48 protein-coding genes, 1 tRNA gene and 1 pseudogene (1 of these 50 only partly in view) are annotated in these 57525 nt (G+C 69.1%); 36 read left to right on the plus strand and 14 right to left on the minus strand.

The genetic code is table 11. The annotated features are described in order from the left end of the window. Window positions 1-264 precede the first annotated feature (264 nt). The 3 genes from AC1DYP_RS14445 (at window position 265) to AC1DYP_RS14455 (ending at window position 2537) form a co-directional block, all read left to right on the plus strand. The gene (locus AC1DYP_RS14445; protein ID WP_477046906.1) at window positions 265-1080 is read left to right on the plus strand and encodes a peptidylprolyl isomerase; all 816 of its coding nucleotides are present in this window, start codon (window positions 265-267) and stop codon (window positions 1078-1080) included. Continuing rightward, window positions 1081-1941, plus strand: coding sequence for a peptidylprolyl isomerase (locus tag AC1DYP_RS14450; RefSeq protein WP_477046907.1), 861 nt, complete (start codon window positions 1081-1083; stop codon window positions 1939-1941). 128 nt (window positions 1942-2069) lie between these two features. Continuing rightward, window positions 2070-2537: a peptidylprolyl isomerase gene (locus AC1DYP_RS14455; RefSeq protein ID WP_477033048.1), complete on the plus strand. Its 468-nt coding sequence runs from the start codon at window positions 2070-2072 to the stop codon at window positions 2535-2537. Window positions 2538-2615: 78 nt separating this feature from the next. Here AC1DYP_RS14455 and AC1DYP_RS14460 read toward each other — a convergent pair whose 3' ends face one another. Both AC1DYP_RS14460 and AC1DYP_RS14465 read right to left on the minus strand, forming a co-directional pair. Further along, a complete protein-coding gene (locus tag AC1DYP_RS14460) occupies window positions 2616-3593 on the minus strand; it encodes an endonuclease/exonuclease/phosphatase family protein (RefSeq protein WP_477046908.1) in 978 nt (325 codons plus the stop codon). 42 nt (window positions 3594-3635) lie between these two features. Next, window positions 3636-4235 (minus strand): hypothetical protein, encoded by a 600-nt coding sequence (locus AC1DYP_RS14465; RefSeq protein WP_477046909.1) that lies wholly within the window; start codon window positions 4233-4235, stop codon window positions 3636-3638. Between the two features lie 130 nt (window positions 4236-4365). Here AC1DYP_RS14465 and queA point away from each other — a divergent pair, with 130 nt between their 5' ends. Both queA and tgt read left to right on the plus strand, forming a co-directional pair. Continuing rightward, window positions 4366-5484, plus strand: coding sequence for a tRNA preQ1(34) S-adenosylmethionine ribosyltransferase-isomerase QueA (gene queA / locus AC1DYP_RS14470; RefSeq protein ID WP_477046910.1), 1119 nt, complete (start codon window positions 4366-4368; stop codon window positions 5482-5484). Continuing rightward, window positions 5484-6629 carry a tRNA guanosine(34) transglycosylase Tgt gene (gene tgt / locus AC1DYP_RS14475; protein WP_477046911.1) on the plus strand — a complete coding sequence of 382 codons (1146 nt, stop codon included), beginning with the start codon at window positions 5484-5486 and terminating at the stop codon, window positions 6627-6629. Before queA ends, tgt begins: the two co-directional genes overlap by 1 nt. On the opposite strand, the gene AC1DYP_RS14480 is transcribed toward tgt, so the two are convergent. Continuing rightward, on the minus strand, window positions 6604-7071 hold the full coding sequence (locus AC1DYP_RS14480) for an Lrp/AsnC family transcriptional regulator (protein WP_477046912.1): 468 nt from the start codon (window positions 7069-7071) through the stop codon (window positions 6604-6606). The genes tgt and AC1DYP_RS14480 overlap by 26 nt on opposite strands. 120 nt (window positions 7072-7191) lie before the next feature. Between AC1DYP_RS14480 and AC1DYP_RS14485 the strand changes: the two genes are divergently transcribed. Both AC1DYP_RS14485 and AC1DYP_RS14490 read left to right on the plus strand, forming a co-directional pair. After that, entirely contained in the window at window positions 7192-8355 is a 1164-nt protein-coding gene (locus AC1DYP_RS14485; protein ID WP_477046913.1) for an MFS transporter, read from the plus strand. Window positions 8356-8443: 88 nt separating this feature from the next. Beyond that, on the plus strand, window positions 8444-9034 hold the full coding sequence (locus tag AC1DYP_RS14490; protein WP_477046914.1) for a glutathione S-transferase N-terminal domain-containing protein: 591 nt from the start codon (window positions 8444-8446) through the stop codon (window positions 9032-9034). Between the two features lie 52 nt (window positions 9035-9086). On the opposite strand, the gene AC1DYP_RS14495 is transcribed toward AC1DYP_RS14490, so the two are convergent. Next, window positions 9087-9812, minus strand: coding sequence for a hypothetical protein (locus AC1DYP_RS14495; RefSeq protein WP_477046915.1), 726 nt, complete (start codon window positions 9810-9812; stop codon window positions 9087-9089). A 126-nt stretch (window positions 9813-9938) separates the two neighbouring features. On the opposite strand from AC1DYP_RS14495, the gene AC1DYP_RS14500 reads away from it, so the two are divergent. The 8 genes from AC1DYP_RS14500 (at window position 9939) to AC1DYP_RS14535 (ending at window position 17632) form a co-directional block, all read left to right on the plus strand. After that, window positions 9939-10013 (plus strand) — tRNA-Lys (locus AC1DYP_RS14500). Between the two features lie 259 nt (window positions 10014-10272). Continuing rightward, window positions 10273-10914, plus strand: coding sequence for a hypothetical protein (locus tag AC1DYP_RS14505; protein WP_477046916.1), 642 nt, complete (start codon window positions 10273-10275; stop codon window positions 10912-10914). Continuing rightward, window positions 10911-12209 carry a hypothetical protein gene (locus tag AC1DYP_RS14510; RefSeq protein ID WP_477046917.1) on the plus strand — a complete coding sequence of 433 codons (1299 nt, stop codon included), beginning with the start codon at window positions 10911-10913 and terminating at the stop codon, window positions 12207-12209. Before AC1DYP_RS14505 ends, AC1DYP_RS14510 begins: the two co-directional genes overlap by 4 nt. Next, window positions 12196-13152, plus strand: coding sequence for an AAA family ATPase (locus AC1DYP_RS14515; protein ID WP_477046918.1), 957 nt, complete (start codon window positions 12196-12198; stop codon window positions 13150-13152). The genes AC1DYP_RS14510 and AC1DYP_RS14515 overlap by 14 nt, the downstream gene beginning before the upstream one ends. Window positions 13153-13187: 35 nt before the next feature. Further along, entirely contained in the window at window positions 13188-14504 is a 1317-nt protein-coding gene (locus AC1DYP_RS14520) for a DUF58 domain-containing protein (protein ID WP_477046919.1), read from the plus strand. Further along, window positions 14504-15499 carry a stage II sporulation protein M gene (locus AC1DYP_RS14525; protein ID WP_477046920.1) on the plus strand — a complete coding sequence of 332 codons (996 nt, stop codon included), beginning with the start codon at window positions 14504-14506 and terminating at the stop codon, window positions 15497-15499. The genes AC1DYP_RS14520 and AC1DYP_RS14525 overlap by 1 nt, the downstream gene beginning before the upstream one ends. Beyond that, the gene (locus AC1DYP_RS14530; protein ID WP_477046921.1) at window positions 15499-16410 is read left to right on the plus strand and encodes an RDD family protein; all 912 of its coding nucleotides are present in this window, start codon (window positions 15499-15501) and stop codon (window positions 16408-16410) included. The genes AC1DYP_RS14525 and AC1DYP_RS14530 overlap by 1 nt, the downstream gene beginning before the upstream one ends. 103 nt (window positions 16411-16513) lie before the next feature. Then, on the plus strand, window positions 16514-17632 hold the full coding sequence (locus AC1DYP_RS14535; RefSeq protein ID WP_477046922.1) for a hypothetical protein: 1119 nt from the start codon (window positions 16514-16516) through the stop codon (window positions 17630-17632). 29 nt (window positions 17633-17661) lie between these two features. Here AC1DYP_RS14535 and AC1DYP_RS14540 read toward each other — a convergent pair whose 3' ends face one another. After that, the gene (locus tag AC1DYP_RS14540; RefSeq protein WP_477046923.1) at window positions 17662-18414 is read right to left on the minus strand and encodes a hypothetical protein; all 753 of its coding nucleotides are present in this window, start codon (window positions 18412-18414) and stop codon (window positions 17662-17664) included. A gap of 2 nt (window positions 18415-18416) precedes the next feature. Further along, entirely contained in the window at window positions 18417-19217 is an 801-nt protein-coding gene (locus AC1DYP_RS14545; RefSeq protein WP_477046924.1) for a DUF7847 domain-containing protein, read from the minus strand. Window positions 19218-20122: 905 nt separating this feature from the next. Between AC1DYP_RS14545 and cysT the strand changes: the two genes are divergently transcribed. From cysT to AC1DYP_RS14560, 3 genes are read left to right on the plus strand one after another with little or no spacing between them, the layout of a single operon-like run. Beyond that, on the plus strand, window positions 20123-20995 hold the full coding sequence (gene cysT, locus AC1DYP_RS14550) for a sulfate ABC transporter permease subunit CysT (RefSeq protein WP_477033083.1): 873 nt from the start codon (window positions 20123-20125) through the stop codon (window positions 20993-20995). Then, window positions 20995-21855, plus strand: coding sequence for a sulfate ABC transporter permease subunit CysW (cysW, locus tag AC1DYP_RS14555; protein WP_477046925.1), 861 nt, complete (start codon window positions 20995-20997; stop codon window positions 21853-21855). Before cysT ends, cysW begins: the two co-directional genes overlap by 1 nt. Before the next feature lie 20 nt (window positions 21856-21875). Next, a complete protein-coding gene (locus AC1DYP_RS14560) occupies window positions 21876-22895 on the plus strand; it encodes a sulfate/molybdate ABC transporter ATP-binding protein (protein ID WP_477046926.1) in 1020 nt (339 codons plus the stop codon). Here the strand turns inward: AC1DYP_RS14560 and AC1DYP_RS14565 are convergent, their stop codons facing one another. From AC1DYP_RS14565 to AC1DYP_RS14580, 4 genes and pseudogenes are all read right to left on the minus strand, one after another. Continuing rightward, window positions 22896-24062 carry a DUF418 domain-containing protein gene (locus AC1DYP_RS14565; RefSeq protein WP_477046927.1) on the minus strand — a complete coding sequence of 389 codons (1167 nt, stop codon included), beginning with the start codon at window positions 24060-24062 and terminating at the stop codon, window positions 22896-22898. It lies immediately after the preceding gene. A 62-nt stretch (window positions 24063-24124) separates the two neighbouring features. Further along, window positions 24125-25085, minus strand: a pseudogene (locus AC1DYP_RS14570) (transglutaminase family protein). Between the two features lie 25 nt (window positions 25086-25110). Continuing rightward, a complete protein-coding gene (locus AC1DYP_RS14575) occupies window positions 25111-26046 on the minus strand; it encodes an alpha-E domain-containing protein (RefSeq protein WP_477046928.1) in 936 nt (311 codons plus the stop codon). Then, window positions 26043-27587, minus strand: coding sequence for a circularly permuted type 2 ATP-grasp protein (locus AC1DYP_RS14580; RefSeq protein ID WP_477046929.1), 1545 nt, complete (start codon window positions 27585-27587; stop codon window positions 26043-26045). Before AC1DYP_RS14580 ends, AC1DYP_RS14575 begins: the two co-directional genes overlap by 4 nt. Before the next feature lie 283 nt (window positions 27588-27870). On the opposite strand from AC1DYP_RS14580, the gene AC1DYP_RS14585 reads away from it, so the two are divergent. The 7 genes from AC1DYP_RS14585 to AC1DYP_RS14615 all read left to right on the plus strand — a co-directional run bounded on the left by AC1DYP_RS14585 (window position 27871) and on the right by AC1DYP_RS14615 (window position 39592). After that, window positions 27871-29631 (plus strand): autotransporter assembly complex protein TamA, encoded by a 1761-nt coding sequence (locus AC1DYP_RS14585; RefSeq protein ID WP_477046930.1) that lies wholly within the window; start codon window positions 27871-27873, stop codon window positions 29629-29631. Continuing rightward, a complete protein-coding gene (locus tag AC1DYP_RS14590) occupies window positions 29628-33818 on the plus strand; it encodes a translocation/assembly module TamB domain-containing protein (RefSeq protein ID WP_477046931.1) in 4191 nt (1396 codons plus the stop codon). The genes AC1DYP_RS14585 and AC1DYP_RS14590 overlap by 4 nt, the downstream gene beginning before the upstream one ends. A 205-nt stretch (window positions 33819-34023) precedes the next feature. Next, entirely contained in the window at window positions 34024-35280 is a 1257-nt protein-coding gene (locus AC1DYP_RS14595; RefSeq protein ID WP_477046932.1) for a hydrolase, read from the plus strand. Window positions 35281-35282: 2 nt separating this feature from the next. Continuing rightward, a complete protein-coding gene (locus AC1DYP_RS14600; RefSeq protein ID WP_477046933.1) occupies window positions 35283-36287 on the plus strand; it encodes an arginine N-succinyltransferase in 1005 nt (334 codons plus the stop codon). Then, window positions 36284-37735 carry a succinylglutamate-semialdehyde dehydrogenase gene (astD, locus tag AC1DYP_RS14605; RefSeq protein WP_477046934.1) on the plus strand — a complete coding sequence of 484 codons (1452 nt, stop codon included), beginning with the start codon at window positions 36284-36286 and terminating at the stop codon, window positions 37733-37735. The genes AC1DYP_RS14600 and astD overlap by 4 nt, the downstream gene beginning before the upstream one ends. Further along, window positions 37732-39078: an N-succinylarginine dihydrolase gene (gene astB / locus AC1DYP_RS14610; protein ID WP_477046935.1), complete on the plus strand. Its 1347-nt coding sequence runs from the start codon at window positions 37732-37734 to the stop codon at window positions 39076-39078. Before astD ends, astB begins: the two co-directional genes overlap by 4 nt. A 1-nt stretch (window position 39079) precedes the next feature. After that, window positions 39080-39592: an N-acetyltransferase family protein gene (locus AC1DYP_RS14615; RefSeq protein WP_477046936.1), complete on the plus strand. Its 513-nt coding sequence runs from the start codon at window positions 39080-39082 to the stop codon at window positions 39590-39592. A 54-nt stretch (window positions 39593-39646) separates the two neighbouring features. Here AC1DYP_RS14615 and AC1DYP_RS14620 read toward each other — a convergent pair whose 3' ends face one another. Further along, entirely contained in the window at window positions 39647-40570 is a 924-nt protein-coding gene (locus AC1DYP_RS14620) for a LytTR family DNA-binding domain-containing protein (RefSeq protein WP_477046937.1), read from the minus strand. 15 nt (window positions 40571-40585) lie between these two features. Between AC1DYP_RS14620 and AC1DYP_RS14625 the strand changes: the two genes are divergently transcribed. Then, window positions 40586-41794, plus strand: coding sequence for an acyltransferase family protein (locus AC1DYP_RS14625; RefSeq protein ID WP_477046938.1), 1209 nt, complete (start codon window positions 40586-40588; stop codon window positions 41792-41794). Here AC1DYP_RS14625 and phhA read toward each other — a convergent pair. Beyond that, window positions 41752-42633, minus strand: coding sequence for a phenylalanine 4-monooxygenase (phhA, locus tag AC1DYP_RS14630; protein WP_477046939.1), 882 nt, complete (start codon window positions 42631-42633; stop codon window positions 41752-41754). The genes AC1DYP_RS14625 and phhA overlap by 43 nt on opposite strands. A gap of 81 nt (window positions 42634-42714) precedes the next feature. After that, window positions 42715-43044, minus strand: coding sequence for a heat shock protein HspQ (gene hspQ, locus AC1DYP_RS14635; RefSeq protein WP_477033015.1), 330 nt, complete (start codon window positions 43042-43044; stop codon window positions 42715-42717). Window positions 43045-43204: 160 nt separating this feature from the next. Between hspQ and AC1DYP_RS14640 the strand changes: the two genes are divergently transcribed. Next, window positions 43205-44332 (plus strand): Ppx/GppA phosphatase family protein, encoded by a 1128-nt coding sequence (locus tag AC1DYP_RS14640; RefSeq protein WP_477046940.1) that lies wholly within the window; start codon window positions 43205-43207, stop codon window positions 44330-44332. After that, entirely contained in the window at window positions 44329-45036 is a 708-nt protein-coding gene (locus AC1DYP_RS14645) for an RlmE family RNA methyltransferase (protein ID WP_477033013.1), read from the plus strand. The genes AC1DYP_RS14640 and AC1DYP_RS14645 overlap by 4 nt, the downstream gene beginning before the upstream one ends. A gap of 4 nt (window positions 45037-45040) precedes the next feature. Here AC1DYP_RS14645 and AC1DYP_RS14650 read toward each other — a convergent pair whose 3' ends face one another. Further along, window positions 45041-45985 carry a hypothetical protein gene (locus AC1DYP_RS14650; RefSeq protein WP_477046941.1) on the minus strand — a complete coding sequence of 315 codons (945 nt, stop codon included), beginning with the start codon at window positions 45983-45985 and terminating at the stop codon, window positions 45041-45043. A gap of 142 nt (window positions 45986-46127) precedes the next feature. Here AC1DYP_RS14650 and guaB point away from each other — a divergent pair, with 142 nt between their 5' ends. The 8 genes from guaB to AC1DYP_RS14690 all read left to right on the plus strand — a co-directional run. Then, a complete protein-coding gene (gene guaB, locus AC1DYP_RS14655) occupies window positions 46128-47591 on the plus strand; it encodes an IMP dehydrogenase (protein ID WP_477033011.1) in 1464 nt (487 codons plus the stop codon). Between the two features lie 4 nt (window positions 47592-47595). Then, window positions 47596-47991, plus strand: a complete 396-nt coding sequence (locus AC1DYP_RS14660; protein WP_477046942.1) for an MAPEG family protein — start codon at window positions 47596-47598, stop codon at window positions 47989-47991. Between the two features lie 8 nt (window positions 47992-47999). Continuing rightward, window positions 48000-49280 (plus strand): RsmB/NOP family class I SAM-dependent RNA methyltransferase, encoded by a 1281-nt coding sequence (locus tag AC1DYP_RS14665; protein ID WP_477046943.1) that lies wholly within the window; start codon window positions 48000-48002, stop codon window positions 49278-49280. A gap of 58 nt (window positions 49281-49338) precedes the next feature. Further along, window positions 49339-50901 (plus strand): glutamine-hydrolyzing GMP synthase, encoded by a 1563-nt coding sequence (gene guaA / locus AC1DYP_RS14670; RefSeq protein ID WP_477046944.1) that lies wholly within the window; start codon window positions 49339-49341, stop codon window positions 50899-50901. Between the two features lie 91 nt (window positions 50902-50992). Then, the gene (locus AC1DYP_RS14675; RefSeq protein WP_477046945.1) at window positions 50993-51574 is read left to right on the plus strand and encodes an RNA polymerase sigma factor; all 582 of its coding nucleotides are present in this window, start codon (window positions 50993-50995) and stop codon (window positions 51572-51574) included. Next, window positions 51543-52517: a FecR family protein gene (locus AC1DYP_RS14680; RefSeq protein ID WP_477046946.1), complete on the plus strand. Its 975-nt coding sequence runs from the start codon at window positions 51543-51545 to the stop codon at window positions 52515-52517. The genes AC1DYP_RS14675 and AC1DYP_RS14680 overlap by 32 nt, the downstream gene beginning before the upstream one ends. A gap of 381 nt (window positions 52518-52898) precedes the next feature. Then, window positions 52899-55709, plus strand: a complete 2811-nt coding sequence (locus tag AC1DYP_RS14685) for a TonB-dependent receptor domain-containing protein (RefSeq protein WP_477046947.1) — start codon at window positions 52899-52901, stop codon at window positions 55707-55709. 77 nt (window positions 55710-55786) lie between these two features. Further along, a protein-coding gene (locus AC1DYP_RS14690) for an amidohydrolase family protein (RefSeq protein WP_477046948.1) crosses the window boundary here: on the plus strand, window positions 55787-57525 show its 5' portion. The gene runs 1297 nt beyond the window's last position; only the first 1739 of its 3036 coding nucleotides appear in the window; the start codon lies at window positions 55787-55789; its stop codon lies off the right edge, out of view.

A 57525-nucleotide genomic window follows, 5' to 3' on the forward strand; every position in this document is an offset into this window, starting at 1 on the left:
GCTAAGCCTCAACAGGGCTGCCCACCGGATGCTGGCGGATAACGATGGCGCGGAGCGATCGGCTTCGTCGAAACGGTATTCATTCAAAGAACTCCGGACGTCGTCCGGCGCTCCGCGACCCTTTCCATTCCCTCAGCGGCTTCCGCGTGGGGCGGTGAAGCCGTGCGCCAGAAACTCGCCGGAATCTTGTCCTCTAACGCGCCGCCACTTGTCGTTCGCGCGGCGGCGTTCTACGCCGTCAGACCAGTTCTATCGGGGATATCCATGAAGCTTGCGTCCATCGCCGCCGTCCTGGCGCTCACCGCGGCCTCCGCCGCCAGCGCCCAGCAGGCCTCCGACTGGCGGACGCCCGACCCCGAGAACATCCTGGTGGTCGACACCAACAAGGGCCGGATCATCGTCGAGCTGTCGCCCGAGACGGCGCCGAACCACGTGGCGCGGGTGCGCGAACTGGCCAAGGCCCACTTCTATGACGGCCTGACCTTCTTCCGCGTGATCGACAGCTTCATGGCCCAGACGGGCGATCCGAAGAACGACGGCACCGGCGGCTCCGACCAGCCGAACCTGGCCGCCGAGTTCCTGTTCCGCCGCGGCGCCGGCTACGCGCCGGCCGGCAAGGCGGGGACGGCGGAATTTGGCTTTGTCGGCGCTTTGCCGGTGTACAGCCAGAACAGCGCCCTGGCGGCCATGACCGCCGACGGCAAGGTGGCCGCCTGGGGCGCCTTCTGCCCCGGCGTCCTGGGCATGGCCCGGGCCAACGATCCCGACAGCGCCAACAGCCAGTTCTTCTTCATGCGCCAGCACTACGCCTCGCTGGAAAAGACCTACACGCCGTTCGGCCGGGCCCTGACCGGCATCGAGGCCATCCGCGCCATCAAGACCGGCGAGCCGGTCGCCGCGCCGCAGGACCAGATGACCACCGTCCGCGTGCTGTCCGACATGCCCGCCGCCCAGCGCCCCAAGATCCAGGTGATGGACACCCGCTCGGCGGCCTTCGCGGCCCTGGTCGAGAAGAAGCGGGCGGCCATGGGCGCGGCTTTCGGGCCGTGCGATGTCGATATCCCGGTGCAGGTGAAATAGATGATCCGCCCCCTGATCGCTTCAGTTGTCGTTCTGTCGACCCTCGCCGCGATCGGGGGCGCGCACGCCGCGTCGAAGGTCGCGCCGAAGATCGCGCCCCCGGGGCCGACGGAATGGCGGACGCCGGCGCCCGAGACCGTGGTGGTGATCGACACCAACAAGGGGCGGATCGTCGTGGAGCTGATCCCCGAGGTCGCGCCCGGCCACGTGGCGCGCTTCCAGGAGCTGACCCGCGAGGGCGTCTATGACGGCCGCACCTTCTTCCGGGTGATCGACCGCTTCATGGCCCAGACCGGCGATCCGGACGACACGGGGGAGGGCGGCACGAAGAAGCCAAACCTCAAGGCCGAGTTCACCTTCCGTCGCGACGCCTCGACGCCGTTCGTGGCCGCCGCCGCGCCGGCCGGCACCGAGGTGGGCTTCCTGAAGTCCCTGCCGGTCGTCAGCCAGGCCTGGAGCTGGGCCGAGGTCACCTCGGACAAGAAGGTCTCGGCCTGGGGAACCTATTGCCCCGGCGTGGTGGGCGAGGCCCGCGACGAGGATGTCAATTCGGCCAACAGCCAGTTCTTCCTGATGCGCCAGCCATATCCCTCGCTCGACAAGCGCTACACGGCCTATGGCCGCGTCCTGACCGGGCTCGACGTCGTGCGCGCGATCAAGACCGGCGAGCCGGTCGAGAAGCCGCAGGACCGGATGACCAAGGTTCGGCTGCTGGCCGACATCCCGGCGGCCGAGCGTCCCAGCGTCCGCGTCGTCGACACGGCGAGCGCCTGGTTCAAGGCCGAGGTCGCCCGCAAGCGCGCGGCCAGGGGCGCCGACTTCTCGGTCTGCGACGTCGATCTGGCGGTCGATGTTCGCTAGGTCACAAGCTGCGCTGTGACAACTGATCCGCCCTCGGGATCCAACCGAGCGGTTCCCCCCTTATGGAAAGCGGGCTAGAAGCCTTCCCGACTCCATTACCTCCCCTCAAAAGCTTCCAAGGGATGACCATGTCGGCCGACCTCGAAAACACCCTGCTGCTGACGCTCGAGTCCGGGCCCGTCACGATCAAGATGCGTCCCGACCTGGCCCCGGGCCACGTCGAGCGGATCAAGGAACTGGTCCGCGAGGGCTTCTATGACGGCGTGGTCTTCCACCGCGTGATCCCGGGCTTCATGGCCCAGGGCGGCGACCCGACCGGCACCGGCCGCGGCGGTTCGGCCAAGCCGGACATCAAGGCCGAGTTCTCCAAGGAGCCGCACGTGCGCGGCGTCTGCTCGATGGCCCGCACCCCCGATCCGAACTCGGCCAACAGCCAGTTCTTCATCGTGTTCGACGACGCCACCTTCCTGGACAACCAGTACACCGTCTGGGGCCAGGTGGTCGAAGGCATGGAAAACGTCGACGCCCTGCCGACCGGCGAGCCGCCGCGCGCCCCGGGCAAGATCATCAGCGCCAAGATCGCTTCGGACGAATAGTCGTCGCGTCGAACGTTGAATGAACCAGGGCCTCGGGAAACCGGGGCCCTTTTTCGTGGCGCCCTAGCTTCGCGGCGCCTAGCGCGCGAGCGTCACCACGACCGCTCGGTGATCCGAACCCAGGCTGGGACCGCGCTCGACCTTGACGGTCTTCCAGGCCTTGCCGGCATAGACGTGATCGATCGGCAGGATCGGGAAGGGGGCGCTGGCGACGCGCGAGAACTCGCCGGTCGGCCAGCTGGCCAGGGCGCGGGTGCGCCGCTCCAGGCCCAGGGCCTTGTCCTGGCGGCGCAGGGTCCAGGACCAGGGCGTGGAGTTGAAGTCGCCCGTCACGATCAGGCTGTCGCGGGGAAACCGCTTGAGCAGATCGACCAGGATCCGGCTCTGACCCTGCTGCCGCCCGGCGGGGATCGGCCAGACATAGTGGGCGCCGGCCACGGTGAAGGCGCCGTCCGGATGGCGGATCGTCGCCCAGGCGCCGGCCAGCGGGTGGTTGTCCTGGTAGAAGCCGCGCCGGTCGGCCAGCGGCCAGCGGCTGAAGATCCAGGTGTCGCAGACCTGCCGGCCGTCGCAGGTCACGTAGTTCGGATAGGTCTTGCGCAGTTGCTTGACGATCGGCCACGTCGAGCCGCCGCCTTCCTCCAGGACGACGATGTCGGCCTTCTGGGCGAGGATCCAGTCCCGGGTTTCGACCGGGTCGCTGTTCTGGCCCCAGACATTGAACTGCACCAGCTTGACGGTCGAGGCCGTCGGCGGCCGGGTCTTGGCGCTAACGGCGGCCAGCAGTTCGGGGGCCATCAGGACGCCGAGCGCGCAGATCGCCGTCAGGGCCAGGCCCATGATCGCGCGCCGCTCGAGATCCCGGGCGAAGATCGCGGCCAGCATCAGGCTCGTGACGCCGCACACCAGCCAGATCGGCGCCAGGTGGGTCAGGGCGTCGAGCCGGTCGCTGAACAGGCCGCCCCAACAGGCCAGGCCGGCGACCGCGCCGACCAGGCCGAACATCAGAGCGGTGCCGCGCAGGAACAGGCTGGCGAGGTTCAGGATCAGACTCATCGGGTCTGGCCTTAGCACGGTCGCACGGCGTCCGCGCCAGGCTTACTCGCCGCCGAAGTACATGAAGCTGATACTGCGGAATTGCTGGTCGCCGACCTGCAGGCCGCCCTTGAGCACGCGCCGCGTCTGGCCTGGGCCCGCGGCCTTGGCGGCTTTCAGCGCCTCCACGTCGAACGCGCCGGTGAAGGTCACCTGGCCGAGGCGAGGATCGACGCCATGGAAGCTGACCTCCCGGTCGTCCACCCGATAGGCGGTCGGCATCACCCGCACCGAGACCGTATGATAGGTCTGGCCCAGCTCGTTCTCGGCGGTGGGGCTGGTGACGTCGTCGAACGTCATGAAGATCGGCGCGTAGGTCGCGGGCCGCTTGCCGGCCTCCCAGTCGGCGAAGTCGCTGGCCTGGCCGATGCTCAGCGATTCCAGCTTGAGGCTGCCCGACTGAACGTCCGTGTCGGTGAAATAGAAGCCTAGGCTGTCCAGCGTGGGGTCGTGCGAAAAGGTCACCGGCGCCGGCGGCGTCGCGGCCGGGGCGGTGGACGGCGCGGGGGCGGTCTCGGTCTTCTTGGTCTCGGTCGCCGGTTGGCAGGCGGTCAGCAAGAAACAGGCGCAGAGCGCGGACAGGCGCTGGGTCGTGACGGTCATGGTTCCCCCCGTGAGACGTCGAGGACGTAGGATGGCGGTGGAAAGCGGCGTTTGTCCATCGAGGCTTGACCGGAGAGGCGGCGCCTGGACGCTTGACCTCGACGCCCCGTCGTGGCCTTGAAGCCGCCCCATGCGCCTGTCCGACTTCGATTTCCACCTGCCCGACGAGGCGATCGCCCTGCGACCGGCCGAGCCGAGGGATTCCGCGCGCCTGCTGGTCGTCCGACCCGATGGCGTGGAGGGCGAAGGCCTGGAAGACCGGATCGTGCGCGAACTGCCGGATTTCCTGCGGCCGGGCGACGCCCTGGTCTTCAACGACACCCGCGTGATCCCGGCCCGGCTGATGGGCCTGCGGGCCGGACGCGGGACCGGCGGCGGCGATGGATCGCCCGTGGCGGTCGAGGCCACCCTGCATCGCCGCATCGCCCCGGACCGCTGGGTCGCCTTCATGCGCCCGGGCAAGCGCCTGAAGGAAGGCGACCGCATCGCCTTCGGTCATGACGCGGACCGCGCCTGCCAGGCGGGCATGCTGGACGCCACCGTGATCGCCAAGCACGAGGGCGGCGAGATCGAGCTGGCCTTCGACTTCGCCGGCGTCGACCTGGACCTGGCCGTCGCCGCCCACGGCGAGATGCCCCTGCCGCCCTACATCGCCGCCAAGCGCGCCGAGGACGACCGCGACCGCGCCGACTACCAGACCGTCTACGCCCGCGAGGACGGCTCGGTGGCCGCCCCGACCGCCGGCCTGCACTTCACGCCCGAGCTGCTGGAGCGACTGAAGGCCCGGGGCGTCAGCCTGCACTTCGTCACCCTGCACGTGGGCGCGGGCACCTTCCTGCCGGTCAAGACCGACGTGGTCTCCGAGCACAAGATGCACGCCGAGTTCGGCGAGGTTCCGGCCAACGTCGCCGACGCCTTGAACGCCGCGCGCGCCGCCGGCGGCCGCATCGGCTGCGTCGGCACCACCAGCCTGCGCCTGCTGGAGAGCGCCACCGGCGAGGACGGCGTGATCAAGCCGTTCGCCGACGAGACGGCGATCTTCATCACCCCCGGCTACCGCTTCCGCGCCGCCGACGTGCTGATGACCAACTTCCACCTGCCCAAGTCGACCCTGTTCATGCTGGTCAGCGCCTTCGCCGGCCAGGCCGTGATGAAGGCGGCCTACGAGCACGCGATCGCCACCGGCTATCGTTTCTATTCCTATGGCGACGGCAGCCTGCTGTTCCGCGCCGATTCAGAGCACGCCTGATGGTCGCCTTTCCCTTCGAGATCTCGGCCACCGACGGCGCCGCCCGCACCGGCGTCCTGAAGACCCCGCGCGGCGACATCCGCACCCCGGCCTTCATGCCGGTGGGCACCGCCGCCACGGTCAAGGCCATGACCGTCGACCAGGTCAAGGACACCGGCGCCGACATCATCCTGGGCAACACCTATCACCTGATGCTGCGGCCGACGGCCGAGCGCGTGAAGCGCCTGGGCGGGCTGCACAAGTTCATGCGCTGGGACAAGCCAATCCTGACCGACAGCGGCGGCTTCCAGGTGATGAGCCTTTCCGGGATCAGCAAGGTCACCGAAGAGGCCGTCACCTTCTCCAGCCACATCGACGGCTCCAAGCACGTGCTGAGCCCCGAGCGGTCGATGGAGATCCAGGCCGACCTGCTGGGCAGCGACATCGTCATGCAGCTGGACGAGTGCGTGGCCTGGCCGGCGGAAGAGGCGAGGGCCCGCCAGGGCATGGAGCTGTCGGCCCGCTGGGGTCTGCGGTCCAAGACCGCCTTCGGGACCCGCGACACCCAGGCCCTGTTCGGCATCCAGCAGGGCTCGACGTTCAAGAACCTGCGCCAGGAGTCGTCCGAGCGCCTGCAGGAGATCGGCTTCGACGGCTACGCCCTGGGCGGTCTTGCCGTCGGCGAGGGCCACGAAGCCATGTGCGAGGTGCTGGACTACGCGCCCGCCATGCTGCCGGCCGACCGTCCGCGCTACCTGATGGGCGTGGGCAAGCCGATCGACCTGGTGGAGGCGGTCTATCGCGGCGTCGACATGTTCGACTGCGTGCTGCCCACCCGCTCGGGCCGCCACGGCCAGGCCTGGACCTGGGACGGGGCGATCAACATCAAGAACGCCCGCTACGCCGACGACGAGGAGCCGCTGGATCCGACCAGCGACTGCTCGGCCAGCCGCGACTACTCCAAGGCCTATCTGCGCCACCTGTTCAAGGCCGAGGAGATCCTGGGCCAGGTGCTGCTGTCCTGGCACAACATCGCCTTCTTCCAGGCCCTGACGGCCGCCATGCGGGCGGCGATCGCCGAAGGCCGGTTCGAGCAGTTCCGCAGGGACTTCGCGGCGCGCCAGCGAGCGGGTAGGGACGTCAGCTCGCGTCCAGGATCTCGCTGACGCCGCCTTGAGCGGGACGTTCGAGGTAGGTCGACAGGACGATGTAGCTGCGGGTGCTCCTCACCCCGGGCGTCGCGTAGAGCCGCGCGAGCAGGGCCTCCAGCGCCCGGCTCGAGGCGCAGCGCACCTTGAGCAGCATGCAGGTGTCGCCGGCCACCGAGTGGATTTCCTCCACCTCCGGCAGGTCGCCGATCGCCACGAAGTCCTGGGTCCCGCCCCAGCCGGCGGTGTCGACATGGACGAAGGCGAGCAGCGGCTTGCCGATCGCCGGCCCGTCGAGCAGGGCCACCGTGCGGCGCAGGCAGCCGGACGCGCGCAGCTTCTTCACCCGGTCATGCACCGCGGGCGCCGACAGGCCCACCCTCTGGCCGAGCTCGGCGTAGCTGACGTCCGAGTCCGCGGCCAGCGCGCTTAATATTTTTCGGTCGAACCCATCGAGCACGCGCCCCGCGACGTGCGGCTGCCGAACGACATCTGTTTTTTCCGCATTCGACATGTTCGTGCTTTCCTGAATGCCATTCGGACGTTTCTGTTGTTCTCCTAATAGCATTAGGGCAGCGAAATGTTCACCCGCAAGATACTCCTGCTCGCCGGCTCGATCGCGTTGATCGGTGCGAACTCGCTGACCCTGAGCCCGATCGCCAGCGCCGTCGCCGCTTCCTTCTCCGGCGTGGACGCGGCCGGCGTGATGAAGGCGGCCGCCGCCTACGGGCTCGCGACGGCGGCCAGCGCCCTGGTCCTGGCTCCGGTGATCGACAGGATCGGGCGGCAGGCAGCGCTCCTGCGCGCGCTGCTCGTCCTGGCGGCGGGTCTCGTCCTGTCCGCCTGCGCGCCCAACCTCCTGGTGCTGAGTCTGGGCCAGGTGCTCGCCGGCCTGGCCGCGGGCTGCGCTCTGCCGGCGATCTACGCGCTGTCGGCTCAGGTCGCCGAGAAGGGGCGCGAGAGCCAGACCCTCGGCATGGTGCTCACGGGATGGACCATAAGCCTGGTGGCGGGCGTCAGCGTCTCGGCGCTCGTCGCCGATTTCGCCCATTGGCGCCTGGTGTTCGTGGGGCTGGCCGTCGCGGCGGGAGGGCTGGCCGTCGGGGTCCATCGTCACCGGGGCTTCGCCCTGCCGGTCTCCTCGGCGCGCGCCAGCTCGCCCCTGACCGCGCTCCGCGTCCGCGGCGTTGGTCCCGCCCTGCTGACGGTCGCCGCCTACATGACGGCCTTCTACGGCCTCTACGCCTATCTCGGCCCGCATTTCACGGGAGCGCTGCGGCTGTCGACGGCCCTGGCCGGTCTGGCGCCCGCCGCCTATGGCCTCGGATTCGGGACTGCCGCCTTCCTGGACCGCCTGCTGGATCGCCATGGCGCCGTCGCCGCCCCGGTCGCGTTTCTGGGCCTCGGCCTCGTCTACGCGGCCCTGGCGATCGCTTCGGCCCACGCGGCGGTTCTCATCGCCCTCTGCCTCGTCTGGGGCCTGGCCAACCACATCGGCCTGAACCTGATCGTCGGACGGCTGACGGCGCTCGACCCGGCTCAAACCGGCGCGATCCTGGGTCTCTACAGCACCGTCACCTATCTGGCCGTCTCGGCGGGAGCGCTGTTCTATCAGCCGCTGTTCGCACGCTTCGGCTTCGCCGGCTGCGCGCTCGCCTCCGCCGGCTGCATCGCGCCCGCGCTGGTGATGACGCTGGCCCAGGCGGGGCGCGGATCGAGGACGCCCAGCAATAGAGCGGCGTGACGAAGGAACGCGGCGTGGAAGCGCCGTGCAACGGCGGGCAGAGGTCGAAGGCTCGCTTGGCCCCGCCGCCAGACTGGAGATTGATCCGATGAAACTGTTCTTCGCGCCCGAATTCAGCAGCCTCGCCGACCACATCGCGCTGCTGGAGGCCGGGCTTCAGGTCGAGATCGCCGAGGTGGACCTGGAGACGAAACGATTAAGCGACGGGGGCGCCTATCTCGACGTCAATCCTAAGGGACAGGTGCCCGCCCTGATGTTCGATGACGGCCAGGTGCTCACCGAGAATGCGGCGATCCTGGCCTGGGTCGCGGACCGGGCTCCGCATCTCGCCCCAGCGGGCGATCTCGGCCGCTACCGGCTGCTGGAGATGCTGAGCTTCATCGCCAGCGAGATTCACAAGCGGTTTCCGATCTATTTTTCGCTTTCCGAAGACGCGCGTACGCCGATCGCCGAAGACATCGTCCGCTGGTTCGCCTTCGTCGCGCCGGGTCTTGGGCGCGGCTACCTGTTCGGAGAAACGTTCAGCGTGGCGGACGCCTATCTGTTCGTCATGGCGCGCGGAGCGCTCCAGCTGGACTTCGCCTTGGGCGAGGAGTTTGAAGACTACGTCGCGCGCATTGAAGCGCGTCCCGCCGTGCAGGCGGCTCTGAGGCGAGAGGGCGTGTCCCCGAAGACCTAGCCAAGGCCGGGGCGGGCGACCCGCGCCCGCCTTCCGCTTTGGACGGGAGCCGTTACCAGAACTTGTAGATCGGCTTCTTCTTCTTGGTGGACGGAGGAGCCGGTTCGGCGGGTGGGGCGTCCACCGGCGGGGTGTCGGCCTCGGACGACCGGACCACCGGGGTCTCGGCCACCGGCTCATCCTTCATCCACGGGAAGCGCTTCTCGACCACCGGCGCGGCCGGCTTGGCCAGGTGCTGGGGCGTGGCCGGCGGATTGCAGCCGCGCGCCTCGCCCAGGCCCTTCAGATAGGCGCGGCGGATCGCGCCGGAGGCCACGGCGTGCTGCACCAGCTTGTCGTGCTTCTCGGCGCCGCTGAGCTTGCGGACCCAGCCCCGCATTGGGATCAGGTCCTGGGCGGCGCTGGCCATGGCGCCGAAGGCGGCCGAGCCGGCCATGCGTTTGCTGCGGTCCAGCAGGTCCTCGTTGTCCTCCGGCGGGCGCCGGTCGACATCCTCGCCCAGGGCCAGGTCCAGCGGCGCGACCAGCATGATCAGGGTCTCGCAGGTGATCTTCTTGCCGGGCGGCCGGGCATAGGGATCGGCCATGGCCTCCAGCAGGACCGGGGGGATCTTGGTGCGCACTAGGTTCATGTCGCGCAACGGGGCCTGGGCCGCGCCGGCGATGCCGTCCTTGTTGGCGTCGGAGGTGGACTGGATCTTCTGCGGCGGGGGCTCCGACTTGGACGCGCAGGCGGCCAACAGGGGAACGGCGACGGCGAGAAGCAGCAGACTGCGCATAGCGTCAGCCTAACGCGCGAAAGGCGCGTTCGTCATCTCCCTCTCGGTGCGAAAGCGCGCTTGCGACGCGAGCGCCCCCCGACTATGGTCCGCGCCGCTTCCACCGGCCTCCCGCCGTGTCGATGCGGGCCGGTAGCTCAGTGGTAGAGCATTCGACTTTTAATCGAATGGTCCTGGGTTCGAATCCCAGCCGGCCCACCAATCTTCCCGTTGAAATGATTGACTAAAATCACCGCTTCGGCGGCGCTCTCCAGTGATGGAGAAGCCGCCGGTCGAGCGCGGCGCGGCGCGTTGGGCGGCCCTCCACGGCGCGTGCGCGGCGTCTTTTCCGGACGAATCGATTTTCGCAAATCGACGCGAGATGATCGTCGGCGTTCGGTTGAAGGCGACACCGAAAGTTGAATCGTCTAGCAGTATCGACGGGGCAGTCGGGAGTAGGCGTTTGAGGGCGGGGGCTGGTGTGGATCGCAACGCGGCGTCGCCGGGTTTCGACGGCGCGTCGGACGCTTTCGCGCGCGCCCATGGCGCCCTGTTGCGCGGCAAGGACCTGCAGTTCGAACCGACCGCCGCGCCCAAGCCGCCGAACGTTCCAGACTGGCTGCTGGCGATCGGCAAGGTCCTGGCCGACGTCGCGCCCTTTCTGGCCTACGTGTTCTGGGGCTGCCTGATCCTGGGCGCGGCGCTGATCCTGTATTTCCTGCTGCGCGAACTGATCACCACCCGCTGGCCTTCGCTGAAGCCGAACAGGGGTCCCGTCCTGGACGACGAGGTCTGGCGGCCCAGCGCCGCCAAGGCCCGCACCCTGCTGGAGGACGCCGACCGGCTGGCCGCGGCCGGCCGCTTCGCTGAGGCCGTGCACCTGATCCTGTTCCGCAGCATCGAGGACATCGAGGGCAAGCGCCCGGACTTGATCAAGCCCGCCCTGACCAGCCGCGACATCGCCCAGCTGGACGGCGTGCCCGAGCGGGTGCGCCGCACCTTCAGCGAGATCGCCCGGGTCGTGGAGCGCAGCTTCTTCGGCGGCCGGTCCGTCGGCGCCGAGGAATTCGCCGTCTGCCGCAAGGCCTATGAGGGCTTCGCCTTCGCCGAGGCGTGGCGATGAGCGCGGTGGAGACCACGACGGCGACGCAGCCGCTGCGCGACGGCGACGGCCGCCTGTTCTCGCCCAAGGTCGTGCTGGGCATGATCGTGGCCGGGGTGTTCGCCTTCTCGGCCTTCGTCGTGCTGTCGACCTACGCACCGGACCTGCAGTCGGGCGACAACGGCCGGGCCCATGCGCTGTCGAAGTCGGCGATCGGCTATGGCGGCATGGTGCGCCTGCTGCGCGGGCTGAACGAGCCGGTGATCGTCAGCCGTCGGGACCTGAGCGGCGACGAGCCGGCCCTGATCATCTTCGCGCCGGAATCGAACGTCTCGCGGGACGCCTATGTCAAGGCGGCCAAGCTGTCGTCGAACACCCTGGTGGTGCTGCCCAAGTGGACGGGCGGACTGGATCCGCGCCATCCGGGCTGGGTCGGCGGCCTGAAGCCCGTCCGCCCCGTGGACCTGGCCGGCCTGCTCAAGGCCGTCGGCATCGCCAAGGCCTCGACCACGATCGACAAGGGCGCCGCGCCGCAGCGGCTGTTCGGCGCGCCGGGCAGCGTGGCCGAAGGGCTGGTGTTCGAGACCGGGCCCATCAAGAACCTGCAGACCCTGTCCGGTCCCGGCCTGACGCCGGTGCTGACCGACGGCAAGGGCCGGATGGTCCTGGCCCGCCGCATGCCGACCGAGACCTATTTCCTGGCCGAGCCGGACCTCCTGAACACCATGGGGCTGAAGGATATCCGCACGGCCAAGGCCGGGGTGGGCGTCGTGCGGCTGCTGCGCGACGACGCCATCGGACGCGACACCGACACCAGCGCCATCGCCTTCGACGTCACCCTCAACGGCTTCGCCCGCTCACGCAACGTGCTGAAACTGGCCTTCGAGGCGCCGTTCGTCGGAGCCACGCTATGCCTGGTGGCCGCCGCCCTGCTGATGGGCCTGCACGCCGCCGCGCGGTTCCGGGCGGTGCGGCGCGGCGAGCGGGCCCTGGCCCTGGGCAAGGACGCCCTGATCGACAATTCCGCCGGCCTGATCCGCATGGCCAGGCGCGAGCCGGCCCTGGCCCCGCGCTACGCCGAGCTGCAGCGCGCCGCCGCGACCAAGGCCCTGGGGGGCTTACGGGCCGGAGCCTCGCGCATCGAGGGCCAGGCCCTGACCGATTTCCTGGACCGCCAGGGCGAGCGTTTCGGCGCGGCCGACAGCGCCTCGAGCCTGGATGAAGAAACCCGAACGGTCCGTTCGTTGGGCGACCTGATGAAGGTCGCCGCAAAATGGCATCAGTGGAGACTGGAGATGACCCGTGAACGTCGCTGAGGTGCAGGCGCTCGCCGGCAGAATCCGTGCGCAGACCGCCAAGGCCGTGATCGGCCAAAACGACACCATCGACCTGATGCTGACGGCCCTGTTCGCCGGCGGCCACGTGCTGCTGGAAGGTCCGCCCGGCACGGCCAAGACCTTCCTGGCCCAGTGCTTCGCCACGGCGGTGAACCTGGAGTTCGGCCGCATCCAGTTCACGCCGGACCTGATGCCCGGCGACATCCTGGGCGCCAACCTGTTCAACTTCCAGACCAGCGCCTTCACCCTGGTGAAGGGGCCGATCTTCTGCGAGCTGCTGCTGGCCGACGAGATCAACCGCACCCCGCCCAAGACCCAGGCGGCGCTGCTGGAAGCCATGCAGGAGCGCAACGTCACTCTGGACGGCGAGCGCCATCCGCTCAGCGACCGCTTCATGGTGGTGGCCACCCAGAACCCGCTGGAGCAGCAGGGCACCTATCCGCTGCCCGAGGCCCAGCTTGACCGCTTCCTGTTCAAGCACGTGCTGGCCTATCCCAGCCTGGCCGAAGAGACCGCGATCGTCGCCAGCCATGGCGGCCGCACCGGCCAGCCTTCGCCCGAAGGGTTCGGCGTCGAGCCGGCCGCCGACGCCAAGACCATCGCCGAGGCCGTTGCGGCCGTGGCCACCGTGCGCCTGACCGACGACATCGTCCGCTACATCGTCGGCGTTGTGCGGGCCACCCGCGACACCGGCGAGCTGTCGGGCGGGGCTAGCCCACGCTGCGCGGCCATGCTGGCCGTCGCCGCCCGGGCCCGCGCGGCCCTGGAAGGCCGCGACTACGTCATCCCCGACGACGTCAAGGCCCTGGCCCTGCCGGCCCTGCGCCACCGGGTGATCCTGTCGCCGGCCGCCGAGATCGAGGGGCGCAAGGTCGACGACGTGGTGCGCGGCCTGGTCGACCAGGTCGAGGCCCCCCGATGAACCTTGTGACGAACTGGGCGGGCTAGGGGCCGAGCGTGCGGATCTATCCCACGGCGCGAGCGATCTTCCTGATGGTCCTGGGCGCGGTCCTGGCCCTGGCGGCGGCGCTCGTCTCCGCGCGCCTGTGGCTGGTGGGACCCGCCTGGATCGCGCTGGTCGCGGCCCTGCTGTTCATCGACGCCCTGCTGGCGCCCGGCCGGCGCAAGATGCAGCTGACCCTGACCGCGCCCGGCTCGATGTCGAGCGGCGCGACCAAGCCGGCGCTGCTGAAGGCGTCGTTCCCGCGCGGCGTCGCGCCGTGGAGCGTGGAGTTCGCCGTCGACCTGGACGACCGCCTGACCGCCGAGCCCGCCCATGGCCGGGCCCGCACTCATGAGCGCCAGGCCGGCCTGCCGCTGACCCTGACCGCTGTCCGGCGCGGGGAGGGCAGGGTGCACCGCATCTCGGCTCGTTGGCGTGGCCCGCTGGGCCTGACCTGGAAGCAGCGCGACGACACGCTGGAGCAGGTGATCCCGGTCACCCTGGACATCGCCGCCGTCAAGGAAGAGGCCCTGCGGCTGTTCTCCCGCGACCCGTCGGTGGGCCATCGCCTGCAGCTGGACCTGGGCGGCGGCAGCGACTTCCACGCCCTGACCGATTTCCGTCCCGGCATGAACCGCCGGGCCATCGACTGGAAGCAGTCGGCCCGCCACGGCGCGCTGCTGGCCAAGGAGTTCCACGTCGAGCGCAACCACCACATCGTGGCGGCCATCGACACCGGCCGGCTGATGAGCCAGTCGCTGCTGGGCCGGCCGAGGCTGGATCACGCCCTGAACGCCACGCTGCTGCTGGCCTATGTGGGCCTGAAGATGGGCGACAAGGTCGGGCTGTTCGGCTTTGACGCCCGGCCCAACGTGTCGAGCGGCGTCACGTCCGGTCCCAACGCCTTCGGCGCGCTGCAGCGCCTGGCTTCGAAGATCGACTATTCGACCGAAGAGACCAACTACACCCTGGGCCTGACCCAGCTGTCGGGCCAGCTGTCGCGGCGCTCGCTGATCGTGGTGTTCACCGACATCGCCGACTCCACCAGCGCCGAGCTGATGCTCGAGAACGTCGGCCGCCTGCTGCGTCAGCACCTGGTGCTGTTCGTGATGATGCGCGACGAGGAGCTGGAGGCGATCGAGCGCAAGGCGCCGCAAACCGCCGACGACGTCTCGCGCGCCGTGGTCGCCGCTTCGCTGCTGCGCGAACGCGACGTGGTGGTGACCCGCCTGCGCCGCATGGGCGTGGAGATCGTCGAGGCGCCGGCCGACCAGGTCGGGCCGGCCCTGCTGGCGAGCTATCTGGACCTCAAGCGACGGGACCTGCTCTGATGGCCGAACTTCAGCTGAAGAGCTACCGGTTCCGCGCCGAGCGCGAGGACGACTGGCGGCGTCTGGAGAGGCTGCTGACCAAGGTCGGCAAGGGCTCGGCCAAGGCGCTGAGCGACGAGGAGCTGCTGGCCATGCCGGTGCTCTACCGCCAGGCGCTGTCGTCGCTGTCGGTGGCGCGCGCCACCTCGCTGGACCAGGGGCTGGTCGACTATCTGGAGAGCCTCAGCACCCGGGCCTATTTCCTGGTCTACGGCACGCGGTCGAACCTGGTCGAGCGGGTGGGCGGCTTCTTCGCCCGGGCCTGGCCCGAGGCGGCCAAGGCGCTGTGGCGCGAGACCCTGGTCAGCTTCCTGCTGACCCTGATCGGCGTGCTGGCCGCCTATTTCCTGACCCTGCACGACCCCGACTGGTTCAGCGCCTTCGTGCCGGACAGCCTGGCCAATGGGCGCGGGCCCACGGCCTCGGTCGAGTCGATGCGGGCGACCCTCTACGACACGGGCGAGCACAAGGGCCTGTCGGTGTTCGCCGCCTTCCTGTTCACCCACAATTCCGGCGTGGCGCTCTTCGCCTTCGCGCTGGGCTTCGCCTTCTGCCTGCCGACGGCCTTGCTGATGGGCTACAACGGCGCGATGCTGGGGGCCTTCCTGGCGGCGTTCGCCATGCACGGCCTGGGCTTCGAGGCCGGCGGCTGGCTGGCGATCCACGGGGTCACCGAGCTCTCGGCCGTGATCCTGGCCGGCGCCGCGGGCCTGCGGATCGGCTGGACCCTGGCCTTCCCCGGCGACCTCAGCCGTCCGGCCGCCATGGCCCAGGCGGGCCGGCAGTCGGCCACCCTGATGGCCGGGGTCGTGGTCATGCTGTTCTGCGCGGGCATCCTGGAAGGCGTCGGGCGGCAGGTGATCCAGAACGACCTGGTCCGCTACGGCATCGGACTGACCACCCTGGTGGCCTGGCCGGCCTATCTGTACCTGCCTCGCCGCCGGAGCGCCGCGTGATGGCGCTGGCCCGAAAGAAGAAGGCCAAGGCTGCGGCGGAGACGATCGCGAACCCGGCGCTTCACGACGACGCCCGCGCCCGGTCGCTGGTCACGCCGGAGGGCGTCGACCTGAAGCTGCGCCTGGGCGACGCGGGCGAGCGGGCCTCCGCCCTGATGATCGACCTGGCGATCATGCTGGGCGTGCTGATCGCCTTCTCGCTGTTGGCCCTGCTGGCCATGATCGGGTCGAAGGGCAAGGGCTGGGAGCTGATCGGCACGGCGGGGCTGCTGGTGTTCTTCGTGCTGCGGAACCTCTATTTCGTGCTGTTCGAGCTGACGCCCGGCGCGGCGACGCCGGGCAAGCGGGCCATGGGCCTGCGGGTGGCGGCGCGCAATGGCGGCCGCCTGACCGCCGACGCCATCTTCGCCCGCAACGCCATGCGCGAGATCGAGCTGTACCTGCCGCTCAGCTTCCTGGTCTCCAACGGCGACCAGGTGGGGGCGTGGATCAGCTTGGCGGGCCTGGTGTGGTGCGGCGTCTTCGTGCTGTTCCCGCTGTTCAACCGCGACCGTTTGCGGGTGGGCGACCTAGTGGCCGGGACCTGGGTGGTCAAGGCGCCGGCCCGCAAGCTGGCGCCCGACCTGGTGCAGACCTCGCGGCCGTCGGTCGGACGCTTCAAGTTCACCATGGCCCAGCTCGACGCCTACGGGGTCAAGGAGCTGCATGTACTGGAAGACGTGCTGCGCCGCTACGAGATCAAGACCATCGCCCTGGTCGCCGCCCGCATCCGCCTGAAGATCGGCTGGCAGGCCGCGCCCCACGAGTCGGACGGCGACTTCCTGGCGGCCTACTACGCCGCCCTGCGCGGCCGCCTGGAGTCGCGCCTGCTGCTGGGCAAGCGCCGCAAGGACAAGCACGACAAGAGCTAGCGGGCGCCGACACAGGGTCGCAACGCGAACGTTGCGGTAGAGGAGTTTTGTGACACAATCTGACGTAGCGCCTCATCGGGCGCCGACGTCAGGGGCGGGCGGCATGGATTTCCGTTGGGTTCAGACTGCCAACCGGGTGTTGCTGGGCTTCGTCTGGTTCATCTGCGTTCCAGCGACCTTCGCCTTCTTCTACACCGTCATCGAGACCCAGTCGGCGGCGCGGGTGGCGGTCGGCGAGAGCTCGCGGCTGGCGCCCTTCACGATCAGTCGGCTGGCCGATCGCCTGAACGCCCTGGAGACCGAGATCGCCCGGGCCAGCGCCGAACTGACCCTGCTCGACGAGAAGATCAGGGCGTCCCAGGAGAAAGTCGACGCCGCCAAGCAGAAGAGCACCGCGGCGATCAATTCGGTGTGGATCACGCTCCACAACACCCAGCCGACCTGCGACACGATCGAGAAATGCCTGGACGACATCGTCACCGAGAATGAGGAGCGCGACTGGCCGGAGGGGGCTGAACTCCCCAGGCGGGTCCAGCTGGCCCAGGAGCTTTACGAGGTCTATCGCAGCGCTCTGTTCACCACCAACGACCTGCAGGACAGGAACGGCCACGCGGAAGTCGCGCTCGCCGCCGCGAAGGCCGAGTATCACGGGACCCAGGCCGCCAAGCTCGCGGACCAGCCGGCCCCGACCCTCGGCGGCGCGAGCGCCGACGGCGGCGACGCGGCTGTCGAGGATCCGGCCCCGGACGACGTGGCGACCGAGGACCAGAAGGCCGTCGCCCTCAGCTACAACAAGCAGCGCGCCATCCCGCTGTTCGAGTTCGCCTTCTTCCTGCCGTCGGGCGTGATCGTCGCCAGCTTCACCGGATTGATGGGGGCGATCGGGGCGGCGGTCTATTCACTGTACGTCGAGCTGGGAGTCCTGGCGGCGCCCAAGGGGCAGCCGGCGTACGACCGGACCTGGATGGCGTTCGCCGTCAGGCCGCTGCTGGGGGCGCTGGCCGGCTTCACGGTCTTCTTCGTCATCTCGGCGGGCGCCAGTTTCCTGATCCAGCCCCAGGCGGCCGAGGCCACCCAGGCGATCAACCAGCTGTCGCCGCCCGCCCTGGCTTCCCTCGGCCTGTTCGCCGGACTGGCCTCGGAGAACGCGCTCAAATGGCTGATCGAGAAGGCCAACAGCTTCTTCAAGACGCCGGGCGAGGGCGGCGCGGCCCAGGGCTGACCGCCCTCGCGGGCGGCCGGGCCGGGACGCTAGGCGAAGACCTCGGCGAGGCGCTCCGACGGGCCGCCTTCCTTGCTCCAGCGCAGCTCCTGATAGATCGCGACAGCCAGGACCGAGTTGATCAGGCCGACCACGACCTGCAGCGCGGGGCCGGAGACCTGGGTGACCACGCTGATGTCCAGGGCCTTGGTCATCAGGCCGAGAAGCCAGGAGGCGCCCCCTCCGATGACGCCGGTCGCGACCCACAAGCCGAAGATCTCGCCCTTGGCGTTGCCTGTCAGGGCGTTGCTGCGGCGGATCGAGTCCATCACGCCCAGGCGCTCGATCACCATGACGGGCGTCACCACGATCCAGGCGAGGGACAGGATGATCCCCGGAATGACCAGCAGGATGAAGCCGGCGAGGATCCCCAGGCTGGTGACGACGCCCAGGGTCGCCAGGGCGAGATAGTCGCTCGGGCCGCCGAAGGCCGCCTCGCCGGAATAGGCGCGCGAACCGCCATGATCGCCCGCGATGCGGCGCGCGATCACCGCCTGGAGGGCGACCAGGCCGAGCATCGACGCCAACGCGGTCGCGGCCAGCAGAAGCCATGCGGTCGGCGAGGCGAAGGCGTTCTCGGCGCGGAAGGCGTGGTTGCTGACATAGGTCATCGCGGCGTCGGGCAAGCCGGCGAAGACGACGGACCACAGGAGAAGCTTCAGGGGATCGCGCTTCAGGAGTTCCGTGGCGCGCTTGACGGCGCGGCCGGTATTGAAGCGGGGTTGGGTTGCGTCGATGGCCATGATCAGTCGAACACCGAGGCCAGGGCTTCCGGACCGACGCCTTCGCGCGAGCCGCGCAGCTCGGAATAGAGCACCGCGCCGCCGGCGGTGCTGACCAGCGCGCCGACCGTGGCGATGACGGCCGAGGCGACCACGTGGATGAGCGAGGTTGTGCTGACGAGGACGCTGGTCGTGTCCGTCGTTGGGGCCGCCAGAGGCGTGAACGGCCCGGCGGCGACCACGACCAGCGCGCTGAGCATCCAGTTGGCGATCGCATAGAGCACGAACAGGCCGAAGATCGGCCAGCGGCGGCCGCGGGTCAGGTCGCCGCTGCGCCGCAGCGCGTCGAAGACGCCGATCTTCTCGACCACCTTGGACGGAACCGCCACCGACCACATGATCATCAGGATGAAGCCCGGGACGATCAGCAGCACGAAACCGACCGCGAATCCCAGGGCCATCAGGATGGCCAGGCCGATCAGCGGCAGGCAGTTGCGAAGGCCGACCTTCAGGCTGTCGCCGAGCGCGACGCGCCGGCCGTTCAGGTCGGTCACCGTGGCGTGGACGATCGCGGCCTGCAGGACGAAGGCGGCGACCAGCATGATCAGGCCGCCCACGACCGATCCGCCGACCACCCGGGGCTCGAACGTCGTCTGTCCGGCGAGGAAGCGCATCTGGACCAGGCCCACCAGCAGGTTGGGCAAGCCGCCCAGCAGCAGGGCCAGCAGGGTGAAAGGAACGAAGTTGCGGCCGATGACCTCGAAGGTCCCGGAAATCACCCGGCCCATCTCGAAGCGGCGCGAACCCGTGGTCGTGTCGGTCATGTCTGAAGTTCCCCCAAAGCTACTGGCCCTGTTCAACCATGCGGTGAACGGGGTGTCCATCGGTGGAGCTTCCATCCCCGCTGTCTTGGAAATGAAGCTCAATGAAATCAGTGGCGTGTACGAAAACGCACGTTTCCGATCCTTGAGCTTCCAGGCTGGCGGATAATGCTTGCACCTGAAAGCACGGGGAGGGCGCACGTACGGCGACCGATGCGGCTTTCGGGGGTGGTCGAGCGGGAGGCGTTCGTCGGTTGCCTTGAATGGCGGCCTTCGCGACGGCTCTGGGCAGGTTCCTTGCAACACAGGACGAAACCCAGGCGGCGGAGGATCGGCGGACGCGGCAGGCATGGGCTGAAATCGCCCATGCGGTCCGGAGCAAGCCAATGCTCCGCCCGTCGGGGGCCTCCATCGGAGCGGGTTAAGAATCCGCGATCCGAAGGCTTCCGGATAACGGCCGCGCGAAGCGTCTGTCTTCGTCGAAACGGTACTCACAACTGCAAATCATCCGGGCGAGGCCCGGGCGCTTCGCACCCTTCCCATTAAGCTCAGCGGGTTTCCTGCGTGAGGACGAGAAGCCGTGCCGCCACCTGACCGCTGCGCGGTCTGTCCGCCCCCATAGGGGGGCGGAGGACGTGCGCACGCGCCGGCGGCGGGCCCCTCTTCCCCCCCGTGGGGGAAGACGACCGCGAAGCGGTCCGTAGGGGGCAAGTGATCGGCGCACGGCTTTGGCCACCACAGTTTTTCTGGCCGCCCCCCTCGACGAACTCAATTGACCCGACCGGCCGTGTAGGGATTTAAGCCGCACCAGCTTCACCACGCCCTTCGCCCAATTCGCGGCTTGGCGCGTTCTTGTTTTCATGGCTCCGTTGCGGGGCCCGACGCGGATGCTGGACGACGATCACCCGATGACCGCCGAGACGATTCCCGCACCCGCTCCGACACGCGCCCCACGACGCCCGCTATTCCGTCGCCGCTCGGCGATCCCGGGCTTCGGCCTGACCCTGGGCGTGACCCTGACGATCCTGTCGCTGATCGTGCTGATCCCGCTGTCGGCCGTGGCGATCAAGGCTTCGGATCTGTCGCCGGCCCAGTTCGTCGCCGCGGCCTTTTCCGAACGCGCCATGGCGGCGTACCGCCTGACCTTCGGCGCGGCCTTCGTGGCGGCGGTGATCAACGGGGTGTTCGGCGTGCTGACCACCTGGGCGCTGGTCCGCTACGAGTTTCCGGGCAAGGCCATCGTCAACGCCCTGGTCGACCTGCCGTTCGCCCTGCCGACCGCCGTGGCCGGCATCGCCCTGGCCACCCTCTACGCGCCCAATGGCTGGGTCGGGCAATACCTGACGCCGCTGGGGATCAAGGCCGCCTACAACCCGATCGGCGTCACCATCGCCCTGATCTTCATCGGCCTGCCGTTCGTGGTCCGCACCCTGGAGCCGGTGATGCGTGACCTGTCGGCCGACGTCGAGGAAGCCGCGGCCAGCCTCGGCGCGGACCGGATCGCCACCATCGCCCGGATCATCCTGCCGGCCCTGGGCCCCGCGTGGCTGACCGGATTCGCCCTGGCCTTCGCCCGGGGCGTCGGCGAGTACGGCTCGGTGATCTTCATCGCCGGCAACATGCCCTACAAGTCCGAGATCGCGCCGCTGCTGATCATCATCCAGCTGGAGCAGTTCGAGTACGCCAACGCCGCGGCCATCGCCCTGGTCATGCTGGGCGTCTCGTTCCTGATGCTGCTGGTCATCAACGCCATCCAGGCCTGGTCGCGGAGGTTCGTCTGATGGCCGTTCCGACCAAGGCGCAGTTCCGCCATCCGACCGACGATCCGCTGTGGGCCAAGATCGTGGTCATCGGCCTGGTCCTAGCCTTCCTGGGCCTGGTGCTGATCCTGCCCCTGGCGGCGGTGTTCGCCGAGGCCCTGCGCAAGGGCCTGGGCCCGGCCCTTGAGGCGATCTCGACGCCGGACGCCTGGGCGGCGATCAAGCTGACCCTGATCACCGCCGGCATCACCGTGCCGTTCAACGCCCTGTTCGGCCTGTGCGCCGCCTGGGCGATCGCCAAGCACGAGTTTCCCGGCAAGCCGCTGCTGATCACCCTGATCGACCTGCCGTTCTCGGTCTCGCCGGTCGTCGCGGGCCTGATCTACGTGCTGGTCTTCGGCCTGCAGGGCTGGTTCGGCGAGCGCCTGATCGACCACGACATCAAGATCATCTTCGCCATTCCCGGCATCGTGCTGGCGACGATCTTCGTGACCTTCCCGTTCATCGCCCGCGAGCTGATTCCGCTGATGCAGGAGCAGGGCGTGTCGGAGGAGGAGGCGGCCGTCTCGATGGGAGCCTCGGGCCTCTACACCTTCTGGCGGGTGACCGCGCCGAACGTGCGCTGGGGCCTGCTGTACGGCGTGCTGCTGTGCAACGCCCGGGCCATGGGCGAGTTCGGCGCCGTCTCGGTGGTCAGCGGCCACATCCGCGGCCTGACCAACACCATGCCGCTGCACGTCGAGATTCTGTACAACGAGTACGACTTCGTCGCCGCCTTCGCCGTCGCCGCCTTGCTCTGCCTGCTGGCGATCGTGACCCTGGTGCTCAAGAGCGTGCTCGAGATCGCCCAACCCGACGTCAAGCGCGGCGGCGGACACTAGATTCGGAACGAACAGATCCCATGACCATCTCCATCCGTTCCGTCGAAAAGAAGTTCGGGCGCTATCCAGCCCTGAACCACGTCGATCTGGAGATCGCCGACGGCGAACTCGTGGCGCTGCTGGGCCCGTCGGGTTCGGGCAAGACGACCCTGCTGCGCACCATCGCCGGCCTGGAATTCCCCGACGCCGGCCAGGTGCTGTTCGAGGGCGAGGACGTGACCTTCGCCTCGGCCGCCGCCCGCCGCGTCGGCTTCGTGTTCCAGCAATACGCGCTGTTCAAGCACATGACCGTGGCCCGCAACATCGCGTTCGGCCTGGACGTCCGCAAAGGCGCGGACAAGCCGCCGAAGGCCGAGATCGCCCGTCGGGTCGATGAGCTGCTGAAGCTGGTCGAGCTGGACGGCCTGGGCAAGCGCTACCCCTCGCAGCTGTCGGGCGGCCAGCGCCAACGCGTGGCCCTGTCGCGGGCTCTCGCCGTGCAACCCAGCGTGCTGCTGCTGGACGAGCCGTTCGGCGCCCTGGACGCCACTGTCCGCAAGTCGCTGCGCAAGGAGCTGCGCCGCGTGCACGACGCCACCGGCGTCACCACCATCTTCGTCACCCACGACCAGGAAGAGGCCCTGGGCCTCGCCGACCGCGTGGCCATCCTCAACGCCGGCCGCATCGAGCAGATCGGCACGCCGGACGAGGTGCACGACAATCCCGCCACGCCGTTTGTCTGCGGCTTCGTCGGCGAGGCCAACCGTTTCGAGGGCACGGTCTCGGGCGGGCGCTTCACCTCGGGCGCGGTGTCGTTCTCGGCCAACGGCGTCGCCGACGGCCCGGCCGTTGGCTTCGTGCGGCCGCACGACTTCGCGCTGGACGACGGCGGTTTCGAGGTCAAGGTCGCCCGGGCCCACGTGCAGGGCGCCCTGACCGCCGTGTCCGCCACCAGCGCCGACGGCCGCCACATCGAGATCAGCGCCTCGCGCGCCGAGGCGTCCAGGTTCGCCGGGACCATCAAGATCGCGGCCCGCAAGAGCCACGTCTATCCGCTCTAGCTAGGCCGGCTTGCGACGGAACGGGATGTCGAACGACAGCCGCGTTCCGCACCGCCACAGCCACTCCAGCGGACCGTAGTGGAAGGCCTTGAACCAGACCGCGGCCAGCAGCAGCTGCGCCGCCACGGCGACCAGACCGATCGAGAGGGCGAGGGCAGGGGTCATCCGTTCGTAGAGACCCAGGCCAAGCGGATAGAACAGCGGGATGAAGACCAGCGACTGGCCGACATAGAGGCTCAGCGTCATCCGCCCGACCGGAACCAGGGCGCTGAGAACGCGCTCGCCGCCGATCCGCCACAACTGGACGAAGATCAGCACCGACGCGGCCATGCACGACAGGTCGAACCAGCCGCCCGCCAGCATGTTGGTCCAGAACGCCGGGCCGCTGTCATGGCCGGTCGTCCGGGTCTTCAGCACGTGGCAGAGGGCGGCGAACAGCACGACCGCGACCAGGGCGATCGTCCGTCCCCGACGGAAGCGCCCCGGGTCGGCGAAGAAGCCGATCCGGCCCAGCACCAGTCCGATCAGGAACAGGCCCAGCACCTGCACGCAGCGGCCGGTCTCGATGAAGAACCACCACTTGTTGACCTGGCCGTCCCAGAGGTTGGCCCGGAACACCTGGCCGATGTCGCCGGCCAGATAGACCGCCATGGCGGGGTCGGAGAAGAAGTGCGGCTTGGCCAGCGCCCAGGGCGCGCCGAGACTGCCCGCCGCGATCCACAGAAGGATGTAGGGCTGCAGGAAGCAGAACGTGGCCACGGTCAGCAGGACGCGGTTGGACCGGACCTTGTCGAACGGGATCAGGACGAAGCCGGCCAGGGCCAGCACGATGATGATGTCGCCGCGATAGACCAGGCCGTGCAGCACGCCGATCACCGCCAGCAGGGTCAGGCGCCAGGCGAACCGGCCCGCGAAAGGCTGACCCCGGCGCGCGGCGCCGTCCATCATCACGAAGAAGCTGAAGCCGAAACACAGCGCCAGCAGCGAGAAGGTCTTGCCCATGAACACGGTGAAGACCGCCGTGGTCACCGGGTTCGAGACCGGGTTAGACCAGTAGAGCTCGAAATATTCCAGCGTGTGGACCAGGAACAGGCCCATCAGGGCGTAGCCCCGCAAGGCGTCCACGATGGCCAGGCGCGGCGACGCCCCGTTCGGCTCTTCTGACATCCGCGCCCTCCCCAGGTCGTCGCTTTGTTAGCGCTAACCTAGGGTGCGTCGCGGCGGGAGGTCTACTGCTGCTGCTGCTGCTGCTGCTGCTGCTGGCGCTGCTGCTGTTCGCGGATGGCGTCGGCGCTGGCCCGGCGGCGGTTGGCCGAACCGAACGGCGCCGAGGGGCGGGGCAGGCGCCGAGACGCCGACGGCCAGGTGGCTCTCGGAATCGCCCTTGTAGACGCCGCGCGACGGGGTGACGTCGCTGTAGTCCCGGCCCACGGCCACGGCCACATGCCGCTCGCCGGTCATGACGTTGTTGGTCGGATCGAAGCCTACCCAGCGGTAGCTGGGCAGGAACACCTCGACCCAGGCGTGGGTGGCGTCGGGGTCGGAGCGGTCGCCGGCCTCGCGGTCGGTGAACAGATAGCCCGAGACGTAGCGCGCCGGGATGCCCCACGCCCGGCAGACCGCCAGCATGATGTGGGCGAAGTCCTGGCAGACCCCGCGGCCGGCGCTCAGCGCCAGGTCGATCGGGCTGTCGGCGTCGGTGACTCCCGGCTGGTACTCGAACGCCTTGTAGATCGTGTCGCACAGGGCCTGGACCGCCGAGTACGGATCGCGGCGGCGCAGGGCGTCGATGTCGTGCTCGATGATGAAGGTCTCTAGGGCGGGCGTCACCTGGACGAAGCCGTGGGGCTGCAGGTAGTCGAAGCATTCGCCCTTCACGAAGGCGCTCTTCAGCCGTTCCCACTCGCCCATGTCCAGCGGCTGGGGCCATTCGTGCACCGGCTCGGTCTCGACGGCCGAGCGGGCGATGATGGTCAGGCCGTCATGCGGCTGGGGCACGTCGAAGTGATAGACGGCGTTGCCGAAGCTGTCGGCGTAGGAGAACACCTGGGCGGCTGGTTCGATGTCCAGCTCGAAGCTGACCAGCCGCTGGCGCGCGCCCTTCTGGGGCTGCATCCACAGCTCCATCAGGCTTTCGCGGACGGGCCGCTCGTAATGGTACTGGGTGACGTGGCGGATCTCGAGCAACACGATAGGACTTCCTAAGCAGCCGCCCCTAGGCGGGGAGGCGCATTTCCAGGGGATAGGCGACGAAGGTCTCATAGATCGCCTGGTGGATGCGGGCGCATTCGTTGGCCACGGTGGTCAGCAGCTCGCCGGCGCCCTGGCTCTCCAGCTCGCCGACGTCGGCGAACTCCAGCCGGGCCTTCAGCCGTCCGGCCAGCCGTTCCGGCGCCGCGCGGCCGGTGGCCTCGACGTGACGGGCCAGTTCGCTGAGGTGCTTCTCGATCTGGCTGGTGGCGAAGCGGATCGAGCGCGGAAAGTCCTCGTCGAAGACCATGAACTCCAGGATGTGCCGCGGCTCGATCTCGGCGGTGTAGACCCGCAGGTAGGGCTCCAGCGCGCAGCCCATCCGCAGCAGGCTGACCAGGGCCAGGTGGTCGTTGACCTTGGGACTGTCCTCGGCGAAGCAGGCCTCCAGCAGGCTGGCGATCAGTTGGGCCCGTTCCAGGTACATGCCCACCATCATGAACCGCCAGCTCTCGCCGTGGCTCATGGTGGTGTCGGCCGCGCCCTTGAACAGGTGCACGTCGGCGATGATGTCATGCAGGAAGGTCACCGAGTTGTCGGCGAAGTCGCGGCCGGCGTTGCGGTCGATGACCTTCAGGTACAGCAGGTTCAGCCGTTCCCAGGTCTCGGTCGTGATCTGGTCGCGGACCTGGCGGGCGTTCTCCCGGGCTCGCGACAGCGACGAGACCACCGAATTGGCGTCCGAGCGGTCCAGGACCAGCCCGTTGGCCGCCTCGAAGGCGCCGGCCTTGAGATCGGTCTCTCCGACCGCGGACAGGGCGATGCGCACGGCCTCGGCGCCGGTGTCGGTCTGGTCGAGGGTGGCGTTCAGCATCACCGTCGACAGCCGCGACAGGTGCTCGGCCCGTTCGATGTAGCGGCCCAGCCAGTAGAGGCTGTCGGCGACGCGAGCGAGCATCATTGGCCAGTCCCCTTTTCGGAAGGTCCCTTGTCGACGGCATGGCCGTTGCCGTTGTGGCCGTTCTCTTCGGCCAGCACCCAAGTGTCCTTGCTGCCGCCGCCCTGGCTGGAATTGACCACCAGCGAGCCGCGCTTCAGCGCCACGCGGGTCAGGGCGCCGGGGGTGACCACCGTCTTCTCGCCCGACAGGATGAATGGCCGCAGGTCGACGTGGCGCGGTTCGATGCGGCCGTCGACCAGGCAGGGCGCGGTCGACAGCTGGATGGTCGGCTGGGCGATGTAGTTGGCCGGGTCGGCCTTCAGGGCGTCGGCGAACTCGGACCGCTCCTTGGCCGAGGCGTGCGGCCCCACCAGCATGCCGTAGCCGCCCGAGGCGCCCACCGCCTTGACCACCAGCTTGTCCAGATTGGCCAGCACGTGGCTCAACTGGGCCGGCTCGCGGCACAGGAAGGTCTCGATGTTGGGCAGGATGGCGTCCTCGCCGAGATAGTAGCGGATGATGTCGGGCACGAAGGCGTAGACGGCCTTGTCGTCGGCGACGCCGGTGCCCGGCGCGTTGCACATCACCACGTTGCCGGCCCGATAGGCGTTGAACAGCCCAGCCGCGCCCAACGACGAATCGCGGCGGAAGGTGAGGGGGTCGATGAAGTCGTCGTCCACCCGGCGGTAGATCACGTCCACCCGGCGCAGGCCCGTGGTGGTGCGCATGTAGACCATGTTGTCATGGACCACGAGGTCGCGGCCCTCGACCAGCGGCACGCCCATCAGACGCGCCAGATAGGCGTGCTCGTAATAGGCCGAGTTGTAGACGCCAGGGGTCAGCACAACGACCTGCGGATTGGGCCGCCAGTCGGCGCTCATGCTCTTCAGCGTGGCCAGCAGGAGGTCGGGATACCGCTCGACCGGCCGCACGCCGGCTTCGCGGTAGGCCCCGGGGAAGGTGCGCTTGGAGGCGTCGCGGTTGGCCAGCATGTAGGACACGCCGGACGGCACCCGCAGATTGTCCTCCAGCACGGCGAACTCGCCGTCCTGGCCGCGGATCAGGTCGCTGCCGCAGACATTGGCATAGGCCTTGTGCGGCACGTAGAGGTTCTGCATCTCGCGGCGGTACGAAGGCGCGCCCAGCACCAGTTCGCGCGGCACCACGCCGTCCATCAGGATCTGCTGCTCGCCGTAGATGTCGGCCAGGAACATGTTCAGCGCCTGCAGGCGCTGGGTCAGTCCGGCCTCGATTTTGGCCCATTCCTGAGCCGGCAGGATACGGGGGAACAGGTCGGTCGGGATGATCCGCTCGGTGGCGCTGTCGGCCCCGTAGACGGTGAAGGTGATGCCCTGCAGCAGGAACGACCGCTCGAGCATCCGCTGCCGGTCCGCCAGTTCGCTGGCGCCCAGCGAGGAGATTCGGGTTTGCAGCGCCGCATAGTGGGCGCGCACGTCGCCGCCCTGGGCGATCATCTCGTCATACGCGACGCCGGGCAGGTACGCGGCCCCCGTCATAGGCAAGGTGGGAGTATCGTCGATGTCCTGGATTTTCGCCGCCACGCCCGTGTCCACTTTGTCCACCCTGCGCGCCGCATTGAGGGGGCGCGTCCCGATCCAGCCTAGAACGCGCGAAGGCCAGAAGCGGTGCTTTTCGTGTCGCGATGACGGGATGCGGGGGGCTGCCTAAGTTTTGGGCGCCCTTCTGGTGCGCGTGGGGTCATGGCCCGGAACTGTTCTAGTACATTTCACCGCGTGACAGTCGGCGGGGGGGCGACTACAGGGGTTCGGGGGCGCTCCGCGCGGGGACTTGGAAGGCTTGGTGCGTAAGAGATTTGCCCTTGGTGTGACCACCGCGGCCCTGTTGGCCGCGGGCCACGCCAATGCGGCCGAGCCCGCGGCCAGCATCACCGGCGTCGAGGACAAGGCGCTGCGCGAAGCGATCCAGCGCGCCATGACCGAAGCCAAGGCGCCGGCGCGCAGTCGCTCGGAAGCGCGCCGCCGCGCCCGGGACGCCGGCGACGACGCGGTCCAGGTGCTGCGGTCCGAGGGCTATTACGCCTATGTCGTCGAGCCGGACGTTTCCGAAGCCGATCCGCCCCGCGCGATTCTCAAGATCACCCCCGGCCCGGTCTTCGTGATCGCCGACCCCAAGCTGGCCTGGAGCGGGGCCGCGCCGGACGAAGGCGTCGTCAAGCGCGCCGAAAGCGTCATCCGCCTGGTGCCGGGCGCCCCGGGCCGCGCCGTCGACGTGCTGGCGGCCGAGGGGCGAGTCGTTTCCCAGGTCCAGCAACTGGGCTATGCCGACGCCGCGGCCGAGCCGCGCGAGGTCGTCGTCGACCACGCCGACCACACCGTGCGTCCCACCTTCCACATCGCGGCGGGCGACCTGACCCATGTCGACGGGATCCAGGTGGTGACGCAGGGGCGATCGAACCCCGCCTGGATCAAGCATCTGGCGCCCTGGAGCTCGGGCGACATCTACGAGCCCGACGACATCGCCGAACTGGAGCGCCGGCTGCGCGACACCGGCGTCTACGACACGGTTTCGGTCTCGCTGGCCCCCAAGGAGAAGGCGCTGCCCGACGGCTTGCGCCCCGTGGTCGTGACCCTGTCCGACCGCAAGGCCAGGACGGTGGAATTGGCCGCGAACTATTCGAGCATCGACGGGCCGGGCGCGGACGCAAAGTGGATCCACTACAATCGTTTTCATCGGGCCGACACCACGACCCTGACGGCGCGACTATCCAGGCTGGACAGCCGTCTTGAAGCCGAACTGGCCCTGCCGCATTGGCGACGCAGCCAGCAAACCCTGAAGCTCAACACCGCCGTCTTTCGCGAAGACACCGACGCCTATGTGGAAACCGGCGCCCATATCGGCGCGGACCTGACCCGAAAGCTGCAAACGACCGTCTATCGCACCTACGGCGTCTCGCTGGACCTGACGCAGGTCGACTCGCCCACCACGGTCAACGGCGTCACCACCGACGTCGAGCAGAACTTCGCCACCTTCACCTTGCTGGGCGCGCAAGCCTGGGACAAGTCCGACAACATCCTGGACCCGACCAAGGGTTGGCGGCTGGACGCGCGGGCCGAACCCACCGCCATCACCGGCGACCTGACCATGGCTTTCCTGAAGGTCCAGGCGCAGACCACGGCCTATCTGCCGTTCGGCAAGGGCAGGCGCACCGTGCTGGCGGGCCGGTTCAAGGCCGGTCAGATCCTGGGCGGCACCATGCCCGAGGTGCCGGCCTCGAACCGCTTCTACGCCGGCGGCGGCGGCTCGGTGCGCGGCTATTCCTATCAGGCCATCGGTCCGCGCATCGACAACACCACCACGCCGCAAGGCGGCCTGTCGCTGCTGGAGAGCTCGCTGGAGCTGCGTCACAAGTTCACCGACCGATGGGGCGGGGTGGCCTTCATCGACGCCGGCGGCGTGGGCGTCGACAAGTGGCCCAACGGCGATGATTTCGGCGTCGGCGTCGGGGTCGGCGTGCGCTACGACCTGGGCTTCGGACCGATCCGGGCCGACATCGCCATGCCGATCAGCAAGCGCGAGGGCGATCCGTCGTTCCAGGTCTATATCAGCATCGGGCAGGCCTTTTGACCGACGCCCAAAAACCACCTGGCGGGCCGCCGCCTGAGGATATTCCAGAAGTCGTCGCCGAGACGGCGACCAAGGTCGCGCGCAAGATCGGCTGGCCGGGCCTGATCATCATCGTCTCGGTGAGCCTGGTGGTGCTGGTCGCCGTGCTGCTGGGCGGCGTGCGCTTCGGCGCCGTCACCCCGCAGGGCCGCGCCTTCCTGGAGGCCCGCACCAGCGGTCTGAAGCTGGGCCGCATGGGGCGCCTGAAGATCGAGGGGCTGAGCGGCGACATCTGGGACGCGTTCGGCGTTCGACGCCTGACGATCAGCGACGAGAAGGGCGTCTGGCTCGAGGCTTCCGATCTCTACATCGACTGGCGGCCGGCCGAGCTGTTCTACCGCCGCTTCCACGCCGACACGATCTCCGCCCGTCAAGTCGTGGTGCTGCGCCGCCCGACCCTGACCCCCAAGGGCAAGTCGAGCGCCGCGCCGCTGTCGGTGGACCTGGATCGTGTCGCTCTGCGCCTGATCACCCGGCCCGAGTTCAGTCGCCAGGCTGGCGATTTCGACCTGAGCGGCGACTACGAGTCCCAGAGATTCGGCGGACAGAAGGGCAATCTGCGGGCGCTCAGCCGCCTGCACGCCGGCGATCACCTGAAGCTGGTCTTCGACCTCGGGCGCGACAAGACCCTGCTGCTCGACGCCCAGGCCCAGGAGGCCAACGGCGGGGCCGTGGCCGGGGCGCTGGGGCTGTCGCCCAACCGGCCCTTCGACCTCAACGCCAAGGCCCACGGCACCACCAGCCAGGGCGCCTTCACGATCCTGGCTCGGTCCGGAGACGCGACGCCGCTGAAGGCCGGCGGCGCCTGGACGCCGCAGGGCGGCTCGGCGACTGGTCACATCGATCTGGCGGCCTCGACCCTGACCGACCGCGAGGAGAAGATGTTCGGCGCCGACGCCCGCTTCTCGATCGTCGGCCGTAAGGCCGGGGCGTTCAACGATCTCGACCTGAAGATCGACAGCCAGAATCTCGACCTGACCGCCCATGGCCTGGCCGACCTGGGCAAGCGGATCACCGCGCCCGCTGGCCTGACCTTCTCCGCGAAGATCGGCAATCTGTCCCGCGTGACGCCGCTGCCGCCCATGGGGGCAGGCGTCGCGGACGGGGTCTTCCACCTGACCGGCGACGGTTTCCTGGTCGGTGGCCGGGTCGATGTCCGCGACCTTTCCTGGCTGGGCTATCGCCTGGCGCGGGCCAAGGGCCCGGCCAGCGTCGGCTGGAAGCGCGGCGAGCTGAGCATCAAGGCCGACGCCACGACCGAAGGCGGCGGCGGGCAGGGGCTGCTGGCGGTGCTCGGCCGCTCGCCTTCGGCCCAGTTCGAGGGGACGCGGTTGAAGGACGGCCGCTTCCTGATCCGCTCGGCCAAGGTCCAGGCCCCGAACCTGACCGTCGTCGCCCAGGGCGAACGCGGGGTGCTGGGCGGCCTGTCCTTGAAGGGGGACGCCAGGGTCGCCTCCCTGGCTCCCATCCGGGCGGGCATGGCCGGACAGGCCACGGCGAAATGGTCGGCCAGCCAGGGCGTGAACAAGCCGTGGATGCTGACCGTCGACGCGCGGGGCGGCAATTTCGCGACGGGCCTGGCGGAACTGGATCGCCTGCTGGGCAAGACGCCGCGGCTCAACGCCCGCGCCTCGTGGGCCAACGAGCGGCTGTCGGTCGCCGACGCCAAGCTGGATGGCGCGGCCGCCTCGGTGCGGACCTCCGGCGTGCTCGGTCCGGGCACGGCCATGGCGTTCAAGCTGGACTGGACCGCCACGGGGCCGTTTGTCGCCGGTCCGATCGAGGTCGCCGGCAAGGCCAAGGGCACGGGCGCCGTCACCGGAACCCTGGCGGCGCCGAAGGCCGACCTGATCGCCGACTTCGACTCCATCGACGTGCCGCGCCTGCCGCTGAAGGACGCCCATGTGGTGCTGTCTTTCGCCAAGCGCCCGGACGGCGGCGACGGCACGGCCTCGATCGAGGCCGGCAGCCAGTACGGTCCGGCCAAGGCGCGCACGGCCTTCAATTTCGCGACGGGCGGGCTGGAGCTTTCCGACCTGGACGTCGACGCCGGCGGGGCAAAGGCCAAGGGCGCGGTTTCCCTGCGCAGCGGCCGCCCGGCCACCGCCGACCTGACGGTGGCGATCGGCCCCGGCGCCTTCCTGGCCCAGGGCCGGGTCAGCGGCACGGCCAAGATCGCCGACGGCGCGGCCGGTCCCACGGCGCAGCTCGATCTGGTCGCCGACGACATCGTGGGCGGGGCCTGGAAGGTCCGGCACGCTGCGGTCAAGGCCGCCGGTCCAATGGCCCGCCTGCCGCTGACCATCGACGCGCGAGGCGAGGCTCCGTCCGGTCGCTGGAAGCTGAACGGCTCGGGCGTGATGACCCAGGCCGGCGAGGAATACCTGCTGGCCCTGGACGCCGCCGGAGCCATGGCGCGCACCGAGATCAAGACCCGCGAGACCGCCCAGATCCGGTTCGGCGGCCCGCGCACCAACGCCCGCCTACGGCTGTCGGTCGGCGACGGCGCGGCCGATCTGGACGCCGACGTCGGCGGCGACCTGGCCACGCTTCGCGCGCAATTGACGGGGGTGAGCCTGACGGCGCTCAATCCCGACATGGCCGGCAAGGTCGACGCCCACGTGACGCTCACCGGTTCGGGCCCGACCCTGACCGGCGAGTTTGACGCCAACCTGATCGGGGCCCGCGAGCGCGGGTCTCGCGCCGACCGCTCGCTGAACGCCGAGATTCGCGGCGTGCTGCGCGACAACCTGATGACCATCAACGCCAGCAGCTCCAACAGCCAGGGCCTGCAGGCCAGGGCCGAGGTGACCCTGCCGACCGAAGCCTCGGCCAAGCCGTTCCACCTGGCGATCAACCGCCAGCGTCCGGTCCGCGGACAGTTCACGGCCCAGGGCGAGATCAAGCCGCTGTGGGACCTGCTGGGCAGCTCCGAGCGCAGCGTGTCGGGCAAGATCGACGCCGAGGGCGAACTGGCCGGCACCCTGGCCGATCCGCGGCTGACCGGCCGCGCCAGCCTGGAGGGCGGCCGGGTCGACGACGGCCAGACCGGCCTCAGCCTGCGCGACGTCATCGTCCGCGTGGCCCTGGCCGACAACGCCATCGACGTCAGCCAGGTGTCTGCCGGCGACGGGCAGGGCGGGACGATGTCGGGCTCGGGCCGGATCAGCCTGGCGCGCGGCGGGCTTGGCAGCTTCAAGCTGGACCTGAAGGGCTTCCGCGTCATCGACAACGAACTGGCCACGGCCACGGCCAGCGGCCAGACCACGGTCAATCGCGGGGCCGACGGCAAGGTCAAGATGGTCGGCGCCCTGACCATCGACCGCGCCGACGTCTCGGCCCAGACCAAGACCCCGGCGGGCGTGGTCTCGCTGGACGTCATCGAGCGCAATCGCCCGGACGAGATGGATCAGGGCATCGAGGTCCGCAAGGTCGCGCCCGGCAGCGGCATGCTGCTGGACGTCACCCTGAAGGCCCCCCGCCGGATCTTCGTGCGCGGCCGGGGCCTGGACGTGGAGCTGTCGCTCGACGCCCACGTCGGCGGCTCGACCAACAGCCCGATCCTCGACGGCGAGGCCCGGATGGTGCGCGGCGAATACGACTTCGCCGGCAAGCGCTTCGAGTTCGAGGAGACCGGCACGGTGCGCCTGGCCACCCAGCTGGATCGCATCCGGCTGGATCTGACCGCGGTGCGCGAGGATTCGACCCTGACCGCCGTGGTCAAGGTGCAGGGCACCGCCGCCAAGCCGGAGATCACCCTGACCTCCAAGCCGGAACTGCCGCAGGACGAGGTGCTGTCGCAGGTGCTGTTCGGTTCGTCGGCCGCCAACCTGACCCCGATCGAAGCCGCGCAGCTGGCCTCGGCCCTGGCGGCCCTGGCGGGCGGCGGCGGCTTCGACGTGATCGGCAACCTGCGCAACCTGGCCGGGCTGGACCGGCTGTCCTTCGCCGACAGCGCCACCGGCATGACCGTGGCCGGCGGCAAGTACGTGACCGACGACGTCTATGTCGAGATCATCGGCGGCGGCCGGGAAGGGTCTTCGGCCCAGGTCGAATGGCGGGTCCGCCGCGCCCTGTCGCTGATCTCCAAGCTCGGCAGCCAGGGCGACGCCCAGCTTTCGGTCCGCTGGAGAAAGGACTACAACTAGCCCGCTTCCGCCCGTTCCGCGCTCCAAGCCGGAAACGGCGGCGGGAAGCATGCAGTGACAGATCCGGATTCCGCTCCTGGCCTCGACCGGGATCGGTTCCCATTCGGAGCAAGGCTGTTGCGCGGGCTACCGGTTTCCTTGAGTGAGGAAGCACGAATTGCCCGCGGCCCTTGGTTTAGTTTGAACTGAGGGAGACACCGATTTCATGCGACTCAACGACGATGATCGCGCCGTTCTGCGACATCTGGCCGACCAGGGACCGCTGATCATCGATCGGGCGGTGGCCTGGTGCGCCATCAACTCCGGAAGCCGGCATCTGGGCGGCCTGGAGCGCCAGCGGCAAGTTTTGCTCGACGCCTTCGGAAACCTGCCGGCCGCGCCCGCCGACATCCCGCTGGGCGCCTCGCCCGAGGTGGGGGCCGACGGCCGGATCGGCGAGCAGGCCCACCCGGCGGCCATCGCCGTGGTCGTGCGGCCCGAGGCGCCGGTCCAGGTCGTCCTGACCGGCCACTACGACACCGTCTATTCCGAGACCTCCGGCTTCCAGACCGTCACGACGCGGCCGGACGGCGCGCTGCACGGGCCGGGGATCGCCGACATGAAGGGCGGGATCTCGGTGATGCTCGCGGCGTTGGAGGCCTTCGAACGCCATCCGCTGGCCTCGAAAGTCGGCTATCGCGTGCTGCTGTCGCCGGACGAGGAGATCGGCTCGGTCGCCTCGGCGCCGATCCTCGCCGAGTTCGCGCGCCAGGGACAGGTGGGCCTGACCTACGAGCCGGCGCTTGCCGACGGGGCCCTGGCCAGCGCCCGCAAGGGCTCGGGCAATTTCCACATCGTGGTCCATGGCAAGGCCGCCCACGCGGGTCGCGACTTCGCCGCCGGCCGCAACGCGGTGATGGAGGCCGCGCGGATCGCCCAGGCCCTGCACGCGCTGAACGGCCTCCGCGACGGCGTCACCTGCAACATCGCCAAGATCGACGGCGGCTCGCCGCTGAACATGGTGCCCGACGTCGCCGTGGTCCGCTTCAACGTCCGCTTCCCGGCGGCCGAGGACGCGGCCTGGTTCGAGGGCGAGGTCGACAAGATCGTCGCGTCGACCGGAGAGGGGCTGCACGCCCATCCGCACGGCCGCGTCACCCGCGGCGCCAAGCCGTTCAACGCCGCCCAGCAGCGGTTGTTCGGGGCGGTGAAGGCGGCGGGCGCGCTGCTGGGCCAGGACATCGCCTGGAAGCCCTCCGGCGGCGTCTGCGAAGGCAACAACCTGTTCGCCTCCGGCCTGCCCAATGTCGACACCCTGGGGGTGCGCGGAGGCGACATCCACAGCGAGGCCGAGCATGCCTGGCCCGACAGCTTCGTCGAGCGCGCCCAGCTGTCGGCCGTGATCCTGATGAAGCTGGCCAGCGGCGAGATCGACGGTCCCGGCCTGCGCGCCGCCATGACCGACCTCGCGGAGACCGTTTGAGTATGCTCGTCGTACGTCCCGCGATGCCCGCCGATTTCGACAGCCTGATGGAGCTGGCCGTCTTGTCGGGCCGCGGTTTCACCAGCCTGCCGGAGGACGAGCACACCCTGCGCGCCCGCCTGGACCTGTCGCGGGCCAGCTTCCACTCCGAGGTCGCCGCGCCCGAGGCCTGGTACACCTTGATGCTCGAGGATTTGGCGGAAGGCGACGTCGTCGGCGTGGCCGGGGTCAAGGCGGGGGTGGGTCTGAAGCGCCCGCATTTCTCGTTCCGCGTCGTGACGTTGGCGCAGTCTTCTCCCACCCTGGACAAGCGGTTCGACCACCGGGCCCTGGTGCTGGTCAACGAATGCGCCGGCTGGTCGGAGGTCGGCTCGCTGTTCCTCAAGCCCGAGCGCCGCAAGGGCGGGGCGGGGCGTCTGCTGGCCCAGTCGCGCTACATGCTGATCGGGCTGGAGCCGCAGCGCTTCGCCGAGATGGTGCTGGCCGAGCTGCGCGGCTGGTTCGACGAAGACGGCAGTTGTCCGTTCTGGGACCACGTGGCCAGCAAGTTCTTCCGGCTGGAGTTCGACGAGGCCGACATGATGAGCGCCTCGACCGACGGCCAGTTCATCCTGGACCTGGCGCCGCGCCATCCGATCTATGCCGAGCTGCTGCCCCAGGCGGCCTCGGAGACCATCGGCCGGGTCCACCGCGAAGGCGAGGCGGCGCGGGCCATGCTGGAGACCGAGGGCTTCCGGTTCTCGGGCCTGGTCGACATCTTCGACGCCGGCCCGACGGTGGCCGCGCGGCGCGACGACATCAAGACGGTGCGCGAGGGCCGTCGGCTGCGGGTGCGGCTGGGCGAGGACGCCTATGGCGAGGAGGCCCTGATCTGCTCGGGCGCGATCGCCCAGTTCAGGGCGGTGCGCGCGCCGGTGCTGATCGACGGCGAGAGCGCGATCATCGGCCGGGACGCCGCGGCGGCCCTGGGCGTCAAGGACGGCGAAATGGTGCGGGTGAAGGCATGAGCGGCGTGTTCATCGACGGTGTCTGGCGGACGGGCGCGGGTTCCGAGGCGACCTCGGTCGATCCGACCTCCGGCGAGGTGATCTGGCGCCAGGCGACCGCCGGTCCGGCCGACGTGGCGGCGGCGGTCGAGGCCGCCCGCAAGGCCTTCCCCGCCTGGGCCGACCTGCCGCGCGAGGAGCGGATCGCCGTCCTGCGCCGCTACAAGGACGTGCTGGTGGCCCGTACGGCGGCCTTCGCCGAGGCCCTGAGCCGCGAGACCGGCAAGGCGCTGTGGGAGACCAAGGCCGAGCTGGGCTCGATGGCCGGCAAGGTCGAGGCCTCGATCAAGGCCTATGACGAGCGCACCGGCGAGCACGCCAGCGACATGGCGTTCGGCCGCGCGGTGCTGCGCCATCGCCCGCATGGCGTGATGGCGGTGCTGGGACCGTTCAACTTCCCCGGCCATCTGCCCAACGGCCACATCGTGCCGGCTCTGCTGGCGGGCGACACCGTGGTGTTCAAGCCGTCGGAAGAGACGCCCCTGGCTGGCCAGATGCTGGTCGAGGCGCTGGAGGCGGCCGGCGTGCCGCCCGGTGTGATCAACCTGGTGCAGGGCCGCCGCGAGGTCGGCCAGGCCCTGATCGACCAGGAGATCGACGGTCTGCTGTTTACCGGCTCGGCCGCCGCCGGCGCCTTCTTCCGTCGCCATTTCGCCGATCGGCCGGACGTGATCCTGGCGCTGGAGTTGGGCGGCAACAATCCGCTGGTGGTCTGGGACGCCGGCGACGCCGAGGCCGTGGCGGCTCTGGTCGTGCAGTCGGCCTTCATCACCACCGGCCAGCGCTGCTCGTGCGCCCGTCGCCTGATCGTCTCGGACGACGCGGCGGGGCGGGCGGTGATCGACGCCGTCGCGGCCCTGTCCCAGCGCCTGGTGGTCGGTCCCTGGAACGGCCGCGAGGAGCCGTTCATGGGCCCGCTGATCTCCGACCGCGCCGCCGCCATGGCGCTGGCCGGCGCACAGGCCATGCCTGGCCGGACCGTGCGCGCCATGACCGGCGTCGAGGGGCTGAGCGGGGCCTTCGTCTCGCCGGGCCTGGCCGACGTGACCGGCGAGACCGTGCCCGACCAGGAGCTGTTCGCACCACTGCTGCAGGTGCGTCGAGTCGGCTCGTTCGACGAGGCCATCGCCGCCGCCAACGCCACGCGTTACGGGCTGTCGGCCGGACTTATCTCAAGTGAAACAGCGCGTTGGGATCATTTCCTGAAGCGCATCCGAGCGGGCGTCGTCAACTGGAACCGCCCGACCACCGGCGCGGCCGGAACCATGCCGTTCGGCGGCCTGGGCAGTTCGGGCAACCACCGACCCAGCGCCTATTACGCGGCGGACTACTGCGCCTATCCGGTGGCCAGTTTCGAGGCGCAGGACGTTGCCAATACCTTGGGCGATATCAAGGGCCTGCGCGAATGACCTCGCGGGCGGCGCTCGAGGCCAATTGCGACGGCCTGGTCGGGCCGACCCACTCGTACGTCGGCCTGTCGCCGGGCAACATCGCCAGCCAGACCAATGCCGGCGAGGTCTCCAATCCGCGCGCCGCGGTGCTGGAGGGCCTGACCAAGATGCGCAAGCTGGCCGACTGGGGCGTGCCGCAGTTCGTGCTGCCGCCGCACGAACGGCCGGACCTGGCGCTGCTGCGGGCGGTCGGGCTGTCCGGCTCCGACGCCCAGGTGCTGGAGAAGGCCTGGACGGACGCGCCGGCCCTGGCGGCCGCCGCCTGTTCGGCCTCGCCGATGTGGGCCGCCAACGCCGCCACCGTCACGCCCAGCGCCGACACCGCCGACGGCCGCGTGCATTTCACCCCGGCCAATCTGCTGACCAACCTGCACCGCAGTCTCGAGGGCGAACAGACCACGCGCAGCCTGCGCCGCCTGTTTCCGGACGAGGCGCGGTTCGCCGTGCACAATCCGCTGCCGGCTCAGCCGCACTTCGCCGACGAGGGCGCGGCCAACCATGTGCGGCTGTGCGCCGACCACGGCGAGCCCGGGGTCAACCTGTTCGTCTGGGGGCGCGAGGCATGGGAGCGCTGGGAAGGCCGCTATCCGGCCCGCCAGACCCGCGAGGCCTTCGAGGCGGTCGAGCGCCGCCACGGCGCGGCGCGCGGAGTCTTCGCCCGCCAGGGCATGGCGGCGATCAACGCCGGGGCGTTCCACAACGACGTGGTCTGCGTCGGCACGCGCGAATGCCTGCTGTTCCACGAGCGGGCCTTCGAGGACCGCGTGGCGATGGAGGATGGCGTCCGCCGCGCCGCCGACGGCCTGTTCGAGCCGGTCTTCGTCGAGATCAGCGAGGCCGACCTGCCGTTGGACGACCTGGTGAAGAGCTATCTGTTCAATTCCCAGCTGCTGGTCTTGCCCGGCGAGGACCGCCTGGTCCTACTGGCGCCGGGCGAGACGCGCGACAACCCGCGGGCCCATGCGGCCGCCCAGGCCCTGGCCGGCTCGAACGGTCCGATCGGGCGGGTGGAATATGTCGACGTGCGCCAGAGCATGCGCAACGGCGGCGGTCCGGCCTGCCTCCGGCTGCGGGTGGTGCTGACCGACGCCGAGCTGGCGGCGACCAATCCCGGCCAGCGGTTCGACGCGACCCTGCACGATCGCCTGAACGCCTGGGCCGAGCGCCACTATCGTGACCGCCTGGCCCCGGCCGACCTGACCGACCCGGCGCTGATCGTCGAGAGCCGCGCCGCTCTGGACGAACTGACCGCGATCCTCGACCTTGGCGGCGACTTCTATCCGTTCCAGCGAGCCGCCTAGCATGAGCGCCTTCACCGTTCGGCCCGCCGTGCCCGAGGACGCGGCCGGCATACTGGCCCTGCATCGCAAGGTCGCCGCCCAACCTGGCGGCTTGGCGCGCCAGCCGGACGAGGTGACGCCCGACTATGTCGCCCACGCCATGGAGGTCGCGGCCGACGGCGGGGTGAACCTGGTCGCCGTGGATTCCGTCGGCGCGCTCTGCGGCGAGCTGCATGTCGAGCGGATGAAGATCGCGATCTTCGCCCATGTGCTGACCGACCTGACCGTGGCGGTCGATCCGGACTGGCAGGGCAGGGGCGTCGGCTCGGCCCTGTTCCGCGCCTTGATCGAAACGGCCGGGACGATGACCCCGCCGATCCGTCGGATCGAGCTATGGACCGGCGCGGCCAATCTCGGCGCCCAGCGGCTCTACCAGCGGCTGGGCTTCCAGATCGAGGGCCGGATGACCGGTCGCGGCCGACTGCCGGACGGCACGGTCGACGACGACATCGTCATGGGACTACTGCTGGACTAGAGCTTTGGCGCATTTTCTTCACGCGAACCGGTATCCACTTCGCTTGAAAATGCTCTAGCCGCGCAGCGCCGCCAGGGCCTGGGGAAAGCGGCGCGACAGCGGCGCCTCTACCGCGCCCAACTCGATTGCGTAGTCGCCCGAGCCTTCTGGGCGCAGACCCGTCACCCGGGTCGGATTGACCAGCCAGGATCGGTGGACGCGCAGGAAGCCGTGCTCCGCCATTGTGGTCTCGAGGGCGCCCAGCGACGAGCGCATCAGCGGCCGCCGGCCGTCGGCCAGCAGGAACTCGGCGTAGTTGCCGGCCGAACGCACAGCCAGGATCTCGGAGACCGGCACGCGAACCAGCCGCGCGCCGTCGCGGATGTCGAAGCTGGCCGTGGTCGACGCGGTCTGAGTGTGTGCGGCCGCCTCGCGGGCGCTGCGTCTCAGCGACAGGTAGTAGATGATCGAGGCCAGACCGTAGGCCATCAGGTCCTTGCGGAACTCGTAGGGGAATTCCGTCGACAGCGGCCCGAACTGGTACGGACCGCCCATGAGGGCCAGATAGGCCAGCTTGCGCAGCGCCACGAAGCCCGAGACGTGCAGCACCGAGTAGAGCACGACCGCCACCAGGTGGACGGGAACGGCCCGCCACCAAGGTGGAGAGGTCCGGGTCATCCAGACGGCGACGGCGGCGGGGATCATGAAGATCGCCAGGGTCACCAGGGCGCTGCTGCCCTCCCAGATGGCCGGGCCCAGCGTGCCGAGGCGCGGCGCGTCGTGCCGGATGGTCAGGACATTGACCACGGCGATGCACGAGATCAGCGACACGCCCAGCAGCCAGGCGCGCCAGAGGCCCTGGCGCTCTTCGCCGCTCAGCCCGAAAAAGCCGCCGTTCGTCCCTGAAGGTTTTCCGTTCGTCCCTGCCGGCGGCCGCCGGTCCCCGGGCTCTTGGCTCCCGGCCGTGGTCCGGTTCACGACGTTCGCATCGTTTTTCAAGCCGGACGCCTCGTCATGCCTTCGACCGCTTCAAATCCTGACCGCCGATACGACCTGGACTGGATCCGGGTCGGCGCGTTCTTCCTGCTGATTCTGTACCACGTCGGGATGTTCTATGTGCCCTGGGACTGGCACGTGAAGACGCCGCATCCGGTGGAAGCCCTCGAACCGTTCATGCTGCTGACCAATCCGTGGCGGCTGACCCTGCTGTTCCTGGTCTCCGGCGCCGCGACGCGGTTCATGGCCGACAAGACCACGGTCGGAAAGCTGACCGGCGCGCGGGTGGCGCGGCTGCTTCCGCCGCTGCTGTTCGCGATGTTCGTGATCGTGCCGCCGCAGTCCTACTACCAGGTGGTCGAATACATCGCCGCCCATCCGGGGACGGCGCTGAGCGTCGACAATTTCTGGGTCCGCTACGCCACCGCCTCGGGTCACTGGTGCAGCCCGGACGGCTGCCTGATCACCCCGACCTACAACCACATGTGGTTCGTGGCCTATCTGTTCCTCTACACCCTGGGGCTGGCTGGTTTGCTGCTGGTCTGGCGTCGTCTGGGCGAGCACATCCAGGCGGGGGCCGAGCGGATCCTGAAGGGCTTTGGCCTGCTCGCCTGGCCCATCCTGTTCCTGGGCCTGCTGCGCGGCACGCTCTATGTCCGCTACGGCGAGACCCACGCCCTGGTCGGCGACTACTATGTGCACGCGGTGTCGCTGTCGGCCTTCCTGCTGGGCTTCGGCCTGGCCAAGTCGGAGGTGCTGCGCCAGCGCCTGATCGCCGCGCGCTGGCCGGCCTTGGCCCTGGCCGTCGCCGCCTATGCCGGCTGGGCGACCTTCGTCTGGATCTACCGAGGCGACACGCCTATCCCGTCGCCCGGCCTGAAGCTGGCCATGCGCTTCGTGCATGCGACCGACGCCTGGTGCGCCATCGTCGCCATCCTGGGCTTCGGCGCCAAGCATCTGAACCGCGGCGGGGCGGCCCTGCGCTATCTGACCCTGGGGGTGTTCCCGTTCTACCTGGTGCACCAGACCCTGATCGTGGTGATGGCGCACCATCTGGCCAAGCTGAACCTGCCCCAGCCGCTAGAGGCCGCGATCCTGATCGTCCTGACCTTCGCCGGCTGTTTCGCGACCTACGAGATCGTCCGGCGCATTCCCGGCGTGCGGATCCTGTTCGGCCTGAAGGGTCAGCCGGTCGCCGAGGCCAAGCGGCCGCCGGTCTTCGCATAGGCCTGGGTGCCGGCGGTGATCACCCGGTCGGCGCTGGTGATCTCGGCGATGCCGAGGTCGCTGGCGCCGGCCAGGCGGTCGTACAGCGGCCCGAAGTCGCGCAGGGTCACCTCCTGCAGCGTCTGGATCGAGGGTATGACGAAATAGACCTGCTGGAAGTCGTCGATCCGGTAAGGCGTGCGCATCACCCGCTCCAGGTCGAAGCCGATGCGGTTGGGCGAGGGATCGTCGAGGGCGAAGATCGACTCCGTACGCGAGGAGACGATGCCGGCCCCGTAGATCCGCAGGCCCGCCTTGGTCTCCATCAGACCGAACTCGACCGTGTACCAGTAGAGCCGGGCCAGGCTTGCCAGCCGTCCGAGGCCCAGCGCCCGCTGGCCGCCCTGGCCATAGGCCTGCATGTAGTCGGCGAAGGTCGGGTCGGTCAGCATCGGCACGTGGCCGAACACATCGTGGAAGATGTCGGGTTCCTGCAGGTAGTCTAGTTCGTGCGGCTTGCGGATGAACTGGCCCGCCGGGAAGCGGCGGTTGGCCAGGTGGTCGAAGAACACGTCGTCGGGCACCAGGCCCGGCACGGCGACCACGGTCCAGCCGGTCAGACGCTGAAGCTCCTCGTTGATCCGCTTGAAGTCCGGAATGCCCGAGCGATGCAGGTCCAGGGCGTCGAGGCCGCGCAGGAACTCGTCGCAGGCCCGGCCCGGCAGCAAGGCGGCCTGGCGTTCGTAGAGGGTGATCCAGACGTCGTGCTCGGCTCGGGAGTAGTTCTCCCAGCCCTGGTCGATCGTCCAATCGGCGGCCGCGCCGGGAGGCGGGCCGCTGCTAAAACCGTCAGCGCTCATGAAACGACGTTACGCCCGGTTCGTGGCAAAATCCGTTCGGATTTTGCGTGAGAACCGGGTTCGCTCGGAGAGACCTTGCGCCTAGTGCGAAATCCGGGGGCGAAGCTTGTAGGCGCCGTGGTCGAAGCTCTCGAAGATCACCGCCGTCTGCGGGTGGCCCACCGGCTCGCCGGTCTCGTCGGCCAGCAGGTTCTGCTCGGAAACATAGGCGACATAGGTGTTGTCGTCGTTCTCGGCCAGCAGGTGGTAGAACGGCTGGTCCTTGGTCGGCCGGATGTCCTCGGGAATGGAGTTCCACCATTCGTCGGTGTTGGCGAACACCGGGTCGACATCGAACACCACGCCCCGGAAGGGGAAGATCCGGTGCTTGACCACCTGGCCGATCGCGAATTTGGCGAGTCTCGAATTCATGTCGACCAGCCTACACGAGTCTCCTGACTAGAACCTGAACGTAGAGTTCCGTCATCGGATAACAAGGCGAGGCCTTCCGGCGCGGGAATCTCGCCGCTATGCTCGCTCCCGAAGTGAGGCGGTTCGGCTCGAATCGCCTGCGAGACAAGGTGGAACGACCATGTCGGAGGCGCCGAGAGCGCCCGGCGCGCCTCAGCCTTCGGGCTCGGGCCGGCGCCGGCCGCCAGGCGAGCAGTCGTGCTACGCGGCGCTCGACCTGGGTACGAACAACTGCCGCCTGCTGGTGGCCACGCCTTCGCCGCGCGGCTTCCGCGTCGTCGAGGCCTATTCCCGGATCGTGCGGCTGGGCGAGGGTCTTTCTCAGACGGGACAGCTCTCCGACGAGGCCATGGACCGCTCGATGGCGGCCCTCAAGGTCTGCGCCGAGAAAATCCGCCGCCGCAAGGTGGTGCGGGTCAAGGCCGTCGCCACCCAGGCCTGCCGAGGCGCGGCAAATGGTCCCGACTTCGTCCGCCGCGTCGCCGAGGAGACCGGCCTGCGGCTGCAGATCATCACCCCCAAGGAAGAGGCCCAGTTGTCGGTCGCCGGCTGCATGAGCCTGTTCGACCGCGACGCCGAGGCGGCCCTGGTGGTCGATGTCGGGGGCGGTTCGACCGAGCTGTCGTGGGTGGACCTCAAGGGCGGCGGGCTGGACAGCAAGCCGCGCCAGTTCGCGACCTGGAAGCTGCCGATCAAGGCCTGGCTGTCGATCCCGATCGGCGTGGTCACCCTGGCCGAACGCTTTCCCGAGGGCGAGCGGGTGGAGGAGGGCTGGTTCCGGGCCATGGTCGAGGCGGTCAAGGCGCGGATCGAGGAATTCCCGCACGCCGAGTCGATGCGCAGCCTGTTCGAGGACGACCGGGCCCACATGGTCGGCACGTCCGGGGCGATCACCAGCCTGGCCGGCCTGCACCTGGGCCTGCCGCGCTACGACCGCAACATCGTCGACGGCCTGTGGATGCAGCGCCACGAATGCGAGGCGGCGGCCGATCGCCTGCTGACCCTGACCGCCAAGGAACGCGCGCTGGAGCCCTGCATCGGGGCCGATCGGGCCGATCTGGTGCTGGCCGGCGCGGCGATCCTGCAGGCCGTTCAGGAGCTTTGGCCGTGTTCTCGCGTGCGTGTCGCCGATCGGGGGCTTAGAGAGGGTCTTCTGATGTCCCTGATGTCCGATCAGCAGAAGAAGCCGCGCCGGCGTCGGCGAGGCGGCTCTGGTCGGTCGTCCCGCCCCGCAACGGTGAACGCATGAACGACGAACCTCCCCGCAAGCGCATGGTCAAGCCGCCGGCCGGCGGCAATGACAGCGGCCGCACCAAGCCGGCGCGCCTGAAGACCGCCTTCGGTCGCACGCCCTCGCAGCAGCACTGGCTGGAGCGGCAGATCAACGACCCGTTCTCGGCCAAGGCCCGCGCCCTGGGCTACCGCAGCCGCGCGGCGTTCAAGATCAGCGAGATCGACGACAAGTATCGGTTCTTCAAGAAGGGCGCGAAGGTCATCGACCTGGGCTGCGCGCCGGGCGGCTGGCTGCAGATGGCCACCGAGCGCGGCGTGACCGACATCGTCGGCGTCGACCTGCTGCCGGTCGACCCGGTGGCGCCGGCCCATATCCTGGAGATGGATTTCACCGACCCGGCCTGTCCGCCCAAGATGCTGGAGCTGCTGGGCGGCGCGCCGGACCTGGTGATGTCGGACATGGCCCCCAACACCGTCGGCCACCGCGAGACCGACCACCTGCGGATCGTCGGCCTGATCGAGATCGGCGCCGACTTCGCCATCGAGGTGCTCAAGCCCGGCGGGGCCTTCGTGGCCAAGGCCTTCCAGGGCGGCGAGACCGCCGACGTGATCGCCCGGCTCAAGAAGCACTTCACCAAGGTGGTCCACTTCAAACCCAAGGCCAGCCGCAGCGACAGCTCCGAGGTCTTCCTGGTGGCGACCGGGTTCAAGGGGCGCTGAACGCCTAGGTCGCGTTGAACTGCTGAACGGTCAGTTGCTGCTGCCGGTCCTCTTCCGCGCCCAGCGCGGCGACGTCGGCCTGCAGCTGCGAGAGGTCGCCCGCCGCCAAGCGGTCGGAGGCCCGGCTCAGGATCGCCGCGCTTTCGTCCATGGAGTCGAAGATCTGCGTCTGGAGCACGCCGTTGCTGGCCAGGTGCTTGCGCTCGCTTGCCGACAGGCTCGACGTTGCGGCCAGTTCGATCCGCAGCCGGGCGCGTCCGGCTACGACGGCGGCTCGAGCCGAATCTCGGGCGGTGCGTATCGGCTGGACGGTCTGGGCCGGGGGCGACAGGCGCAGCGCCGCCTTCGCCATGGCGGCCATGCCTTCGTAGAGCGAGGCCGAGGCGTCCAACTGATAGGCGTCGGACGTGTCCTTTTCGATGAACACCTTCCTGGAGCGATAGATGATCGCCTGTCCTTCCAGCATGGCGACCATGCCGCCGCTCATCGAGGCCAAGGATTTCTGCAGGCGCGGCTGATCGCCGGCCTTCATCGCCAGGGACACCTCGCGCATGTCGCCGACGATGTTCTGGATGCGCTGTCCGTAGAGCTTCCCGTCCTTCAGCACCTGATTGACCGTCGTGGTCAGTTCGTCGTCGCCCGGCAGCGGCGTCATCGCGTTCAGTTTGCTGGAGCCCTGGTCCACCGTGCGCTGGGCCTGGACGATCTGGGCGTCCAGGATCGACGCCTTCTCCTGCAGGGTCTTGCCGGCCTGGATCGCGTTGCGGTCGATCATCTTGAACGCGTTGCCGACCTCGTCCATGGCCTCGATGATCGCGTTGGCCCGTTCCATCGCGACGTTCTGGCTCGCGGCGGGGGCTGGAGGAGGAGGCGGGGCCGCGACCGCCTGGGTTCCGGCGCAGATCATGGTCGCGGCCATCAGGCCGCTCAGCAGGCGGTTGTAAAACACGAAGCGTCCCCCAATTGACGTCTTGCATCCTTAGCGAACGGAAGGGGTGTCGAGCAATCGCCGCGTGCGCGTCCCGCCGTGAAATGGCCCTTCCCAAGAGCGCCCCCCGACGCTATACCCGCGCCGCAAAATGGAGACTCCAATGGAGATTCGCGAAGGGCTCACCTTCGACGACGTTTTGCTCGAACCCGGTCCGTCAGACGTCATGCCCACCCAGGTGACGACCGAGACCAAGTTCACGCGTGAAATCAGTCTGAACATCCCGCTCGTGTCCGCCGCCATGGACACGGTCACCGAAAGCCGGCTCGCCATCGCCATGGCCCAGGCCGGCGGCATGGGCATCCTGCACCGCAACCTGACGGTCGAAGAACAGGCCGACCACGTGCGCGAAGTGAAGCGCTACGAAAGCGGCATGGTCATCAATCCGCTGACCATCAATCCCGACACCACCCTGGCCGAGATCCGCGAGATCAAGGCCCGCCGCAAGATCTCGGGCTTCCCCGTGGTCGAGGCCAAGAGCGGCAAGCTGGTCGGCATCCTGACCAACCGCGACATGCGCTTCGAGGGCGACGACAAGGTCCCGGCCTCGGCGCTGATGACCCGCGACAACCTGATCACCGTCTCGGAAGGCATCGATCATCGCGAGGCGCGCGAGCTGCTGCGCAAGCACAAGATCGAACGCCTGATCGTCGTCGACGACGCCTATCGCGCCGTCGGCCTGATCACCGTCAAGGACATCGAGAAGGCCCAGGCTCACCCGCTGGCCGCCAAGGACGACAAGGGCCGGCTGCTGGTCGGCGCGGCCTCGACCGTCGGCGACGCCGGCTTCGAGCGCTCGATGGGCCTGGTGGACGCCGGCGTCGACGTCGTCGTCATCGACACCGCCCACGGTCACTCCAGCCAGGTCGCCCAGGCGGTCTCGCGTCTCAAGCGCGAAGCCAACCGCGTGCAGATCGTGGCCGGCAACATCGCCACCTACGACGCCGCCCGCGCCCTGATCGACGCCGGCGCCGACGCGGTGAAGGTCGGCATCGGTCCGGGCAGCATCTGCACCACCCGCATCGTCGCCGGCGTGGGCGTGCCGCAGCTGACCGCCATCGCAGAAGCCGTTCGCGCGGCTCGCGAAAGCGGCACCCCGGTCATCGCCGACGGCGGCATCAAGTACTCGGGCGACCTGGCCAAGGCCATCGCGGCCGGGGCCTCGACCGCCATGATGGGCTCGATGTTCGCCGGCACCGAAGAGGCGCCCGGCGAGGTGTTCCTGTACCAGGGGCGCTCGTACAAGAGCTATCGCGGCATGGGCTCGGTGGGCGCCATGGCCCGCGGCTCGGCCGACCGCTACTTCCAGAAGGACATCACCGACAGCTTCAAGCTGGTGCCGGAAGGCATCGAGGGGCAGACGCCCTTCAAGGGGCCGATCGCCCCGGTGCTGCACCAGCTGGTCGGCGGTCTGCGGGCGGCCATGGGCTATGTCGGCGCGCCGGACATCCTGGAGTTCCAGAAGCGGGCCCGCTTCGTGCGGATCACCGGCGCCGGCCTGCGTGAGAGCCACGTCCACGACGTGATGATCACCCGGGAAGCGCCGAACTATCCGAGCGCGGTCTAACGCGGTGCGGATGGCCCTCGAACTTCAGCTGCTGGCCGCGGCCGTGATCATCGGTCTCGTCCACCTGCTCTGGGCGGCCGCGGCCGCCCAGCCGCAGCGCGGCCTGAAGTGGAACGTCGGGCCTCGCGACACGCCGGTGGTGCTGACGGGAATGGCGGGGCGCCTCGAACGCGCCTTCGCCAATTTCCGCGAGACCTTTCCGTTCTTCGCCGTCGCCGTGCTGGTCGCCTATCTCGGCGGCCGTCTCGGCATGCTCTCGGCCCATGGAGCGGTGCTCTATGTCGGGGCGCGTGCGGTCTACATCTTTCTCTATGCCTTCGGCGTGCCGGTCATCCGGTCGCTGGTCTGGCTGGCTTCCCTGATCGGCATTTGCCTGGTCCTGGCGGCCTTGGTGATCTGAAAGCAAAAATGCGCGACGGCGGCAGACTAGCAGCGGCGATCGAGGTCCTCACCGAGATCGAGACGCGTCATTTCCCCGTACGGATGGCGCTTAAGCGCTGGGGCGAGAGCGCCCGGTACGCGGGCTCCAAGGACCGCGCCTTCGTCTCGGGCCTGGCGCTGGACGCCCTGCGCCGCAAGCGCTCGCTGGGCTGGATGATGGGCGACGACAGCCCGCGCGGCGTGGTGCTGGGCGTGCTGGCCCAGGACTGGAAGTGGTCGGCCGATCGCATCGCCGAAGCCGTCGGTGAAGAACACGGACCGGGCGCCCTGACCGACGCCGAGCGCGAACGGATCACCGCGCCGCGTTCGCTGGCCGAGGCGCCAGCCCCGGTGGCCGGCGACTATGCCGACTGGATGCAGCCGTCTCTGACGCGGGCCTTGGGTGAAGGTCATACGGCCGAGATGGCCGCCTTGGCCGAACGCGCACCGGTCGACCTGCGCATCAACCTGCTGAAGACCGACGTCGAGCGCGGCGCAAAGGCCGTGGCGTTGATCGGGGCCGAGCCAGCCGGCGTCCTGGATACCGCCTTCCGGATTCCCGCGCCCGGCGCCGCCGACCGCACGCCGTCGGTCGAGGCCGTGCCGGCCTTCTCCAAGGGCTGGTTCGAGGTCCAGGACCTGGGCTCGCAGATCGCCTCGGCCCTGGCCGGTCCGATCAAGGGCAAACAGGTGCTCGACTTCTGCGCCGGGGGCGGGGGCAAGACGCTGGCCCTGGCCGCCGCCATGGGCAACAGCGGCCAGATCTACGCCCACGACAGCGACGCCCGCCGCCTGGCCGACACCATCCGCCGGAGCCAGAGGGCAGGGGTCCGCAACCTGCAGATCCGCTCGCCGATCGAGGGCGAGCCGCTGAAGGGGCTGGAAGGCAAGCTGGACCTGGTGTTCGTCGACGCCCCGTGCACGGGCTCGGGCACCTGGCGGCGGCACCCGGACGCCAAGTGGCGCCTGTCGCCCGACCAACTGACCAAGCGCCAGATCGAGCAGGACGCGGTGCTGGCCGACGCCGCCGACTTCGTGAAGCCGGGTGGTCGCCTGATCTACGTCACCTGCTCGCTGCTGGCCGAGGAGAACGAGGACCGCGTGGCGGCCTTCGTCGAGCGCCATCCGGGGTTCTCGGTCAAGCCGATCACCCTGGCGGGCGTCGAGCAGCACCTGACGCCGGAAGGCTATCTGCGTCTGACCCCCCATCGCGCCGGCACCGACGGCTTCTTCGCCGCGGTGATCGAGCGCGGGTCCTACGCGCCCTAACAAGATTGCTCCCGACAGGGAGACCGAACCGAAACGACACGCTGGAGAACGACTACCCATGACTGCCGAAACCCATCACCAGCGCGTTCTGATCGTCGATTTCGGCAGCCAGGTGACCCAGTTGATCGCGCGCCGGGTGCGCGAGGCCGGCGTCTATTGCGAGATCCATCCGTTCGACAAGGCCGAGGAGATCGTCGACGCCTACGCCCCCAGCGCCATCATCCTGTCGGGCGGTCCGGCCAGCGTGCTGGAGGCCGACAGCCCCCGCATCGGAACCAAGCTGTTCGACCTGGGCGTGCCGATGCTGTGCGTCTGCTACGGCGAGCAGCTGCTGTGCGACGTGCTGGGCGGCAAGGTCGAGGGCGGCCACGCCGGCGAGTTCGGCCGCGCCGAACTGACCATCGGCAAGCAAAGCCCGCTGTTCCAGGGCCTGGCCGGCGTTGGCGAGCTGGAAACCGTCTGGATGAGCCACGGCGACCGCGTCACCGCCATCCCCGAGGGCTTCGAGGTGATCGCCACCTCGACCGGCGCGCCGTTCGCCGCCATCGCCAACGACGCGCGGAAGATCTACGGCGTGCAGTTCCACCCCGAGGTGGTCCACACCGTCAACGGCTCGAAAATCTACCGCAACTTCCTGTTCAACATCGCCGGCCTGACCGGCGACTGGACCATGGCGGCGTTCCGTCAGGAAATGGTTCAGAAGATCCGTGACCAGGTCGGCGACGGCAAGGTGATCTGCGGCCTGTCGGGCGGCGTCGACAGCTCGGTGGCCGCCGTCCTGATCCACGAGGCGATCGGCGCCCAACTGACCTGCGTGTTCGTCGACACGGGTCTGCTGCGCAAGAACGAAGCCGACCAGGTCGTCACCCTGTTCCGCGACCACTACAACATCCCGCTGATCCACGTGGACGCCGGCGACATGTTCCTGGGCGAGCTGGCCGACGTCAGCGATCCGGAGACCAAGCGCAAGACGATCGGCCGTCTGTTCATCGAGGTCTTCGACAAGGAAGCCGCCAAGATCGAAGGCGCGGCGTTCCTGGCCCAGGGCACGCTCTATCCCGACGTGGTCGAGAGTGTCTCGGCGCGCGGCGGCCCCTCGGCGGTGATCAAGAGCCACCACAATGTCGGCGGTCTGCCCGACTTCATGAAGCTGAAGCTGGTCGAGCCGCTGCGCGAGCTGTTCAAGGACGAGGTCCGCGCCCTGGGCGTCGAGCTGGGCCTGGCCCCGGCCTTCGTCGGTCGCCACCCGTTCCCCGGGCCGGGCCTGGCCATCCGCATCCCCGGCGACATCACGCCCGAGAAGGTCAAGGTCCTGCAGGACGCCGACGCCATCTATCTCGAAGAGATCCGTAACGCCGGCCTCTACGACAAGATCTGGCAGGCCTTCGCCGTGCTGCTTCCCGTGAAGACGGTCGGCGTGATGGGTGACGCCCGCACCTACGAGAACGTCCTGGCCCTGCGCGCGGTCACCTCGACCGACGGCATGACCGCCGACTTCTTCGAGTTCCCCTGGGACGTCCTGGGCAAGACCGCCACCCGGATCATCAACGAGGTCCGCGGCGTCAACCGCGTCGTCTACGACGTGACGTCCAAGCCCCCCGGCACGATCGAGTGGGAGTAGGCGCGGGCCTCGCGGGTCCGCCCCGGGTGTTGCCGACCCGGACGGCCGATCCCACCGTTCGCTCAGCTTGGAGCCGTTCGTTGAGGGTCAGTTGAAGCAGAGCCGCGCCGAGATCGTCGCCTTCGTCGGAGGACAGATCCTTCCGCATGAAGCCGACGTGCGCGCCTGGCTGCGGCGATCGGGCAGTCTCGCCCCCGACATCGACGACGTGATCCAGGAAACCTACTGCCGCCTGGCCGCCCTGGACAGCGTCGTCCACATCGCCAACGGCCGCGCCTACTTCTTCCGGACCGCTCGCAACATCGCCATCGAGAAAATTCGTCGCGCGCGCATCGTTCGCATCGATTGCGTCACGGAAATCGACGCCCTGAACGTCGTAGATGATGAGCCTTCTCCGGAACGCGTGGTCGCGGGGCGCCGCGAACTGGGCAGGGTGCAGCAGTTGATCGAGGGGCTACCCGAGCGGTGTCGGCAGATCTTCACCCTTCGCCGGATCCACGGCCTGTCGCAGAAGGAGATCGCCGCGCGCCTGGGCGTGACCGAGAATGTCGTGGAGACACAGTCGGCGCGGGGCTTGCGTTTAATCCTGCGGGCGTTATCGGAGGCGACGGCGCAAGATCAATCGGAAGTTGGCAAGGCTCATGAGCTCCAATCGGTCCGCAAGCGAGATTGACGAGGAGGCGGCCGATTGGGCCGCCCGCGTCGACGCGCATGGACTGGACGTCGAGCATGACCCTCAAGTGCAGGCCTGGCTGAGCGGCGACGCGCGCCGGGCCGGGGCCTTGCTGCGCGCCCAGGCGGCGATCAGCTTCCTGGATCGAGGCCGGGCCCTGGCCAATGTCGCGCCGGCGGTCGAGGCCGTCGTCGCCGAACGTCCCAACCGTCGCGGGCTGATCGTCGGCGCGGGCGCCGCGGCCGCCGCGGCGCTGGTCGGCGGGGTGGGTCTGTGGACCGCGCGGCCGCAACGGCTGGACACGCGGCTGGGCGAGATCCGGCGCGTGCCGTTGGCCGACGGTTCGCTGGTGGCGATCAACACCAAGACCGCGCTCGAAGTGGCCATGAAGCCCAAGTCGCGTCACGTCGTCCTGAAGGAAGGCGAGGCCTGGTTCCAGGTCGCCAAGGATCCGGAGCGCCCGTTCGTGGTCGCTGCGGGTCCCGTCCGGGTCCGCGCCGTGGGCACGGCCTTCTCGGTGCGGCGTGGAGACGAGGCCGGCGCCGGCGTCGACGTGATGGTCACCGAGGGCGTGGTCGAGACCTGGATCGAGGGCGAGCAGGCTCCGCGGCGGCGTTTGTCAGCGGGCAGCCGGATCATCCTGGCCAGCGCCGTTTCGCCCACCGTGGCGGAGTCGCCGTCCGAGATCGAGCGCAGCCTGGCCTGGCGCAACGGCGAGATCGCCCTGGACGGCGAGAGCCTCGAGCAGGCCGCGCGGCTGTTCAATCGCTATAACAGCCGCCAGATCGTGATCGACGATCCGGCGCTGGCGCAGGAGCGTTTCGTCGGCCTCTTCCAGACCAACGAGCCCGAAAGTTTCGCCGCCGCCGTGGCTGCGACCCTTGGGGCCGTGGTCAGTGACGACGATCGCACTATTCGGATCTCGCCTGCTCATATTTCGTGAGCACATATTTCCCGCACTGATCATGACTTGATTGAATATTTCTCATTCGCTTCGGCGATATGAGTAAAACTTACTTCCGCAACACGTATATTGACTCAATCTAGGCTGCCGTGATCGGCCTATCCTCCCCCGCATTACAGGTTGGGGGTGTTCATGGACGTTCTGAAGGGGCGGTTGCCGTCGGGAATGACTTCCGTCGGGGCGTGCCGCCATGCCGACACGCATCCGAAACGGGCGCCGGACATCGAAGCTGGCGCAAAAGCGGGCGTGTTGCGCCGTGAGCGGACCAATCCGACCACCGTCCGCCGGAAAAGCGGCTGCGGCGCCTCGTCCTGTCAGGAGGCCGCGTATGGCTGGCCTCGGAACGATGGGGGATTGTCGATGCGTGACTGGAAACGTTCCGCCAGGCGGAGGTTGCTGTGCGCGGCCTCGGCCGTTTGGGCGCTGAGCGCGGGAGCCGCCCTGGCCCAGGCCATGCCGTTCAGGATCGACGCCCAGCCGGCGGCGGCGGGGATCCGCCAGTTCGCCCGGCAGGCCGGCGTGCAGATCCTGGTCCAGTCCGACGCCGCCGAGGGGCGGCGCACCGCCCCGGTGCGCGGCGCCTTGCCGGTCGACCGCGCCCTGGAGCAACTGCTGGCCGGCACCGGGCTGACGGTGGTCTCCAACGACGGCAAGACGATCGTCCTGGCGCCGCCGCGCACGGGCCTCATCCGCACGGGATGGTCGGGCGCCGGCGGCGGGACGATGGCCGCAGCTCCCGAGCCGGTCGCGCCGCCTGAACCCGACGCGCCCAGTATCATCGAGGAGCTGATCGTCACCGGCACGCGCTCGACCTCGCGCACGGTGACCGAGAGCATGGCGCCGATCGACGTGATCTCGGCCGCCGAGCTGAGCAAGAGCGGCAAGCAGTCGACGCGCGACCTGATCTCGACCCTGGTGCCGTCGGCCAACACCTCCAACAGCGGCGCGGGCGCCAGCTTCGCGATCAAGACGGTGTCGCTGCGCGGCCTGTCGGCCGACCAGACCCTGGTGCTGGTCAACGGCAAGCGCCGGCACAACACCGCCATCCTGTTCGTCAACGGCACCACCCAGAACGGCCAGTCGCCGCCCGACCTGGACCTGATCCCGTCGGCCGCGATCGAGCGGATCGAGGTGCTGCGTGACGGCGCCTCGGCCCAGTACGGCTCGGACGCCCTGGCCGGCGTCATCAACGTCATCCTGAAGAAGAGCCCCGACGGCAGCTCGATCTCCGCGCTCTACGGCAAGACCGGCGCGGGCGACGGCGAGACCGGCCAGTTCTCCGGCAACCTCGGCATGAAGCTGGGCGAGGACGGCTATCTGAACCTGACGACCGACGTCCGCATCAGCGACATGACGGACCGGGGCGACAAGACGCTGAACACCACCCAGATGTACTTCCCGCTGAACGCCCTGGGCCAGCCGGTGCGGGTGGGCACGCCCGGCGCGACCCTGGATCCGCGCGAGGCCACGGCCAACCGCCACACCAGCCACCCCGGTTCGCCCCAGGTCCAGCTGTTCTCGCTGAGCTACAGCGCCGGCGCGCCGCTGGGCGACAAGGTCGATCTCTATTCGTTCGGCACGTTCTCCAGCCGCAACACCGCGGCCTGGCTGACCTTCCGCAACCCGAACGCCAGCAACAACATCACGGCGGTCAATCCGGACGGCTATACGCCCAAGCTGTTCCTCAAGGATCGCGACTTCCAGGTGGCGGCCGGCGCCAAGGGCCTGGACATCCTGGGCTTCAACTGGGACCTGTCGACCACCTTCAGCCGCGACGACGTCGACTATTACGAGAACTCGCTGAACGCGTCGCTCGGCCCGGCCAGCCCCACCTATTTCTTCATCGGCACGCTGAAGTTCCAGGAATGGACCACGAACCTGGATCTGACGCGTGAGCTGGACACCGGTGTCCTGGCCGAGCCGATGTTCGTGGCGGCGGGCCTGGAATATCGTGATGACAAGTTCGGGATCGTGGCCGGCGAGCCCGCCTCGTACATCAACGGCGGCTATGTCGCCCCGGCCGGCAGCCCGCAGGCGGGCGTCGTCTTCGCCGGCGGCTCCCAGGGCGTGACCGGCTTCCCGCCGTTCTCGGCCGGCTCGTTCTCGCGCGATAACATCAGCGCCTATCTGAACGTCGAGCAAAAGCTGACCGACAAGCTGGAAATGGCCCTGGCCGGCCGCTTCGAGCACTATTCGGACTTCGGCGACGCCAAGACCTTCAAGCTGTCCAGCCGCTACGCGATCCTGCCCAACCTGGCGATCCGGGGCACGGCCAGCACGGGCTTCCGCGCGCCGTCCCTGCAGCAGCAGCACTACGCCTCGTCCAGCACCATCGGCGTGATCGTGCCGCCGGCCACGACCACCCAGCTCTATCCGGTGCAACTGCTGCCGCCGGACAACCCCGCCGCCATCGCGCTGGGCGCCAAGCCGCTGCGGCCGGAAAAATCGACCAACTACTCGATCGGGATCGTGGCCCAGCCGCTGCGGCGGATGAACGTCACGCTCGACGTCTACCAGATCAAGATCGACAACCGCATCCTGCAGAGCGGCACGCTGGGGCCGAACGCGGCGGTCAGCAACGCCCTGGCCAGCCAGGGGCTTAACCCCCAGCAGGCGGCCTTCTACTACGGCAATTTCGCCGACACCAAGACGCGCGGCATCGACTTGGTGGTCGACTACCACAGCGACTTCGGCGACTTCGGCTCGGTGCACTGGACGGTCTCGGCCAACCACACCAAGAACGAGTTCACCCGCGTGGTCCAGCCGCCGCCGGCCCTGGCCGCGGCCGGCATCGTCTATATCGACCGGGTGAAGATCGGCGACCTGACGGTCGGCACGCCCAAGGACAAGTACATCGTCGGCGCCGACTGGACCCTCGGCAAGTTCGACACCAACCTGCGCCTGACCCGCTACGGCGAGGTCATCCAGCGCACCTCGCTGCCGGCCAACGACGAGACCGTCAGCCCCAAGCTGATCGTCGACTTGGACCTCAGCTACGCGGCGACCGAGAACGTCACGGTCAGCGTCGGAGCCAACAACCTGCTCGACGCCTATCCCGACAGCGTTCGCGCCGCCAATCGCGGCACGCCCGCCTTCGCCTATTACAACCAGTACTCTCCGTACGGGATCAGCGGCGGCTTCTACTACGCCCGCGTCGCCGCCCGCTTCTAGGCTTGCCGCCGGTCCGGGCGCAGGCCCGGACCGGTCCTCTCGGAGTTCATGATCAGCCGCTGGCCGCCGACACCCGCATGGTCACGGCGACCGAAGGCACCAACATCTGCGCGGTCGTTTCGCCGGACGGCAAGACCGTGGCCTTCGACGTCTACGCCATGCTGTGGCTGATCCCGGTCGAGGGCGGTCCGGCACGGCGGCTGACCGAGGAGATCTACGAGATCGCCCAGCCCGACTGGTCGCCGGATGGCAAGACGCTGACCTTCCAGTCGTATCGCGACGGCAATTTCCACGTCTGGACCATCGGTGCCGACGGGGCGGACCTGAAGCAGCTGACCAAGGGCGCCTTTGACTGCCGCGAGCCGCGCTGGTCGCCGGACGGACGCAAGATCGCGTTCTCGAGCGATCGCGGGGGCCGTTACGGCGTGCACCTGCTGGATGTCGCCAGCGGCGAGATCACCGCCTTCAGCTCCGGACCGACCGACGAGTTTGAACCCTCGTGGTCGCCGGACGGCAAGAGCATCGCCTTCACCGTCGACAAGGTCCGCATCGACGTCCAGGGGCTGGACGGGGCGCGGCGGACGGTGGTCAAGGTCAAGGGCTCGGCCGACCGGTTCAACGCCGCCTCGGTGGCCAGCCCCGTCTTCACGCCGGACGGCCAGGACGTGGTCTTCACCGCCATCGAGAACGGCAAGGCCGAGCTGCGCAACGCCGCCGGCGTCGTGGTGCAGGGCGAGGACGTATTTCCGTTCCGCGCCGCCTGGCTGCCGTCCGGCGAGTTCCTGTACACGGCCGACGGCCAGATCAAGCGCCGGTCCGCGAACGGGGAAACCAAGGTCGTGACCTTCGCCGCCGCCGTGCCCGTGCTGACGCCGCGCTACACCAAGAAGAGCCGCGACTTCCTGTCGGCCAAGACCCGGCCGGTCATCGGGATCGGCAGTCCGGCCTTGTCGCCGAGCGGTCGCCAGGTGGTGTTCCGCGCCCTCAACGACCTCTATCTGCTCGACATCGGCGGCGGTCCGGCCAAGGCCTTGACGAAGGACGCCTTCAGCAAGGTCGATCCGGCCTGGTCGCCGGACGGCAAGACCCTGGCCTATTCGACCGACAAGGGCGGATCGCTCGATATCTGGCTGCGCGACATGGCCACCGGGGCGAGCCGCCAGCTGACCCATTTCGACGGCGCGGCGGTGTCCAGCGCCTGGTCGCGCGACGGCAAGTCCATCGCCTTCCTCAGCCAGAACGGCGGCCTGTTCGTCGCCGACGCGGCGACCGGCGAGACCCGCCGCGTCTATGGCGATCTCTGGGAGCCCGGCAAGCCCACCTGGGGGCCGGGCGACAAGATCATCGCCTACGCCGCGTTCAAGCCGTACTCGGCCCGGTTCCGCGAAGGGCTCAGCGAGATCCTGATCGTCGACGTGGCGAGCGGGAAGGGGACCTACGCCCCGATCCTGCCCGACCGCTCGCTGGGCACGCGCGGCGACGACGGCCCGGTCTGGTCGCCGGACGGCAAGGCCCTGGCCTATGTCTTCGCCAGCCGCCTGCATCTGTCGCCGGTCGACGAGACCGGCAAGCTGCTGGGGCCGCCCAAGCCGCTCAACGACGAGGTCACCGACGCCGTCGGCTGGAGCGGCGACGGCAAGAGCCTGATCTACGTCTGCGCCGGCCAACTGAAGCTCATCTCGGTCGCCGGCGGCGCGCCCAAGACCGTGCCGCACGGTCTGACCTGGGCCAATGTCCGGCCCAAGGGGCGGATGGTGGTCCGCGCCGCCCGCCTGTGGGACGGCAAGTCGCCGGCGGTGCGGGAGAACGTCGACGT

The organism is Caulobacter sp. P1_D6 (genome assembly GCF_056406095.1).

Coding starts and splice junctions, on each gene's coding strand:
- AC1DYP_RS14445 (WP_477046906.1), top strand. CDS start 265: ATGAAGCTTGCGTCCATCGCCGCCGTCCTGGCGCTCACCGCGGCCTCC.
- AC1DYP_RS14450 (WP_477046907.1), top strand. CDS start 1,081: ATGATCCGCCCCCTGATCGCTTCAGTTGTCGTTCTGTCGACCCTCGCC.
- AC1DYP_RS14455 (WP_477033048.1), top strand. CDS start 2,070: ATGTCGGCCGACCTCGAAAACACCCTGCTGCTGACGCTCGAGTCCGGG.
- AC1DYP_RS14460 (WP_477046908.1), bottom strand. CDS start 3,593: ATGAGTCTGATCCTGAACCTCGCCAGCCTGTTCCTGCGCGGCACCGCT.
- AC1DYP_RS14465 (WP_477046909.1), bottom strand. CDS start 4,235: ATGACCGTCACGACCCAGCGCCTGTCCGCGCTCTGCGCCTGTTTCTTG.
- queA (WP_477046910.1), top strand. CDS start 4,366: ATGCGCCTGTCCGACTTCGATTTCCACCTGCCCGACGAGGCGATCGCC.
- tgt (WP_477046911.1), top strand. CDS start 5,484: ATGGTCGCCTTTCCCTTCGAGATCTCGGCCACCGACGGCGCCGCCCGC.
- AC1DYP_RS14485 (WP_477046913.1), top strand. CDS start 7,192: ATGTTCACCCGCAAGATACTCCTGCTCGCCGGCTCGATCGCGTTGATC.
- AC1DYP_RS14490 (WP_477046914.1), top strand. CDS start 8,444: ATGAAACTGTTCTTCGCGCCCGAATTCAGCAGCCTCGCCGACCACATC.
- AC1DYP_RS14495 (WP_477046915.1), bottom strand. CDS start 9,812: ATGCGCAGTCTGCTGCTTCTCGCCGTCGCCGTTCCCCTGTTGGCCGCC.
- AC1DYP_RS14510 (WP_477046917.1), top strand. CDS start 10,911: ATGAGCGCGGTGGAGACCACGACGGCGACGCAGCCGCTGCGCGACGGC.
- AC1DYP_RS14525 (WP_477046920.1), top strand. CDS start 14,504: ATGGCCGAACTTCAGCTGAAGAGCTACCGGTTCCGCGCCGAGCGCGAG.
- AC1DYP_RS14530 (WP_477046921.1), top strand. CDS start 15,499: ATGGCGCTGGCCCGAAAGAAGAAGGCCAAGGCTGCGGCGGAGACGATC.
- AC1DYP_RS14535 (WP_477046922.1), top strand. CDS start 16,514: ATGGATTTCCGTTGGGTTCAGACTGCCAACCGGGTGTTGCTGGGCTTC.
- AC1DYP_RS14540 (WP_477046923.1), bottom strand. CDS start 18,414: ATGGCCATCGACGCAACCCAACCCCGCTTCAATACCGGCCGCGCCGTC.
- AC1DYP_RS14545 (WP_477046924.1), bottom strand. CDS start 19,217: ATGACCGACACGACCACGGGTTCGCGCCGCTTCGAGATGGGCCGGGTG.
- cysT (WP_477033083.1), top strand. CDS start 20,123: ATGACCGCCGAGACGATTCCCGCACCCGCTCCGACACGCGCCCCACGA.
- cysW (WP_477046925.1), top strand. CDS start 20,995: ATGGCCGTTCCGACCAAGGCGCAGTTCCGCCATCCGACCGACGATCCG.
- AC1DYP_RS14560 (WP_477046926.1), top strand. CDS start 21,876: ATGACCATCTCCATCCGTTCCGTCGAAAAGAAGTTCGGGCGCTATCCA.
- AC1DYP_RS14565 (WP_477046927.1), bottom strand. CDS start 24,062: ATGTCAGAAGAGCCGAACGGGGCGTCGCCGCGCCTGGCCATCGTGGAC.
- AC1DYP_RS14575 (WP_477046928.1), bottom strand. CDS start 26,046: ATGATGCTCGCTCGCGTCGCCGACAGCCTCTACTGGCTGGGCCGCTAC.
- AC1DYP_RS14595 (WP_477046932.1), top strand. CDS start 34,024: ATGCGACTCAACGACGATGATCGCGCCGTTCTGCGACATCTGGCCGAC.
- AC1DYP_RS14600 (WP_477046933.1), top strand. CDS start 35,283: ATGCTCGTCGTACGTCCCGCGATGCCCGCCGATTTCGACAGCCTGATG.
- astD (WP_477046934.1), top strand. CDS start 36,284: ATGAGCGGCGTGTTCATCGACGGTGTCTGGCGGACGGGCGCGGGTTCC.
- astB (WP_477046935.1), top strand. CDS start 37,732: ATGACCTCGCGGGCGGCGCTCGAGGCCAATTGCGACGGCCTGGTCGGG.
- AC1DYP_RS14615 (WP_477046936.1), top strand. CDS start 39,080: ATGAGCGCCTTCACCGTTCGGCCCGCCGTGCCCGAGGACGCGGCCGGC.
- AC1DYP_RS14625 (WP_477046938.1), top strand. CDS start 40,586: ATGCCTTCGACCGCTTCAAATCCTGACCGCCGATACGACCTGGACTGG.
- phhA (WP_477046939.1), bottom strand. CDS start 42,633: ATGAGCGCTGACGGTTTTAGCAGCGGCCCGCCTCCCGGCGCGGCCGCC.
- hspQ (WP_477033015.1), bottom strand. CDS start 43,044: ATGAATTCGAGACTCGCCAAATTCGCGATCGGCCAGGTGGTCAAGCAC.
- AC1DYP_RS14640 (WP_477046940.1), top strand. CDS start 43,205: ATGTCGGAGGCGCCGAGAGCGCCCGGCGCGCCTCAGCCTTCGGGCTCG.
- AC1DYP_RS14645 (WP_477033013.1), top strand. CDS start 44,329: ATGAACGACGAACCTCCCCGCAAGCGCATGGTCAAGCCGCCGGCCGGC.
- guaB (WP_477033011.1), top strand. CDS start 46,128: ATGGAGATTCGCGAAGGGCTCACCTTCGACGACGTTTTGCTCGAACCC.
- AC1DYP_RS14665 (WP_477046943.1), top strand. CDS start 48,000: ATGCGCGACGGCGGCAGACTAGCAGCGGCGATCGAGGTCCTCACCGAG.
- guaA (WP_477046944.1), top strand. CDS start 49,339: ATGACTGCCGAAACCCATCACCAGCGCGTTCTGATCGTCGATTTCGGC.
- AC1DYP_RS14680 (WP_477046946.1), top strand. CDS start 51,543: ATGAGCTCCAATCGGTCCGCAAGCGAGATTGACGAGGAGGCGGCCGAT.
- AC1DYP_RS14685 (WP_477046947.1), top strand. CDS start 52,899: ATGCGTGACTGGAAACGTTCCGCCAGGCGGAGGTTGCTGTGCGCGGCC.